This window comes from Pseudomonas gingeri (genome assembly GCF_013386165.1).
GTDB classification, from domain to species: domain Bacteria; phylum Pseudomonadota; class Gammaproteobacteria; order Pseudomonadales; family Pseudomonadaceae; genus Aquipseudomonas; species Aquipseudomonas gingeri_C.
In genome coordinates this window covers 1-57,671 of record NZ_JACAOS010000024.1, presented here as the reverse complement: position 1 = coordinate 57,671, position 57,671 = coordinate 1, and the positions used below count along the sequence as shown (strand labels likewise).

At 54.2% G+C, this 57,671-nt stretch carries 49 protein-coding genes, 1 tRNA gene and 2 pseudogenes (1 of these 52 running past the window's edge); 30 read left to right on the top strand and 22 right to left on the bottom strand.

Translation table 11 applies throughout. The annotated features are described in order from the left end of the window. The 10 genes and pseudogenes from HX866_RS30465 to HX866_RS30420 form a co-directional block, all read left to right on the top strand. Positions 1-8,884: the 3' portion of a hemagglutinin repeat-containing protein gene (locus HX866_RS30465; RefSeq protein WP_177141023.1), read on the top strand. Its footprint begins 4,064 nt before the window's first position; 8,884 of the gene's 12,948 nt are visible here — the last part of the coding sequence; its start codon lies beyond the left edge, outside the window; it ends in the stop codon at positions 8,882-8,884. A 2-nt stretch (positions 8,885-8,886) separates the two neighbouring features. Beyond that, entirely contained in the window at positions 8,887-9,132 is a 246-nt protein-coding gene (locus tag HX866_RS30460) for a hypothetical protein (protein ID WP_177141022.1), read from the top strand. A gap of 356 nt (positions 9,133-9,488) precedes the next feature. Beyond that, a complete protein-coding gene (locus tag HX866_RS30455; RefSeq protein ID WP_177141021.1) occupies positions 9,489-9,836 on the top strand; it encodes a hypothetical protein in 348 nt (115 codons plus the stop codon). A gap of 135 nt (positions 9,837-9,971) precedes the next feature. Further along, positions 9,972-10,613, top strand: coding sequence for a hypothetical protein (locus HX866_RS30450; protein ID WP_177141020.1), 642 nt, complete (start codon positions 9,972-9,974; stop codon positions 10,611-10,613). Positions 10,614-10,799: 186 nt separating this feature from the next. Next, positions 10,800-11,576 (top strand): hypothetical protein, encoded by a 777-nt coding sequence (locus HX866_RS30445; RefSeq protein WP_177141019.1) that lies wholly within the window; start codon positions 10,800-10,802, stop codon positions 11,574-11,576. Between the two features lie 28 nt (positions 11,577-11,604). Then, the gene (locus HX866_RS30440) at positions 11,605-12,015 is read left to right on the top strand and encodes a hypothetical protein (RefSeq protein WP_177141018.1); all 411 of its coding nucleotides are present in this window, start codon (positions 11,605-11,607) and stop codon (positions 12,013-12,015) included. A gap of 454 nt (positions 12,016-12,469) precedes the next feature. After that, positions 12,470-12,900, top strand: a pseudogene (locus tag HX866_RS34945) (group II intron reverse transcriptase/maturase); the annotation flags it as partial. Positions 12,901-12,945: 45 nt separating this feature from the next. Further along, complete coding sequence (locus HX866_RS30430; protein ID WP_177141035.1) at positions 12,946-13,911, top strand: restriction endonuclease; 966 nt, start codon at positions 12,946-12,948, stop codon at positions 13,909-13,911. A 444-nt stretch (positions 13,912-14,355) separates the two neighbouring features. Continuing rightward, on the top strand, positions 14,356-15,150 hold the full coding sequence (locus HX866_RS30425; RefSeq protein ID WP_177141017.1) for a hypothetical protein: 795 nt from the start codon (positions 14,356-14,358) through the stop codon (positions 15,148-15,150). 483 nt (positions 15,151-15,633) lie between these two features. Beyond that, complete coding sequence (locus tag HX866_RS30420; protein ID WP_177141016.1) at positions 15,634-16,476, top strand: hypothetical protein; 843 nt, start codon at positions 15,634-15,636, stop codon at positions 16,474-16,476. A gap of 221 nt (positions 16,477-16,697) precedes the next feature. Here HX866_RS30420 and HX866_RS34940 read toward each other — a convergent pair whose 3' ends face one another. Beyond that, on the bottom strand, positions 16,698-16,832 hold the full coding sequence (locus tag HX866_RS34940) for a DUF6124 family protein (protein WP_371319305.1): 135 nt from the start codon (positions 16,830-16,832) through the stop codon (positions 16,698-16,700). A 359-nt stretch (positions 16,833-17,191) separates the two neighbouring features. On the opposite strand from HX866_RS34940, the gene HX866_RS30415 reads away from it, so the two are divergent. The 3 genes from HX866_RS30415 (at position 17,192) to ptuB (ending at position 19,876) form a co-directional block, all read left to right on the top strand. Further along, entirely contained in the window at positions 17,192-17,662 is a 471-nt protein-coding gene (locus HX866_RS30415; RefSeq protein WP_177141015.1) for a hypothetical protein, read from the top strand. Between the two features lie 110 nt (positions 17,663-17,772). Beyond that, on the top strand, positions 17,773-19,230 hold the full coding sequence (locus HX866_RS30410) for an AAA family ATPase (RefSeq protein WP_177141014.1): 1,458 nt from the start codon (positions 17,773-17,775) through the stop codon (positions 19,228-19,230). Position 19,231: 1 nt separating this feature from the next. Further along, the gene (gene ptuB / locus HX866_RS30405; protein ID WP_177141013.1) at positions 19,232-19,876 is read left to right on the top strand and encodes a retron Ec78 anti-phage system effector HNH endonuclease PtuB; all 645 of its coding nucleotides are present in this window, start codon (positions 19,232-19,234) and stop codon (positions 19,874-19,876) included. Between the two features lie 458 nt (positions 19,877-20,334). Here the strand turns inward: ptuB and HX866_RS30400 are convergent, their stop codons facing one another. Continuing rightward, positions 20,335-21,621 (bottom strand): OmpA family protein, encoded by a 1,287-nt coding sequence (locus HX866_RS30400; protein ID WP_177141012.1) that lies wholly within the window; start codon positions 21,619-21,621, stop codon positions 20,335-20,337. A gap of 173 nt (positions 21,622-21,794) precedes the next feature. Continuing rightward, a pseudogene (locus tag HX866_RS30395) lies at positions 21,795-22,867 on the bottom strand (IS630 family transposase). A gap of 93 nt (positions 22,868-22,960) precedes the next feature. Here HX866_RS30395 and HX866_RS30390 point away from each other — a divergent pair. The 4 genes from HX866_RS30390 to HX866_RS30375 all read left to right on the top strand — a co-directional run bounded on the left by HX866_RS30390 (position 22,961) and on the right by HX866_RS30375 (position 27,386). Then, complete coding sequence (locus HX866_RS30390) at positions 22,961-23,287, top strand: DUF6124 family protein (RefSeq protein WP_177141011.1); 327 nt, start codon at positions 22,961-22,963, stop codon at positions 23,285-23,287. 302 nt (positions 23,288-23,589) lie between these two features. Further along, positions 23,590-24,333: a cysteine hydrolase family protein gene (locus tag HX866_RS30385; RefSeq protein WP_177141010.1), complete on the top strand. Its 744-nt coding sequence runs from the start codon at positions 23,590-23,592 to the stop codon at positions 24,331-24,333. Between the two features lie 28 nt (positions 24,334-24,361). Continuing rightward, positions 24,362-25,246 carry a LysR family transcriptional regulator gene (locus HX866_RS30380; protein ID WP_177141009.1) on the top strand — a complete coding sequence of 295 codons (885 nt, stop codon included), beginning with the start codon at positions 24,362-24,364 and terminating at the stop codon, positions 25,244-25,246. A 166-nt stretch (positions 25,247-25,412) separates the two neighbouring features. Next, entirely contained in the window at positions 25,413-27,386 is a 1,974-nt protein-coding gene (locus HX866_RS30375) for a putative bifunctional diguanylate cyclase/phosphodiesterase (protein ID WP_177092754.1), read from the top strand. A gap of 44 nt (positions 27,387-27,430) precedes the next feature. On the opposite strand, the gene HX866_RS30370 is transcribed toward HX866_RS30375, so the two are convergent. Beyond that, a complete protein-coding gene (locus HX866_RS30370; protein WP_177092753.1) occupies positions 27,431-27,670 on the bottom strand; it encodes a co-regulatory protein PtrA N-terminal domain-containing protein in 240 nt (79 codons plus the stop codon). 2 nt (positions 27,671-27,672) lie between these two features. Next, complete coding sequence (coaA, locus tag HX866_RS30365; RefSeq protein WP_256261165.1) at positions 27,673-28,575, bottom strand: type I pantothenate kinase; 903 nt, start codon at positions 28,573-28,575, stop codon at positions 27,673-27,675. Positions 28,576-28,843: 268 nt separating this feature from the next. Between coaA and nadA the strand changes: the two genes are divergently transcribed. Continuing rightward, entirely contained in the window at positions 28,844-29,902 is a 1,059-nt protein-coding gene (nadA, locus tag HX866_RS30360; RefSeq protein WP_177092751.1) for a quinolinate synthase NadA, read from the top strand. Between the two features lie 47 nt (positions 29,903-29,949). On the opposite strand, the gene HX866_RS30355 is transcribed toward nadA, so the two are convergent. Then, the gene (locus tag HX866_RS30355; RefSeq protein ID WP_177092750.1) at positions 29,950-31,383 is read right to left on the bottom strand and encodes a M48 family metalloprotease; all 1,434 of its coding nucleotides are present in this window, start codon (positions 31,381-31,383) and stop codon (positions 29,950-29,952) included. A gap of 128 nt (positions 31,384-31,511) precedes the next feature. On the opposite strand from HX866_RS30355, the gene HX866_RS30350 reads away from it, so the two are divergent. Next, positions 31,512-31,751 carry a sulfurtransferase TusA family protein gene (locus HX866_RS30350; RefSeq protein ID WP_103498659.1) on the top strand — a complete coding sequence of 80 codons (240 nt, stop codon included), beginning with the start codon at positions 31,512-31,514 and terminating at the stop codon, positions 31,749-31,751. Between the two features lie 14 nt (positions 31,752-31,765). Here the strand turns inward: HX866_RS30350 and HX866_RS30345 are convergent, their stop codons facing one another. Next, positions 31,766-32,239: a peroxiredoxin gene (locus HX866_RS30345; RefSeq protein ID WP_177124033.1), complete on the bottom strand. Its 474-nt coding sequence runs from the start codon at positions 32,237-32,239 to the stop codon at positions 31,766-31,768. Positions 32,240-32,249: 10 nt separating this feature from the next. Continuing rightward, positions 32,250-32,810: a glycine cleavage system protein R gene (locus HX866_RS30340; RefSeq protein WP_121137672.1), complete on the bottom strand. Its 561-nt coding sequence runs from the start codon at positions 32,808-32,810 to the stop codon at positions 32,250-32,252. A 327-nt stretch (positions 32,811-33,137) separates the two neighbouring features. Between HX866_RS30340 and dapA the strand changes: the two genes are divergently transcribed. The 5 genes from dapA to HX866_RS30315 all read left to right on the top strand — a co-directional run bounded on the left by dapA (position 33,138) and on the right by HX866_RS30315 (position 36,812). After that, entirely contained in the window at positions 33,138-34,016 is an 879-nt protein-coding gene (gene dapA, locus HX866_RS30335) for a 4-hydroxy-tetrahydrodipicolinate synthase (protein WP_177092748.1), read from the top strand. 17 nt (positions 34,017-34,033) lie between these two features. Further along, positions 34,034-35,137: an outer membrane protein assembly factor BamC gene (gene bamC, locus HX866_RS30330; protein ID WP_177141008.1), complete on the top strand. Its 1,104-nt coding sequence runs from the start codon at positions 34,034-34,036 to the stop codon at positions 35,135-35,137. A 3-nt stretch (positions 35,138-35,140) separates the two neighbouring features. Continuing rightward, positions 35,141-35,941: an MBL fold metallo-hydrolase gene (locus HX866_RS30325; protein WP_177092746.1), complete on the top strand. Its 801-nt coding sequence runs from the start codon at positions 35,141-35,143 to the stop codon at positions 35,939-35,941. Continuing rightward, positions 35,928-36,638 (top strand): phosphoribosylaminoimidazolesuccinocarboxamide synthase, encoded by a 711-nt coding sequence (gene purC / locus HX866_RS30320; protein ID WP_177092745.1) that lies wholly within the window; start codon positions 35,928-35,930, stop codon positions 36,636-36,638. Before HX866_RS30325 ends, purC begins: the two co-directional genes overlap by 14 nt. An 84-nt stretch (positions 36,639-36,722) precedes the next feature. Further along, positions 36,723-36,812, top strand: a tRNA-Ser gene (locus HX866_RS30315). 426 nt (positions 36,813-37,238) lie between these two features. Here HX866_RS30315 and HX866_RS30310 read toward each other — a convergent pair. Continuing rightward, positions 37,239-38,153, bottom strand: coding sequence for a hypothetical protein (locus HX866_RS30310; protein ID WP_177092744.1), 915 nt, complete (start codon positions 38,151-38,153; stop codon positions 37,239-37,241). Positions 38,154-38,936: 783 nt separating this feature from the next. On the opposite strand from HX866_RS30310, the gene HX866_RS30305 reads away from it, so the two are divergent. The 5 genes from HX866_RS30305 to HX866_RS30285 all read left to right on the top strand — a co-directional run bounded on the left by HX866_RS30305 (position 38,937) and on the right by HX866_RS30285 (position 46,961). Further along, complete coding sequence (locus HX866_RS30305; protein WP_177092743.1) at positions 38,937-39,158, top strand: AlpA family transcriptional regulator; 222 nt, start codon at positions 38,937-38,939, stop codon at positions 39,156-39,158. Between the two features lie 475 nt (positions 39,159-39,633). Next, complete coding sequence (locus HX866_RS30300; protein ID WP_256345039.1) at positions 39,634-40,296, top strand: inovirus Gp2 family protein; 663 nt, start codon at positions 39,634-39,636, stop codon at positions 40,294-40,296. 84 nt (positions 40,297-40,380) lie between these two features. Then, positions 40,381-40,782, top strand: coding sequence for a hypothetical protein (locus HX866_RS30295; RefSeq protein WP_177092741.1), 402 nt, complete (start codon positions 40,381-40,383; stop codon positions 40,780-40,782). 474 nt (positions 40,783-41,256) lie between these two features. Beyond that, positions 41,257-45,204 (top strand): NACHT domain-containing protein, encoded by a 3,948-nt coding sequence (locus HX866_RS30290; RefSeq protein WP_177092740.1) that lies wholly within the window; start codon positions 41,257-41,259, stop codon positions 45,202-45,204. 1,541 nt (positions 45,205-46,745) lie between these two features. After that, positions 46,746-46,961 carry a hypothetical protein gene (locus tag HX866_RS30285; protein WP_177092739.1) on the top strand — a complete coding sequence of 72 codons (216 nt, stop codon included), beginning with the start codon at positions 46,746-46,748 and terminating at the stop codon, positions 46,959-46,961. 181 nt (positions 46,962-47,142) lie between these two features. Here the strand turns inward: HX866_RS30285 and HX866_RS30280 are convergent, their stop codons facing one another. The 3 genes from HX866_RS30280 to HX866_RS30270 all read right to left on the bottom strand — a co-directional run bounded on the left by HX866_RS30280 (position 47,143) and on the right by HX866_RS30270 (position 49,438). Then, complete coding sequence (locus tag HX866_RS30280; RefSeq protein ID WP_177092738.1) at positions 47,143-47,730, bottom strand: hypothetical protein; 588 nt, start codon at positions 47,728-47,730, stop codon at positions 47,143-47,145. Between the two features lie 265 nt (positions 47,731-47,995). Further along, a complete protein-coding gene (locus HX866_RS30275; RefSeq protein WP_218179814.1) occupies positions 47,996-48,847 on the bottom strand; it encodes a class I SAM-dependent methyltransferase in 852 nt (283 codons plus the stop codon). Between the two features lie 51 nt (positions 48,848-48,898). Continuing rightward, the gene (locus HX866_RS30270) at positions 48,899-49,438 is read right to left on the bottom strand and encodes a GYF domain-containing protein (protein WP_177092737.1); all 540 of its coding nucleotides are present in this window, start codon (positions 49,436-49,438) and stop codon (positions 48,899-48,901) included. Between the two features lie 131 nt (positions 49,439-49,569). Here HX866_RS30270 and HX866_RS30265 point away from each other — a divergent pair, with 131 nt between their 5' ends. Next, complete coding sequence (locus tag HX866_RS30265) at positions 49,570-49,917, top strand: helix-turn-helix domain-containing protein (RefSeq protein WP_177092736.1); 348 nt, start codon at positions 49,570-49,572, stop codon at positions 49,915-49,917. Between the two features lie 17 nt (positions 49,918-49,934). Here the strand turns inward: HX866_RS30265 and HX866_RS30260 are convergent, their stop codons facing one another. From HX866_RS30260 to HX866_RS30215, 10 genes are all read right to left on the bottom strand, one after another. Continuing rightward, a complete protein-coding gene (locus tag HX866_RS30260) occupies positions 49,935-50,264 on the bottom strand; it encodes a hypothetical protein (protein WP_177092735.1) in 330 nt (109 codons plus the stop codon). 85 nt (positions 50,265-50,349) lie between these two features. Continuing rightward, positions 50,350-51,318 carry a DUF932 domain-containing protein gene (locus HX866_RS30255; RefSeq protein ID WP_177092734.1) on the bottom strand — a complete coding sequence of 323 codons (969 nt, stop codon included), beginning with the start codon at positions 51,316-51,318 and terminating at the stop codon, positions 50,350-50,352. A gap of 143 nt (positions 51,319-51,461) precedes the next feature. Next, positions 51,462-51,797, bottom strand: coding sequence for a hypothetical protein (locus HX866_RS30250; protein ID WP_177092733.1), 336 nt, complete (start codon positions 51,795-51,797; stop codon positions 51,462-51,464). A 312-nt stretch (positions 51,798-52,109) separates the two neighbouring features. Next, complete coding sequence (locus HX866_RS30245; protein WP_177092732.1) at positions 52,110-52,574, bottom strand: hypothetical protein; 465 nt, start codon at positions 52,572-52,574, stop codon at positions 52,110-52,112. A gap of 83 nt (positions 52,575-52,657) precedes the next feature. Then, on the bottom strand, positions 52,658-53,878 hold the full coding sequence (arsJ, locus tag HX866_RS30240) for an organoarsenical effux MFS transporter ArsJ (RefSeq protein ID WP_177092731.1): 1,221 nt from the start codon (positions 53,876-53,878) through the stop codon (positions 52,658-52,660). A gap of 9 nt (positions 53,879-53,887) precedes the next feature. Beyond that, positions 53,888-54,892, bottom strand: a complete 1,005-nt coding sequence (locus HX866_RS30235; RefSeq protein WP_177092730.1) for an ArsJ-associated glyceraldehyde-3-phosphate dehydrogenase — start codon at positions 54,890-54,892, stop codon at positions 53,888-53,890. 23 nt (positions 54,893-54,915) lie between these two features. Then, positions 54,916-55,428, bottom strand: a complete 513-nt coding sequence (locus HX866_RS30230; protein ID WP_177092729.1) for a phosphatase domain-containing putative toxin — start codon at positions 55,426-55,428, stop codon at positions 54,916-54,918. 12 nt (positions 55,429-55,440) lie between these two features. After that, positions 55,441-56,157, bottom strand: a complete 717-nt coding sequence (arsH, locus tag HX866_RS30225; protein ID WP_177141007.1) for an arsenical resistance protein ArsH — start codon at positions 56,155-56,157, stop codon at positions 55,441-55,443. Beyond that, positions 56,150-57,223, bottom strand: coding sequence for an ACR3 family arsenite efflux transporter (arsB, locus tag HX866_RS30220; RefSeq protein ID WP_177092727.1), 1,074 nt, complete (start codon positions 57,221-57,223; stop codon positions 56,150-56,152). The genes arsH and arsB overlap by 8 nt, the downstream gene beginning before the upstream one ends. A 16-nt stretch (positions 57,224-57,239) precedes the next feature. Then, the gene (locus tag HX866_RS30215) at positions 57,240-57,650 is read right to left on the bottom strand and encodes an arsenate reductase ArsC (protein WP_371319304.1); all 411 of its coding nucleotides are present in this window, start codon (positions 57,648-57,650) and stop codon (positions 57,240-57,242) included. Positions 57,651-57,671 lie beyond the last annotated feature (21 nt).

Sequence of the window (57,671 nt, the reverse complement as noted above, 5' to 3'; positions counted from 1 at the left end):
GCGGATGAACCAGGCCCTGACCAACCTCAAGGGCCAGATTGCGGCGGCTGCTCTGTATGTGCAGGCGGCCAGTGTGGACAACAGTGGCGGGATCCTTACCAGCCGTGGCGACTTGAGCCTGAGCGCTACCGGCCAACTGACCAACCAGAATCAAGGCCTGATCAACGCAGCCCAGGCACTGACCATCGCCAGCGGCAACCTGAACAACCAGGGCGGCCTGTTGCTTGGCGTCAGCGGCATCACCCTCGGCGCCATGGCCCTGAACAACAGCGGCAATGGCCTGATCAACAGCCAGAGTGGCTTGACGATTAACGCCATGAGCCTGGACTCCAGCACTGGCGGCGAAGTCTCGGCCAAGGGCGATATCGACCTCAATCTCGGCGCGCTGACCCAGAACGGCGGACGCCTGCTGGGTAATCAGGCCATCAACATCGACCTGGCTGATGGCGATTTCGACAACCGTAACGGCCTGCTCAGTGCCAACGGTCCGTTGACCCTCAACCGCCTGCGTGACCTGAACAACCGCAGCGGTGAAGTCTCCAGCATCCAGACCTTTGTCCTCAACACCCGCGCGTTGGACAACAGCGGCGGCAAGCTGATCAGCAACAACCAGCTGGGGGTGAGTGGCGAAACGTTGGTCAACCAGAGCGGTTTGATCTCCGGTTGGCAGGGCCTGGTGGTGACCGGTGGCAGCCTGGACAACCGCAACGGTACCTTGTCGAGCCGTAGCGGTAACCTCGACGTGAGCGTGACGGATGCCTTGCTCAACAGTCAGGGTGGCGCACTCGCCAGCCAAAAGGTCCTCACGGTCAATGCGGGCAGCCTGGACAACAGTGCCGGTTTTCTTTCCAGCGGCGCTGGGCAGCAACTGACCGTCAACGGTCTGCTGAGCAACACCCAAGGCGGCTCCATCGACAGTGGCGCAGCTCTGACGCTGAACGCCATGGCCTTGAGCAACAGCGGCACGATCAACGCACAACAGGGGCTGAATTTTACCGGTACCACCCTGGATAACAGTGGCGGCACCTTGAGCGGCAATGGCGCGGTCAATCTCGACTTGCTCGGTGCCCTGACCAACACCAACGGCAAACTCTCCAGCGGTGGCCCGTTGGTGATCAGCCGCAGCAGCCAGATCAACAACCAGGGCGGGCAGTTGGTCAGCCAGGGGCTGTTGAGCGTGCTGACCGGTGGCCTGGATAACCGCAATCGTGGCACCGTGGCGGCCAATGACGTACTGACCTTGACCGCCAGCGGTGCGGTGCAAAACAGCACTGACGGCCTGATCTACAGCCAGAACAGCGACGTGAATCTTACTGCGGCCAGCCTTGCTAACGGCAAGGGCGTGGTGCAAAGCCAGGGGGCATTGAACCTCGCCATAGCAGGCGATATCGACAACCAGAGCGGCAAACTCACTGCCCAGAACGGTGATCTGACTGTCACCGCCGCCAACCTCGATAACCGTGGCGGTACTTTGGCGAGTATCAAGGGCGCCCTCGAAGCACGCATCGTCGGTGTGCTGAAAAACGGCTACGACCTGAACAACAACCGTCAGGGCGGTATCACCCAGGCGCAGCGCCTGAACCTCATTGCGCTGGGCGGCATCGACAACTACGGCGGTCGTATCGCGGCGCAAACCGGCGATGCAGTGATCACCACCGCCGATTTCGATAACCGCAACGGCGGCCTGTATGCAAAGGGGCTGGTCAAGGTCAGCGGCAACAACTTTGACAACAGTGGCGACAACGATGGGCAGATCGCCGGTCAACAGATCGACCTCAGCCTCAACGGCGCACTGAACAACCGCCTGGGGATTATTGAAAGCGACAGCACCTTGAGCGTGCGTGCGGCCAGCCTGGATAACCAGACCGGGCAACTGCGAGCGCTGGGAACCAGCGGCAAGACCGACTTCCAGATCGGTGGGCTGTTCGACAACCGTAACGGCAAGATGGAAACCGCCAACAGCGATTTGACTGTGAATGCCGGGGGCTTCCAGAACCTGGGCGGTAGCTTGCTGCATGTGGGTAACGGCACGTTTGATATTGCCACCGCGAATATCTTGAACGCGGGCGGCAGCTTGGTGACCCGTGGCGGGCTGACGCTGACGGCGGATAACTGGACCAACAGCAGCGTGATCCAGGCCGGGCGCTTGACGGTGAACGTCAACACCCTGAACCAGACGGCGGGCGGGCAGTTGCTGGCGTCCACCAGCCTGACCGGCAACGGTGGCAACTGGAACAACGATGGGTTGATTGCCAGTGATGGCACGGCGAATCTGAACCTGAGTGGCAGCTACGGTGGCAATGGTCGCTTGAGCAGTCTGGGCACCCTTGGGCTGACAGCCGCCTCGGTGAATCTGGGCGCTAACGGAAGTATCGCCGGGGGTGGAGACACCACGATCAATGTCGGTGGGCAGTTGAATAACTACGGCCGGTTGACCTCTGCAGCTGGGATGACTGTCAATGCGGGCGGTATCAGTAACTATGGGACTTTGGGTAGTTCACAAAAACTTTCGCTGAATACGCCAACACTGCTGAATGATCAAGGGCTGATCTTTAGTGGCGCGGATATGGATATAAAGGTCAATGATTTCACCAATCAGAATGCGGCCCTTTACAGTTTGGGGAGTCTGAGCGTTTCCGGCGTTCAAGGTGGTAAGGCCAATAAGGTCATAAATTTTTCTTCGTCGATACAGGTAGATGGCGATTTTTCGCTTGCTTCAGCAGTATTTGAGAATACGCGAAAGGCTACTGTCGGTAAGGAAAAACTCCTGTCAGGTGATATCACCGTTGAGTGTGCTGATGGTGACTGCTATACCTTGCGTTACTATGTTGATGAGAGCTACGTATCTGAGTCTACTTTCGAGGGGCAGGCAGCAACTGTATCAGTAGCTGGAAATCTAACCGGTGATGTAGGGCGTTTTACGAATTTTGCATCGAGTGTTGCGGTTGGTAAAAATCTGAGGATGAACGCCGATTCTTTTGAAAATCAATCTGTCAGCTCTGGAGCTTTTACCCGTTCTAGGGTTTATATGGCAGGGTCGTATGGAAAGGATGATGCAACAAACGACTTGTTTTACCACTTGGCCTATATAAATAACGGCATTTCTCCAAATGGCGACGGTGCGATGTTTGCCTATGCGGACAGAAATTCAAGGTATCAGCATCAGTATACTGGCGTCACCGCCGATAGTGATGGTGGCGGTGGGGGCGCTCCTACTGTTATGGAACGGCGTTTTCAAACTTTAACGCGGTGGTGGAATTCTCAGTTTGGCGTCGGCCCTGATGTTGCATTACCTTCTCTCATTGCATCTTATAGTTTGATGAGTGATGTTAAACAATATCAAACAAGTAGCTCGGTAGCCTCTGTCATTCAGGCTGGGCAGCTAGTAGAGATTAATGCAAAGAACTCCATTCAAAATGGTGATCTGAAAAGCTTGACTGCATTTTCTGCTCAAAGTCGGAGTAAGCAAGATACTGAGGTGAAGCCAAACCTCTCTACTACCGAAGTCCACATGAATGCACAGTTGCCACCGGATTTGGCCCAGCGACAGGTCAATCCTACGCTTCTGCCGAATTTTACTTTACCTTCCGGTCAAAACGGTCTGTTCCGCTTGAGCGGACAGGGTGGTACGCAGCAGCAGGCGGCTCAGGCCAATATCGGCTCACAAGGCTGGAGTATGCGTGGCGCTATCGTTGGCACGGCCCAGCACCAACAGAGCCAAGTGGATGTTCAGGCGCGTAATCCTGAGATAAATGATATCTCCCGGGCTATCGCCAGTGATCGGCAATTGACTCAGACCGCACGCCAGGCCACTGGCAGTGACGTGGGCGCCAGCACTATCAACGTCAACGTGCCTGCTGATATTGGTGGCGGTGCCATTCAGTTGCCTGGTAATACCGTCGGCAGCCAACCCTCTAGTGGTCAGTCTTTGGTCCGCGTTCAAGGACTGCCTGATCTGTTGGTCAAATCCAACCCGCAGAAATATCTGATCGAAACCAACCCCGTACTGACCGACCTTAAGCAGTTTATGAGTTCGGACTATCTGTTGGCTGGATTGGGCTACAAACCTGATGAAAGCGCCAAACGCCTGGGTGACGGTTTTTATGAGCAGAAACTGATTCAGCAGGCGGTGGTGGCCCGCACCGGGCAACGCTTTATTGATGGTCAGACCTCGGACGAGAATTTGTTCAAGTACCTGATGGACAATGCCATCAGTAGTAAACAGCAGTTGGGCTTGTCGATGGGCGTCACCCTGACCTCACAACAGGTTGCGGCTCTGACTCACGACATCGTGTGGATGGAGAAGCAGGTTGTAAATGGCGAGGAGGTGCTGGTGCCTGTGCTTTACCTGGCCCAGGCTACCAACCGCTTGGCGCCGAATGGCGCGTTGATTCAGGGCTCGGACATTACTCTGATTGCCGGGGAGAACCTGGAGAACAGTGGGACCTTGCGTGCCAGTAACAACCTCAAGGCCTCTGCGGACAATGATCTGGTCAACAGCGGCCTGATCGAATCGGGCAATCGCTTGGATCTGTTGGCGGGCAACAGCATCGTCAATAACTCAGGCGGCATTATTGCCGGGCGCGATGTGAGTCTTACTGCAACGCGTGCAGATGTGCTCAACCAGCGTGATATCAGCCACTTCGATTCAAGTTTTGCGCAAGATAGCCGGCACCGCGACGTCCTGGGCAGCTCTGCGCGCATTGAAGCCTCTAACGACCTGAGCATCAGCGCCGGTCGAGATATCTCCAACAGTGCATCTGTGCTCAGCAGCGGCTCGGACATGAAGCTTAGTGCCGGTCGAGACGTGAACGTCAACGCGCTAGTAGAGCGTACGATGAACGCTCAAGGCGATCACTACCTGAATCAGCAGATCACTCAGCATGAGGCGGTGGTGACGGCTGGACGGGATCTATCGGTGAGTGCCGGACGTGATATCAGTGCAATCGCCAGCCGTATTGAAAGCAAGCGAGATATGGCTCTCGCCTCTGATGGTGATATCCGCATTGAGTCTGCTGCGAACGAAAGCCAATTCGTTTCACGGGGTAGAAGCACACTGGAAACGCGCAGCGTCAGCCAGCAATCCAGTGAACTGAAAGCGGGCGGGAAGATTTCTGTCGATTCGGGTAAAGATCTCGACGTTGTAGCCAGTCGTATAAAAGCGGGTGGTGATATTGCCCTGGATGCAGCCCAGGACATGACCATCGCTTCAGCCAAGGATGAAAGCTCTTATTACTATTACAAGAAGAGCAGCGGGTCTTTTGGCCAAAGCAGTAGTAAGCAAGTAGAGAGCTACGACAGTAGGAACGTGGCTTCTGTCATCGATGCCGGACATGACCTCACCGTCAATGCCAATAAGGCTGCCGATGGCAGCGTCAGCATCAACGGCGGACGGGACGTCAGCGTTATCGGTAGTCAGCTCAAGGCCGGTAATGACCTGGTGCTGGCGGCGACCAATGATGTGGCAGTGCTTTCCGGTGTTGAAGAGCATGGCTCCTACAGCAAAAAGACCAGTTCCGGTTTCCTGGGGCTTACCAAAAGCGGAAAGAGTCAGCTAAAGACCAGCGCCACGCAGATCGGCAGCGAGCTGGACGCAGGTAACGACGTGGTGGTCGCGTCGGGTAACGACGTGCGCTTGCGTGCCAGCCAGATGGCGGCGGGCAACGATGTTGAATTGAGAGCGGGCTTGGTCAACAAGGCCGGTGATATCAACCTGGTTTCAGCCAATGACACCGCCTATAGCCGCACTGAGGAGTACAAGAAGAAGGCCGGTCTCTCGGTGTCGGGCGGCTTTATTTCCATTTCCTCGGCCAAGGAGGCGGGCCGTGAGGCTCAAAGCAGCACCAGCGTCGGTAGCCAGGTAACGGCTGACCGCGATGCTACGTTGCAGGCCGAGCGCGATATCAATCTGAGTGGCAGCGGTATCAAGGCTGGTCGCAATGTGAGCCTGGATGCCGGTCGCGATGTGAACGTCGTATCTGCGCAGAACAGTAGCGCCGAGCAGGACTGGAAAAAGAGCAAGCAGGTCGGGATTGGCGTTTCTAGCGACGATAACGGTGTAAGTCTCTTTGCCGGTGTTGATCGGACCAAAGAGAAAAATCGTCTTGAGCAACAGACGGCTGCGGCGAGCCAGATCAGCGCCGGGCAGGACCTGGCGATAACCGCCAAGCGCGATATCAACCAGATCGGCTCCGACCTCAAGGCATCCAATGACATCGATCTGACAGCTGGACGCAATATCAACATCGATGCGGCCCGCGAGACACAGTTGACCGAGCAGCAGCGCGAGTCCGAGCGTAATGGCCTGGGCGTCACCCTCAGCCACAACTTTGGCAATACCAAGAACGCTGTCAACGGTGCAGGTAAAGGAGAGGATGCCACTAGCAAGGGTTCCAGCACCCTGAAGGGGGTTGATGCCGTCAGCCAGTTCCTGGCCGGGCCAACCGCTGACACCAAACTCGGTAACAGCAAGCAGAGCAGCAGCCAGGTGGTCATCGAGCAGAGCAACCGCTCTTCGACGCTTGATGCCGGTAACGACCTGAAGCTCCAGGCCGGTAACGACATTACGGTGAAGGGTGGCCAGTTGCAGGCCGGGCGCGACATCAATGTCAAAGGTCGGGATGTCACCCTGGATGTGGCCAAGGGCAGCGTCAGCCAGGAAAGCACCCAGCATGAAAGTTGGGGCGGTATTCATGGCGGGACCAGCGGTGGCTTCAAGATCGGCATCGGTGGTAGCAACGGGGTTGCCACTGAGGACGGTGTTCAGGGTTCTTCCACCTCGACTCAAGTGGCAGCGGGACGAGATGTCAACCTGGATGCCAGCCATGATCTGAATCTGATCGGTACCCAGGCCAAGGCCGGTCGGGATATCACACTCAATGCTGGCAACGATCTGAATATTCGCTCTGCTCAGAACGAGAACAGCAGCGAGAGCAATCGCCACAATGGCGGTGGAGAGGTCGGCCTCGTCTTCGGGTCCGAAGGTGTCGGTGTCTACGCCAGTGTCAACACGGGCAAGGGGGACCTTGATCGTGAAGGCAAGCGCCAGCAAGAGGCTTATCTCTATGCCGGTGAGCGCCTGGGCTTTGCCAGTGGGCGGGACACTAATGTCGCCGGTGCCACATTGCGTGGTGATGAGGTTGTGGGGCGTGTAGGCGGTGATCTCAATGTTTCTTCTGTGGTCGATACCGGTAAGGTCAAAGGCCGGGAATTCGACATCAGTGTTACCGCGACCATCGGCCCAGGAGCGGGTGTTAGTGGGTCGGTAGGGTATGGCGAGACGACAGGCAAGACCAATTGGGTCGGACAGCAGACCAGCATCACCGGCAAAGACAAGGTTGATATTCGCACTGAAAATCACACGCAACTGGATGGTGCACTGGTTGCTGCCGACAACGGCAATCTCAAGTTGGATACCGGCACGCTAGGGTTCAGTGATATTGCCGGTGAAGACAAGGAGCACGGTTACTATCTTAATGTCGGCGGTAGCTACAGCAAGGGCGGCGGTAATGCGCAAGACAGCAGCCAGGTGGGTAAAGGTAAGCAAGGCGAGACGGGCTGGAGTGTCAATGGCTGGCAGTACGACAAGGAGCGTGAGCAGGTTGTACGTGCGACGGTCGGTACTGGTGACATTGTTGTCCGTAATGATGCGGGCACGGAAATTAGCTCTACTGTCGGGCTGAATCGCGATGTAGATAAGTCGTATGAGGTCACCAAAGATAAGGAAAGTAGAACTGATCTTTATGTGACGAGTTCATCTGTAGATGCGGCACTGGCGCCCAAGTCTGCGTTCGAACAATGGAAAAAAAATGTTGCTTTGTATGGTGAAAATAGTGAAAACGCTGCTATTAGCCTGATCGATTTGCTTATGGTTACAGCAATGTTGCCAGGAGGAATGGTCGACGGTAATGGTATGGAAGATGCCGTTTTCTATATGAAAGCGAGGGATGAACGTCAAAAGCTGATGAGCAGTGATCCCGTCAAAAGAGCTGAGGTGCTTAGAACTTTGCTGGCTGCAGCAAATGTGGATTATGATAAAAATACTGAGGCTCTTGTATCCAGACTGACCGAAATGTCTGGCGCGGATCTTAAGGGGGCGTTACAGGCAATACAGCTTCTCGCTGATCTAAATAGACAAGAAAAATTAGATATTTTGTATTTCGGTCCGTTGGCGCCACTTGCTCTGGGAGCGGTTTCGGCTTTAGGTGCGGCCCTTGCTGCTGCTTCAACGCCTGAGAATATGGAGCGAATGAGAGCGGCGGCAAATGCTGTTGCAAGTGCAGCGGCTAAAGGTGGCCGCTCGGCGGTAGAGCAGGCCAGGATATCTATTGGGATTTGGGAACTTCTAATTGGAACACATTTTCCTGGGCAGTTGCTTAACGATGAAAATCAAAAGCTGGTCAATCCGATTATAGATCTTCAAGGCCAAAATCCTACAAGCGGTGGTTTTGGAGTTGATGGCCAGCCATCCACTTCCACGAATACTGGTGGTAGTCAGATTGTTGACCCTAAGGGCTCTGTCTATACGACTCCGGTGTCTGATCTTCCTTCACCTGGCAATGTGTACAACAGTGATGGCAGTAAAATTACGTACGGAGAGCATGCTAAAATTAGGAGTACTGAGGGACGCCCAGTTGGTTCTGTAGTAAATGATATTCAAACAGCACGCCCATCAGATATTCTAGTTCAGGACGATGGGCGTTGGGTCATCAAAGGGGGAAATGGTCGTATTCATGTTCTAGAATCGAACGGAGAGGTGGTAACCTCGTTTTTGAACCCTAATGCGAATACAAATAGTAGGATTCAGAAAGGGGAGTGGGCACGAGCGTCTCAAGATGAGCTGAAGAGGTTTGAATCTCAATTCTCTGATTATGTGAAGTGGTGATTATGGAAATTTTGAATAAAGAATGTGTCTCTAGTGTAACGCTTTTTGATCTTAAAGTTTCAGAAGGCGAACTGATGGTTTTTGCCGATTGTGTGAGGATTGTTATGGAGAAGTATAGTGATTCTGAAATCGCAGATTTAACTATTTGCGAATCCAGAGAAGAGCTTTCTTATTTTTTATCAGGACTGACAGAAACGTTGAAGGAAATGGTACGTCAGGAGTATTTGCCTGAGCGGTTTAAAACCTAATGGAATTAAGTTGATAGGGGATAGATCATAGTTTTCTATTTTGCTGAGGCTTGGTCTGCCCCTAAGGGATCCCTACTTTTTCCACTCAAATCAGCTTGCGCTTGAAATGAATAGACTTGGCGTTCCAGATGATGCCATTGGCCGTCAGATGTTGGCTGAGCACTTGGCAGTTTCTGTAAAGACTGAGGGTAATGTGAAAAGTGAATTTTCTAATCAGTGTGGGAATTTTGAGGTCAGGGAGTCATTATTTATAGGGCCGTCAGATAAGGCGGCTACTTTCCAGAGTACATTCCAAATTCTTGGTGACGGGGTTCGTAAGCTCAGTACTGTCATACCACTCCATTGAGGACACTGTGATGAAATTTCCAAGCGTAAATGACTTTTTAGAAGAGTTTGGTATCGAGCCCGTTGAGGTAGATCCAAATTTGGCTTTATGTCGTTATGTGCAAAAGTCGCAGAGTGGTGGACTTGAGATTGATGTTTCTTTTAGTGCAGTGATGGAGTCATTTCAGGTTGTGCTACGGCTTGCCAATCAGGAGGTGGCAAATATTTCGTCAGAAAATGTAAAATTCATTGAGCTAGTACGTGATAGCGCAGGTGCAGGGGTTCGCGTAATTTTTGATATTTGTGAAACAAAATCTGAAGCTCGGATTACCTTTGAACCGGAGATAAGCTGTCGCTGGTGGATATTGCGTAATACATGAAATGAGATGTCAGGGAATAAGCCAAAAATAGCGAAAAAGGGACGAATTTATTTTTTCTTATAGAGCGGTGTGGATAAGGAAGATTTGTCCGCCGTGTCTGAAAAATAAATCTGCCCCGAATGGCAGGGAGTCACTATGACTACTAGTATTAAAACTCTAAGAGTATTTGATGCTTTTATTGACAATGAAGTGATCAATTTTAAGCGTGAGCTAGAGGCTGAGATGTTCGCTATTTCAGCTACAAGTTGGCTGGTTGAAGAAGGCGGCTATGGTGGTCTGCTAGCTACATTGAATTTTATATTTGAGCTAATTGAGAGAGAAGTGCCGGGGCATGAAATGTGGCTGTTTGTCGGTCAGTCTGCTTGGCAGCCAGATACACGGATTGTACGTTATAGGGAACTTTGGGGGAGCCTGAAGTCGAGAGGTTTAGAAGTGCTGGGCGAGCAGTTCCCGCAAAGCTATGCTGGTGAGGGAAATGGTAAAGTAAAGTTTTTTGGTGCTTTGCGATTGTCTAGATTGTCGGTGGAAAGTGTTTTAAGGTTAATGCTTGGTGAACGAAGCTCATATGTTGCTGTATTGCCTTCCGGTTTTGATATTGAATTAGCTTTGAGTATTGGGTGGTCTGGCAGTTTTGCGGAAGATCTTAGCTTCTTGCACCGTGTGAGTGAGTGTGGCGGATTGCTTTTTAAGTGTGTTGGCGAATTTGATGATCGTGAACGAGGATTTGTATCTGTTGGTCAATTAGAATCTATGCAGGCACTTTGGGAAAACGAGTAAACGGGGATTCCCGTTTCGGCGCATTTGGCCCGCCTATCTATCGCCGCCACTGAAGCACCTCTACATCAACATGAGGGGTAGGGGGCACACCACGATTCTTCGCAAAATTAGAGTTCCAAGCGGGGGGGCTGAAACATGATCTGTCTCCTGTTTTTTTGAATATAATCGTTTGCGTAAGGGGAAGATGTGAGTAAGTTGATTTTAGAGTTTTCTCCAGTTATTAAGCATGACCGAGCGATTGTTCCGGCAGTAACTGAATGGCTGTCGAGAATCTTTTTGAAGGTTGAGGAGTGTTCGGGAGATGTGGTAGTTGTTTTTGATGTTAAGTGGGATGCTAAAATTTTTGTTGAATGGCTGGCTAGTAATGAACGTGGTATTTTGTCTGAGGTTTTTCATTTGCCGGAAAGCACATCTTTGGCTCGGTCGGTTTTTGAAGCCTTAGAGCGTGATCTAACTAATGCCGAAGAGGACTATTTATATGGATATAGGACAAGACATGATCTTCGGTTTGCACTCAGAGGTGTGGATATTCCTTGTAGTGGTCTAATGAAACTGGACACCCATTTAGGCGAAAGTGCTCGTCAGATTGAGGTGCCAGATGACCGGGCCTCTCTAGGGGCGCTGATCCAGATGGCTTCTTATGCCTCAGGCGTAGCTCAGCAGTTGCCAATCAACACGCGAAATAACCTGCCGAAAAATCTCATATTTCCCACACGTTTCAGGCATGGGAGAATATTGTGTGCGCCAAACGCCAGGGCTACAGTTCGACTGTCGCTGCAAATTCAGCGATACGGGTTTCGCAGCCCGGTCGTAAACAGGCGCACAGCGCCGCGAAAGCGGTTTTTTTGTGTTCGCGTTATGGCGAGCTGTGTGCAGGAGGCTTCGGCCTGCCGGGTTCCTGTTTACCTGGTCTGCGAACCTGCGCTCAGTTCGCCACCCTTGCGTCGCAGCGAGGATGGATGAACTCCTTTTATTAAACAGGAGATTCACCATGGCTAAGAAAATCACTCCCGATCCGCCCCCAATTCGTAAAGCCCTCAGCACCGCTGACAGGGCGATGTATCTGCGTAAACTCTCTGATACCCCATTCAGCGAGCCCGAGCCGGCCCTGGCAAGCACGCCCCGTTTGCTTGATACCCTCGCGTTCACCTGCTCCAAACCCGTCACTCCCGAAGCCTCCTACAAACCCACGCTGTTTGCCATTCAATCCGGCGTAACTGCCCAGGACGCACTGACCTACGTTTCGAATCTGCTCGAAACGGCGGAGCTCAATGGCGACGAAATCAGCCTGCATACCAACCCCGTCGAGCGGGCGCTGTTCTGGGGCATGCTGCATTCGGTGGAGGTGGCACGTGCGGTGGTAGATGCGCTGCTTGAGGGGGCATCCCCGTCCAATCAGTAATCGTCCATGTTGGGCTTAGCCCAATCTGAAAAGGTTGGGCTTTTTTCATGTGCGCCCAGCATGGGCGCAATCTTGCGGGTGAAAGTCCCGCCGTGAGCTGACCACGGCGAACGAAGTGAAACGCAACTGCACGAGGGCGACCGAGTGTGGAGAGGAAGCGTGGAGCGAAGCCGAGAGCCGATGTACAAGAGCTGAATATGAGGCGAAGCCGATCCAGAGCGAGCGGGCAAACAATCGCGAAGCTCTAGTGATCAAAGGAACGGCGACGTAGATTCGGCGGTTGTGCGGTGAAGGATTGCGTTCTTACCTGGGGAGATCTTGCCTCATGCCTGAAAGGGCGACGGCGTAAGCCGGAGCGAGAAGTCAGCAAAGGCCGTAGTAGTCTTTTTTTTGACGAAGGGCCGAACGAGGGAAAGTGTTATAGGCCATGTTGATGCTAAATACCGGAAGTCAGATGCCTGCCAAACGCAGGGCGGACGGAGACTGCGAGCGGTGAAACCGTGACCATCCCCATCAGCGACGAGGTAAATTGCCCGCAAGATGACATCGAAAACGCAGGGCAAGGACTGCTGCAACGCGCCTTTGCGAGAGAGAACCTGCAACAAGCGTGTAAGCGAGTCAAAGACAACAAAGGTGCGGCGGGTATCGACGGTCTGGATATTGAACAGACCGCTGAACATCTGCTGACCGAGTGGGCCGGGACTCGCCAACAATTGTTGTCAGGGGGGGTATCGGCCCAGTCCGGTACGTCGAGTGGTCATCCCCAAACCTGACGGCGGCGAACGCGAGTTGGGCATCCCAACGGTCACCGACCGTTTGATCCAGCAAGCGTTGCTGCAAGTGCTGCAACCGCTGCTCGATCCCAGATTCAGCGAACCGGGCTACGAAACTGAGGACAGTCCGTTTTGCTTGCTTTGGTTTGACATCAGAATGAAAATCGAGGTCGCCCGCATCTGGGTACTTTATGGATTTTTGGAGAAGGTTTCGATGCCAGCAAGGACTAATGAGTATCAGAAGCTCGTAATGATAATAAACAAAGGCTTGTCTCAATCGGACGTAAAAGTTACTGAGTCAGCGATGCTGTATGACTCTGAAGCGGGATGTAACAGGGAAATTGACATTCTCATTCAGAGTAAAGTATCTGGGTATGACATAGCCGTCGGAATCGAATGTACGGCCGTAGCCAAGCCTGTTGAAGTGAGGCTTCTAGAGAGTTTTAAAGAAAAGCATCGAAAAGTTGGAATTAATAAAACAATCGTTGTATCAAAAAAAGGCTTCACCAAAAGCGCCAAGGAGTACGCTAATAAAAATCACATTAAGCTTTTGACATTTGATACGGCTGGCCGGGAAAAGTGGTCGAAGATATTTGAAAAATTCAAGCATACGTTCATTTATGGTCGATCTTACAAGATGAAGAATTTTTCTATCTTTGCAGATGAACAGGACGCGGACACGGGGTTTGTTTTTGACGACAAGGTTCAAGTTCTATGGAAAGATGCGTTCATTCCAGTGCACAGATTTTGTGCAGAATTGTGGAACGGCAGCGGTGCCGCCAAAAGCCAGGCTAAGTTACTGAGAGAAAACGAATTATCTGGCGAAGGGCCTTGGGTTGAACCAGGATTTGACCTTAAGAAGAATTTCATATTCAAAGACAAAAACGGCATTGAAATTCAACCCAACGAAATCAGCTTCAGAATGGAGTATGCGTCTAATTACCAAGAGCTGAGTTCGCGGGAGGTGGAATATGATGGCGAAAACTACGTTGTCGGTGCGTTTGACGACAAGGCAAAGAAGCAGTTCGCGCATTTTGCGCTGCGAGAACAAAAGGGTGTAATTACAGGGAGCGTTGAGGTCAGTGCAAATTTGATTCCTGATGTTTTTAATTCGAATCCCTAATTATCGTGCCGATGCAGTATCAGATAGCAAGGTGTTTGCACATTCGAACCCATCATCTGCAGGCTGGAAAGCAGGGAGACGAGACATAACTACCAAAAATGGGGCGTATTTATTTTATAGGAAATAAATACGCCCCATTTTTGCGTCCCTTTTTTGCTGCGGCAATCAGTTATTCGGTTGATCACTCCGACAAATGTGTGTGATTACACTACCTCCCATCTTCAGGGGGGTGTGTATTGATGACCAGGCTGGCTCAGATAATTTGGAAGCGCTTTGCTAGGTGGTGCTTATAAAGGTTTTTATTAGTTGGCTAGGCAACTATAAAATGAACGTGTCAGTGCTTGATAAGCGTTTTTTGTGAGCTAATCTTGATTTTGTTGCAGTGATGTCAAAATGATTTCTTTCGTTTTTCATTGGACTGTCGGTGTCGTCAGGGAGAAATGTATGAGCAATAAAAGTGTTATTTCTTCAAGTGGTCGACTTGTTTTAATAGTCGTTCCGCTGTTGGTCTCGCTTATGGTTGGTGGTTGCGCAAGTGTTCAAGGGAGTGCACCTGAAGGGGCTGGATATAACGTGCGACTCCCTATAATTCCCCTGGATGCCCCGAGACCCATAAAGACAATTGAGGTCTATGATGCAAAAACAAAGAGGCGTGTTGAGGCGGATGTGCTTTCCTTGAAGTCTTCGGAGATTAGAGGGCGGCTCACAACGTATGAGTCATTAACCACGGTGCAAAAACGAGATAGCTCCGGTGGCCTCACTTATTTGGGGAGCGGTGCGAAGGTCGCAAAGGGTACTTATATAGTTACATTTGACTATGTGAATTCAACTGTGCAGGATGTGGAGTTTAATGATGGAGTGGACAGGAGGGCCACTGGGAAAATAGGGGTTGGGCTGCGTATCACGGCTGAGATAACGACGCTGAGTAATGACGTCGATATTACGGGGCTGCTACCTATTGGCCTCGCTTTCAGGGATAACAAAGTGAGTGGAAGTCTTCGTTTTAATGCGTTTGGACTTAGTAATGATAAGGTTGCTTCCCTGGTTCCAGCTACTATGCAAAATGTTGATTTTATGGGTATTCAGAAAGCCTTTGAGGCGGCTGCAACAGTTCGATTGTTAATTGGTCTGGATGAAACAAAGCTAGAACCTAATCTGATTGGTGTCTCAGGTGTGCGAGTCGATGACGCTAAAAAAGCTTTGGATGCAGCCAAGATGAAGTTTGTAGGCCCTATATAAGTATGATACCTGATTTGAGTAGGGTGTAACGCCGGCAAAGGAGTGTGCAATATGCGCCTGATCACCATCGTTTTCTTGATAGTCATCGCCACTCCATTGCTTGTCTTCGAGATCCGGCCCCTGGGCCCTTCATAAGCGCGAATGATCCCGCCTCCAGCTGGCCGGTGCTAAGTTACAGCGCAGAGAGCGGTGAGTATCAGGCGGCTGCGCACTTAAGTTGATCGGTGAGCTGGTTAGGCGGTGCCCACGATGTCGTCGCGGACTTTCCCGCTCAGGACGCACCAAGTGGCCCAGGTAGCAAAGAGCCCAGCGGGTGGCTGGTCCCACTCAGGCCGAGAGAAAACTTAACGTCGTGTCCAGGATTGACTGACCACTACACTTTAGGACCTTCAGCGTCATGGACGAAGGCCGATAGATTGAGAGGAAGAGCTCTATCATAGGGCTCTGACACTCCCTCAACCCGAAGCAAGGATCGAACTGCAGATGCAGGATACTCACCGCTTGAACCAGGCTATCACCTCGTCCTACATCGAAACCCAAACACCCGGCCATGCTGCAACAATGAGGGCGCTCTGCACGCTTGCTCTTGTAGCTTTCGTACTGGTTATTGTTGGAGGTACCGCCGCTCAGTCCAACACGCCACACCCAACTCTGTTTATCCTCACACTCACATCATCTATGCTCATTGGTTTTTATATTTTGATGAGCCTGCTCGAAATAAAGCTTGACCAGAAACTTATGCACCTGAAATCGAGCTTGTTGATTTGGGCCGCGTTCTTTGGTGGATTAGGCATTTTCGCTAAGATCGACGCTCAAGCCGAAATTAATCAAATTTTTCATGTCGATCCATCGCTACTGCCCATGACGCTGACTGCGGCGACATTCATTCACGCTTTGGCTAAGCTTGAGCCCATTTTCTACCTGATATCTGTGGCGTCGTTTATTTTTTTTGCCCTTTCCAACAAGGCCTATCGCGAGGGGAAGCGAACTCTCAGCTATTCTGTTTGCCACCTAGCAAATTGTTTGGTATTCCTCATCATAGCCCTGCTGGTCACCCGAGTTATGGCGTCAGAGGAGCGACGTGGTGAGATCCTCTATCGCTTTGCGCACTTAGCGGACTTCAGTACTTTTTCACCTTGCGAAAATGTCAACTCTGAAGAGTTTGACGTGCTCTATCTTGACGGTAATAGAAAACGGGTACTCATTGCGCCAAGAATCAGCGACAGCGGGGATATTGAGCCAACGAAATACCCACTGTTGAAATATGTTCCGGTACCGAAAACATTCTTAACACGAGAGTGTGAGTACTTAAATTCTGCGGAGTGAGCCATTTTTTGAGTAAGTGAAGCATTTCTCTTTCTTGGGTTTCCGGTTCTCTTGTGGTTCAATTGAGCCGAACACATACCTTATGTTTCTGATCTCGGTCCGAGCAAGTGTCAGGCAATCGCCCGGGGGCTAACACGGCTGTTGAACTTCATACTCAAATGAACGGGAAGTCAGATTTCCTGTTCATTTACTGAGCCCTGTCAGCCGCCGACGTTGGCGACCTACCCATCCAGCACCGAGTCCATTTTCAACTGCGCCAGCTCGATCAGATGCACCACACCCATCGCCATCTTGCGGTTCGAACCGATTTGATTGTTGGCGTGCTCATAGGCCGTGGCCGCATCGGCTTGCGGAATCGAGTAGACGTTGGCCAGGGCCTCCTACTGGCTCCTGGATTCAGGTCGATGATCCTGCGCTGCTGTGAGAGGGGCAGGTTTCGAGCCTGTGTCCGGTCGGGTTGTAGTGAGACAAAGCCCGGTCGGCGATGCGAGGGGCAGTGGATTCGACGTTGGATGTTACGAGCGGGCTGGGGGGGATTTTGAACATAGAGTGGGTACTCCCGATCTGTTGAGGGAGCTGCTACATTCGCGGCTAAATGAAGGGGGGGCAGTCGTACGCAGGTTAGTCGACCGGTGATCAGGAAAACCGGCGCACCGAGGTGCCCTGCACACCCTGTCACATAAACTCTGGCGCACATAACCATGGGAGTGAACCAGTGAAAAAATGGATATTTACGGCCGCAGTGCTGATGGCCGTTACATTTACGACACAGGCAGCGGACGACGAGACTGACGCTCACATGCGCGAGGGGCTCGCGCTGGCAGCTAAGCAGTTGCCTATGCAGCTTCAGGGGTATACCACAGTGATTTCTATCTCTCTGGCCCCTGGACACGTAATTACCTATAGGTACGTAATGGATCTGGATGCCCTAATAAGCGACACGGCCGCGAAGGGGAATATGTCCCGCGAACAGCTGGTGCATAACCTTCAGGCTCGACTTGGCACCAACTGGGTCGGCGCTTGGGTAGACAAGGAAATCATGCCTTACCAGCTGCAAAGTCAGTGTGGTGACAATGCGATACTGACAGCAATGAAAATAGGGTATTCACTCAACCATACGTTCACCGATACGAATGGCACCTATCTTTTTGATCGGACTTTTACCCGGAGGGACTGCCGCATCTAATAAGCAGTTTTCCAAAATCAGAAAGTCTTTTTCAGGATTTCCCCAAGTGGCTGCGCTGGGAGCTGGTCAACAGGTAGACTAGCGTTTTAAGCGCCGGTTGGGAGTTTCGCATGGGCACGCAGGAAAACATAACGAGTGCCGGAAGAGATTCGCTACGGCTTTCCCGGTTGCGGCTGCGTGATTTTCGCTGCTTTGAAACGATCGATATCGACTTTCACCCGCAGCTGACAGTGCTGGTTGCGGCCAATGGTACGGGTAAAACGTCCATCCTCGACGCCATCGCCGTCGCCTTCGGTCCGTATGTAGGGGCGTTTGATGAGGCGGTGGGCAAGCATCTTGAACCGAGTGATATTCGCCAGTTTCGTGCCAGACGAACCGCTACTAACGAAATGGAATACGCGCCCCAAGGGGCTCTGCTCGAGGCTACGGGGTTTATTCCCGGCAGTCTGCTCAATCAGCTATCCGATGATTTGCTGCCCACCATTTGGCGCCGTCATCTTTCCAGCACGACCAAGACCAAGACCTCGGTCAAAGACGCCAAGGAGTTGGTAAGCTACGGCAAGCGCATGCAAGAAGCTTCTCGCACGCCGGACACTGAAGTCGTTCTGCCACTGGTTGCGTACTACGGCACTGGGCGGCTGTGGCAGCAGAAAAAATTAACAGATGCGAAAAACATTCAACGGACCTCTAGGACCGTCGGCTATACCGACTGCCTTGATCCTGCCTCCAGCTATAAATCGTTCGTACAGTGGTTTCGCTACTGGAGCCTGAATGCCAAGGAATCCCAACTCAAGGCGCTTGAAGCTGGGGTCAGCGTTGCCAAAACTGAATTCGACGCCTACATCCAGTCAGTGAGTCGCGCGGTGAACGCTTGCATCCAACCGGCAGGCTGGAGCGGCATCGAGTACTCCTTCACCCGCGATGCACTGGTTGCTCGCCATGAGCAATTAGGCGAACTCCCAGTCGAGTGGCTTAGCGACGGTATTCGCAACATGATCGGCATGGTTGCCGATATCGCATTCCGCGCGACCAAACTCAACGGCCACCTTGGTGCGCAGGCGGCGCAAGAGACACCAGGTCTACTGCTGATCGACGAAGTCGACATGCACCTGCATCCGGAATGGCAGCAAGTGGTGCTGCTCAACCTGGCCCAGGCGTTCCCGGCCATGCAGCTTATCGTGACCACCCACAGCCCCCAGGTGTTGAGTACGGTTTCCTCGGACTGTGTTCGAATCCTGCGCACTGAAATCGATCCCGAGACCACCAGCCGAGTCACCACCGTCAGCGAGCCGCAATGGCAGACCCGCGGCGTCGCCAGCTCCGACCTGCTGGCTCGTATCATGTGTGTCGACCCGGTACCCCATGTGCCTGAGGCCATCTGGGTTTCCGATTATCAGGCGCTGATCCAGCAAAATTTTCATGAGCAGCCTGAGGGGCGTGTATTGAGAGACAAGCTGGAGGCCCATTTCGGAGCTGAACATCCAGTCATTCGCGAGTGTGATCGACTGGTTCGTTTGCAGGGCATTAAGCAGCGCCTGCCTCGTGACCTTGGCAACGGGGAGCGTTGAGATGCGTCATCTGGATCGGCAGGACGAACCGCCCTCGGGCCTGAGGCATTACCGGCACGGCCAGGACACCTGGAATGCCACTTGCCCGACACAAGAGGAACGACGGGTTATATGGCTGTCGCTGGACTTAATGCAGGGGGGGCGATGTGCTTACTGTGAGGGGCCAATGGGTGAGGGTAATCGTCATATCGAGCACTTCCGTCAGCGCCGGAATTACCCTCAGGGTACGTTCGACTGGAGTAACCTGTTTGGTTCCTGCAACCGCGCTGGTACTTGCGGCAAGGCCAAGGACCAATGCGGAGCATACCCACTAGGGATGCTGATCAAGCCTGATATCGAAGACCCCGATGCATTTCTGGTGTTCACCCCCGGCGGCACTGTGGAGCCACGGGCGGGCCTGAGTGCGGGCGACCATCTTCGTGCCAGCGAAACCATCCGCATTCTTGTGCTGGACGGTGCCTTGAATCAGATTCGTCGCGCTGAGCTCTACGGCTACATCCAGACCATGGAGTATTTTGTTGAGTACGCCGAGGCGTTTCCCGACGACGAGGGTTGGGTTGAGGAGCTGGATCGGGAAGTGTGCGACACCGCGCATTTGCCGTTCGCGACGGCGATTAGGCATGTGCTGACGCGCCAGAGTGAGTGAACGCACGACCACACGCGAGTAATTGCCATCAGAAAGCCGATGGTCAGTGGCTTAAGGCACTGGAGCAAGCGTACCTGCAGACATTGCCCCAGCAGCCGATCGGCGTTTCTTGGTAAGCGCTCCATAATCTCCGCCCATTTCAAGATGGGCAGCGGGCTCACTCTTTGGCATTGCTCGACTTATCCACGCCGAAACACAAAGTAATCGTTTTTGAGCTGGGGGTAGCTCATCGGTGATCGGTACCGATCATGACCCGTACCTCGGCGGGGGCATGACAGGACGGTCGTGGACTGCTTCACTCTTTGCCGGACGCTGATCGATCCGATCTAGGTGTTCAGTCTCGGGAAGTCATGGTGCACCCTCTTGCTCGACGGTTAAGGATGCACCATGGCTCTCCGAGACTGAACACCTAGGTCGCCTGGGTCTAAGCGATTTGATAGTGCCGCTGGCTATACGATCTATCTGCCAGGCACGGCCGATTGTTGATTTTCGCCGTCGACTTGCTGGCCGAGCATGAGGGTGAGTACGACCATTCGATCTGGCGCTCGACAATCTCTCAGCACATCTGGGGGGAGCTGGGACGTGCAATTCGAATGATTCAGGCTGCCGGCGCCAACGGTGAAGATCTGCTGGCGTTCCGAGTCGAGCTTAAATATGCGCGCAACCACGTCGGCTCGCCGCTGCGACAGTGCTTGGTTGGAGTCATGGGGTGGGCGAACAGGTGTGGTGTCAGAGTAACCACGGACCTCAACTCTATTGACCAATAGGTTGGATGCCTCTACCCGAGCGAGCAGTCGGTTGGCGTTGTATTTGCCGTTTGGATTGGGTTCGGACGAATAAGAATCAAAAGTGATCTCGACGCTCATGGGCAGACAGCTTTCGATTCGCTCCGGCGTCTCGATGACCCAGACCCCTTCGGATTTGAGTTCGAACCGAAATTTTTTTTCTCCTGAGCTTCGGCGCACCGTCGCCTCGACCAGGCTGCGATTACCGACACCGTGCCAGAGCAAGTCAACATTGTGAATGATATGGGCTTGAGAGTTATCCAAATTACAGTCCAGTAATGGAAGTGCGAAGGCGTCAGCGGCAGTTTTAAAAGCGCGGTAATTGTCGTCATCCAACACGAGCGAAACCTGCCGATGGCTCAGTCCCATCTTTTCAACGCTTATCTTAACGAAGATATTGATCAGAGCGTGTCCGAACACCACGGGCAAGCCCATCGCGATCAGTAGCATAAGTAGGCGATAAAAGTTACGCCGCCGTCTGGCGACAGGTATTGTTTCTTGTGACGTCGTCGGTGCTTGGGTAGACGGCTTGATAAATCCGACCAGGACGAAGATGAATCCCGACAATAAATTGGAAATCGTAGGGATTATAGCGTCCTGTAAGTTTTGGATATGCTTGGCAAATGTGAAGTAGATTAAAAGCTCAATGAACAGCAACACCAAGCCGACAAAAAACTGAAACCCCCTGTCGGCGAGACCTCCATTACCATAGAGATCTCGGGTGAAGGGATACATTAAGCAGTAGATGATCCCAAAACCGAGCAGAATCCAGTAACCGTAGAGTGTCCCGAACAACGTAGCGGCAAAAACAAACACCAACGTATCACCCACGGAGAGCCCGCTGGGGAAAAACTGGATGTTGAAAACGCAATAGCAGGTGATGACGAGGATGCCGATCCCGATGATGTACCTTTCGTTGAAGGGCAAAACATTAGTGAGTCGCTTGAAGAGTCTGAGCATCGCTGGACAGCATTCCTTGACGTAAAGGTGGGGAGTTCAATGGTCTCGTGTGCAGGGAACGTATAGCTCGCAGGCAGGTCGTTACCGTATCTAGGATGCTCGATGATGGCAAATTGGCACTATTTTTTCATTCATGTCCGAAAAAACAGCTAGTGTGCTGTTCTCGAAATAACTTACCCATTAGCCTGTGAGGCCATTGCCTCACGGGCCCGCTGTATCTTGTTCAGAATATCCTCTCCTTTTGCGTTCCAGACATAGCGGGTTGGTTGCGCATTGCGCAGGGCCATGAACGCAATAATCGAAGCCTCCAACTCACGTACCGAGCCGAAGCTACCTTCGCGCAGGTAGACCGTGATGTCGCGGAAGAAGCGCTCCACCATGTTCATCCATGAGCTGGAGGTCGGGGTGAAATGCATGTGAAAGCGCGGGTGCTTGGCAAGCCACGCCCTGACCGCCGGTGTTTGTGGGTGGCGTAGTTATCGACGATCAGATGCAGCTCAAGATGCTTGGGCGTTTCACGATTGATCTGCTTGAGAAACACCAGCCACTCCTGATGCCGGTGCTGGCGTTCAATGCAACTGATCAAGCGCCCCTGAAGATAGTCCAGTGCCGTAAACAAGGTGACCGTGCCATGGCGCACGTAATCGTGTGTTTGAGTTCGGATATGACCGATGCCCAGTGGCAGTCCCGGCTGAGTTCGCTCAAGGGCTTGAACCTGACTTTTCTCATCGCAGCAGAGCACCAGCGCTTTGTCTGGTGGATCCAGATACAGCCCGATGACGTCCCAGAATTTCTCTTCGAAATGCGGGTCATTGGACAATTTGAAAGTGCGGGTCAGGTGGGGTTTCAAGTCATTGGCGGCCCACAGTTTATGGACGCTCGTGGCCGAGATCCCAGCGACTCGCGCCATGCTGCGGCAACTCCACCTTGGCTCACCTAACGGTGGCCGAGTGACGTTCTCCAGAACACGGCGCACGGCCTCTTCGGGAAACGAGCTTTTGCGGCCACGCCCTGGTTTGTCGATCAAACCGTCCAATCGCAGGGTTTGGAAACGCTGGCACCAACTGGTGACCGTAGGCAGTGAAAGTCCGGTCAGGCGAGCGATCTCCACTCGCGAGCAGCCTTGGGCTGCCAGCAGGATCACTCGGGCACGCCGACCGTCGCGTTGACTGATCGTGGCCGAACGAACTCGGCGGCTCAGTTCGGACTGCTCTTCTGGACTGAGAACAATTTCCTGGGCGTTCATTGGCGTTCCCCCGAGCGCTGGATGACAGGAGAAGTGTAGCCAATATCACAGGAAAATTATTTCGAGAACAGCACACTAGCGAAGTGTTCCATCATGTTCAAAGCGACCCCTAACCCATCTGCGACATCCTGCGCCGTCAGCATTGATCCTTGGGTCGTCGACGAGGCATCGTCTCACTATAAAACCGGTCCGAATGCAGCCTCTAAACCTGCCTCTTTCACAGCGCCGGGTGATCATCGGCCTGAACCCAGGAATACCGAGGACGCACTGGTCGACGTTTCCTCGATTTTGCAATCCGCAGCGGCCACGGCCTATGAGCATGCCAACAACCAAAGCGTTTCGAACCGCAAGATGGTGATGAGCGTGGTTTATTTGATTGAGCTGGCACAACTGAGGGTGAACTCAGTGCTGGATGCGTAAGCGTTCAGCGCCAGCGGCTGACCGCGCTCTGCAGAATGCCATTCGGGACAGATTTATTTTCAGACTCGGTGGGCGAGCCTCCCTTATCCGCGCCGACCCACAATATTTGTTGTAGAAGAAAATCCGGAAGGCTCGAAAGTGAGAACTTCCGGATTTTTTTTGCTCGTTATCGATGGGTGTTTTTTGATTCTTATCTGTGCATTTATCAAACAAATATTGTTCCGATTAGTGCATTGTTGCTGCAAGACCGGCTTCTTAGACTGAGCTCCAGTTAGCCAATCTCCCTCCAAAGGAAGCTCATCATGATCCGCTCCACTCTGTTTCAAGCGACCGCCTCCGGACGTTCGTTTTCCACCTTGTTCAAATCCGTCATCGCCGGTCTCGGCCTGATGATGGGCGCCGCCCAGTCCGCTAACGCCACGGATGCACCGGTCAATCCACACCCAACCATCCGCGCCATGTTCGGTGCCCAGCCGACGGATCATCTGGACCCGAAAACCACCGCGCTGCTGGTGATCGATTTCCAGAACGAATACTTCACCGGCCGCATGCCAATCCCGGATGGCATGAAAGCCCTGGAAAATACCCAGCGCCTGATCGCCTTCGCCGACAAGGAACATATCCCGGTGATCCACGTGCAGCACATTGCGCCTGCGGGGGCGGCGGTGTTCGCCATTGATGGCAAGACTGTCGACTTCCATCCGCAGATGACGCCGCGCCCGCAGGACAAGGTTATTCAGAAGACCACCGTCAGCGTATTCGCCAGCACGGATCTGGATGCTCAACTGAACAAGGCCGGAATCAAGACCCTGATCATCTCCGGCCTGATGACCCACGCTTGTGTGGCGGGTGCCGCCCGTGATGCCGTGCCGTTGGGTTATAGCGTCGTGGTAGCATCCGACGCCACTGCAACCCGTGCTATCACCCGTGCCAACGGCCATTCCGTGACCCCGGACGAGTTGCACAACTCGGCGCTGGCCGAGATCGAAGACACCTTCGGTTCGGTGGTGAGTACTTCGCAGATCGTTGCCTTGCCGGTCAAGTGATCAACCCTGACTTCGGAACGCCCGCTTCATGAACCAGTTATCCGCCATGCGCGCCTTTCGGTGCATTGTCGAAGCCAAGGGCTTCTCTGCCGCGGCAGAGCTCCTGGACACCACCCACTCGACGATTTCACGGCTGTTGCAACAACTGGAGACTGAGCTGGGCGTTCAGTTGATCAATCGCAATACCCGGCGTTTCAGTCTGACCGGGGCAGGGGAGCAGTACTACGTGGCGTGTGTCGATATCCTCGACCGGGTCGACGCGGCCTCCCAGGCCATGGCCCAGGGGCATCAACGCCCGGAAGGCCTTTTGCGGGTCAGCGTGCCCTTGGTGGTCGGCACCCTGGATCTGCCGCACTGGCTGCCGGGGTTCCAGAAGCGTTACCCCGATATCGAGCTGGAGCTGTGCTGCGATGATCAGTTCGTCGATCTGGTCGCCGAAGGCTTTGATGTCGCCATACGGATCGCCAGCAGCCTGGCGGACACCACCTTGATCGCCCGTACCCTGACGGTCTCCAAACAGGTTCTGGTGGCTTCTCCCGCCTATATCCGCAGCCAGGGTTTACCGCGTACGGCCCAGGAACTCGACAAGCATCGCTTGCTGACGTTTATCGGGGCGTCTTCGGACTGGGAGTTGAGCTCCGCTCGTGGAGCCATGGTCAGGGTCACGCCCGTCGGTCAGTTCCGCAGCAACACCATCAGCGCCCTGCACGCTGCGACACTCGCCGGCGCCGGCATCGCCTGTTTCACCCAGGCCACGGTGCGTAGCGACCTCGCCGAGGGAGGGCTGGTTTCGATCCTGCCGAACTACTCGTTGGGTGAACGGCATTATTACGCGATCTATCCGCAATCCCGTTATCTGGCACCCAAGGTGCGGGCGTTTGTGGATTTCATTGCCGATTACTATCTCAAGTGACTCAAGTGCACCCTCGAGAAGCTCGTCCGTCGCCTGCCGTCGTTTGTTCTTAAAGAAAGCAGCACCAACGCCGACATTGGTATTGAGCAGGCCTTTATTGTCGGTCGGCTACCTGAAAGGGACGAGCGCTGCACGCCTTCACTGCGCAGACAGAGAGGCATTGCGAATGATAAGACTGCTCCTGGATACGCTGCGGACCCTCATGTCCGTACCCCATGACAATCCCAACCTGCTCCGGGCTCAGTACGTTGCCTTGTCTCGGCAACTGCCGCTGATGTACCTGGTCTTGTTGCTCAACATGTGGGCGCTGGCCGTCACTCATCTGGCCACCGCGCCCTTTTGGTTGTCATTCGTCATCCCGCTGATCATGACGCTGGCCTGTGTGCTGCGCGCACGTATGTGGTTGCGTTGTTCCGGGCGCCTGCCGGCCGATGCACAGATCCTCGCCTCCCTGCGGCGAACCAATCATCTGGTGCCGATCGTGGCCGGCGCCTTCACCGCCTGGTCCTTGGCCCTGTACCCCTACGGCGACGCTTACTCACAGTCGCAAATCGCCTTTTTCATGGGGATTACGGTCATCGTCTGCATTTTTTGCATGATGCACCTGCGACCCGCGGCGTTGACCACCTCGCTGGTGGTCAACCTGGCGTTCGTGATTTTTTTCGCGTCTACCCACAACCCGGCTTTTATTGCCACGGCGGTGAATATCCTGCTGGTGTCGTTGGCGATGCTGATCATCCTGCAGCACCACTATCGTGACTTCACCCGTTTGGTGAATGTGCAGGCGCAAACCGAACAGCTGAGCAACGAGAACCTGCGACTGGCCAATCAGGACAGCCTGACCGGGCTGCCCAACCGACGACAGTTCTTCACCACCCTGGAGAGCGCCATGAGCCAGGCGATCGCCAAGGACAAGCGCCTCGCCGTCGGTATCCTCGATCTCGATGGCTTCAAACCCGTGAACGATCTCTACGGCCACAGCGTCGGCGACAAGATTCTGATCATGGTCGGTCGGCGTTTGCTGCAGTTGGCCGGGGCCACGCTGCATGTGGCACGGCTGGGTGGGGATGAGTTCGCCCTGGTGCTCGAAGGCGATCTCAGCGACGAAGATTTGCAGGCTTTCGGCAAGGCCGTCTGCGAGCAATTGCACGTGGAGTTTTTGCTGGTCGACGTGCCGATCCAGATCGGCGCCACCCTGGGCATCGCCACGTTTCCCCATGGCGCCGCCAGTGCCATAGAGCTGTTCGAATACGCCGACTATGCGCTTTATCAAGGTAAGCGCCATAACCCGGGGTCGATGTGCCTGTTTTCGGCCAGCCACCGCGAGCAGTTGCAGCGCGATGCCGTCACCGAGCAGGCGTTGCGCAGGGCGGTGCTGGACAAGGAGTTCTTCGTGCTGTTCCAGCCGATCCTCGACTGTCGCAGTCGTGAGACCATCGCCTTCGAGGCCTTGGCCCGCTGGAACAGCCCGGAGCTGGGCCAGGTCTCCCCTGCGCAGTTCATTCCCATTGCCGAACGCATCGGCCTGATCAATCGCCTCACGCTGCCCTTGTTGAGGCAGGCGCTGGGCATGGCGCGGATGTGGCCACACGGGATGCGGCTTTCATTCAATCTGTCGGTCCATGACTGCGGCTCTCGCGACAGTGTGCAGTCGATTATCGACGTGATCAACGCCAGTGGCTTCAATCCGGCGCATCTGGACCTGGAAATCACCGAAACCGCCATCATGCAGGACATCCCCCAGGTGCAATGGGCAATCGGGCAGTTTCGCAAGCTGGGCTGCGGTATCTCGCTGGACGATTTCGGCACGGGTTATTCAAGCCTGAGTCAGTTGCATGCCCTGGCGCTGACCAAACTCAAGATCGATCGCAGCTTCGTCACCGAGCTTCATACCAAGCCCGCGAGCTATAAAATCGTCAAGTCGCTGGTGGCCTTGAGCCTGGATATGGAACTGGAGTGCGTGGTCGAGGGGGTTGAGACGCAGGAGGAGCTCAATGCCCTGCGCAGCCTGGGGTGCATGCAGGTGCAGGGCTTTTTCTTCTGTCGTCCCGTGGCTTTCGCCGACACTCTGGTCTGGTTGGCGCAGGCTGAAGCGCGGCGTGGAGAATGGGTGGCCTTACAGGCGCGGGGTTCGGCGTAACCCGAGCGCCCGCCCCGACTTCGACAGCGTACTGTCGGTATTGCTCAGGGCTGGTCTACGGATCTGTCGATGGCCGAGTTCGCTATTCGGGCCTCCGCGCGGGCCTTGGCGGCTTCCTGGGCGCTGACAATCGTCTTGGCATCTTCACGTTCGAGGAAGCGTGCCATCGACTGGTCGCGTTGGGCTTGCATGCGCGCGGTCACCTTGCTGCTACCGCCTTCGGCGAGGGCCGCGGCGGGGGCGATCAGCAAGGCCAGGCTCAAGAACAGGTTGAAGGGCTTCATGATCAACGTAACCAGATTTCGCTGACCGAATGGTCTGCCGCCTTGCGCAGCACCAGATCGGCACGCTCGCGGGTTGGCAGGATGTTTTCCAGCAGGTTGACGCGGTTGATATCCCGCCAGATCTGCCGCGCGGCTTCGGGGGCTTCCTCGGGCGTCAGGTCGGCCAGTTTGCGGAAGTAGGCGCCGCGGGCGCGGAATGAGGTTTTCTGCAGCATCAGGAAGCGCGCCACGTACCAGTGTTCGATGTCTTGTTCATCGGCATCCAGGTACACCGAGAAGTCGAAGAAGTCGGAGACGATTGTAGAGGGCTTCTGCCCGTCGACGCCATCGGTCTGCAGGACGTTGAGGCCTTCGAAGATCAGGATGTCCGGCTGGTCGATCACCTGGTACTGGTCGGGCACGATGTCGTAGCTGACATGGGAGTAGATCGGCGCCTCGATATTGTGCTCGCCGGCTTTCACCGCGGCCAGGAACTTGACCATGTGCTTGCGATCGTAGCTCTCCGGAAAACCCTTGCGGTGCATGATGCCATCGGCCACCAGCTTGCTGTTGGGGTAGAGGAAACCGTCGGTGGTGACCAGGGCGACGTTCGGGTGATCCGGCCAGCGTGCCATCACCGCCTGCAGCACGCGGGCAAAGGTGCTCTTGCCGACGGCAACGCTGCCGGCGATGGCCACGATGTACGGGCCGCGGTGGGTCGGGCGACCGAGAAAGGTGTCGCGGATGCCCGTCAATTGGCGCGCGGCGCCGATGTGCAGGTTGATCAGCCGCGACAGGGGCAGATAGACGTTGGCGACATCTTCCAGGGAGACGTCTTCGTTCACGCCACGTAACGCCGACAGATCGTCTTCCGAGAGGGTCAGCGGCGTGCTTGCACGCAGTTCCGCCCACTCGTTGCGGGTCATTACGAGGTAGTCATCGGGTATCATCGGTTGCCGTCCAGGCCTCTTCAATGGGCGGATTATCCAACGCTTTGCCCCCACTTGTCCGAAGATCAGAATAATCTTTTGAATTGATTGGATATTCTGTAGCCTTGCGGCGCTGCAAAGCAGTCCATGCCTGATGGATTCACTCTCCCGGTCCATACGTTGCACCTAATATCCCGTCTCGGAAAGGGGCGGGGGCCGGGGTATACTCGACTTTCGCGCTCTCGCGCCTGCAGGTCTTGCGAACATGACGCAGATTTCCGAACGCCTTCTGGTTCAAGCCCACCTTGACGCCAAGCAACCCAAACCTCTGAGTGCCGCCGAAGAGGCGCAGCTACGCGCGGATATCGCCGCCGAGCTCAAGGCCCAGGACGCGGTGCTGGTGGCCCACTTCTATTGCGATCCGGTGATCCAGGCGCTGGCCGAGGAAACCGGTGGCTGTGTCTCCGACTCCCTGGAAATGGCCCGTTTCGGTGCCGCGCACCCGGCCAAGACCGTGCTGGTGGCCGGTGTACGTTTCATGGGCGAGACCGCCAAGATCCTCACCCCGGAAAAACGCATCCTGATGCCGACCCTGGAAGCGACCTGCTCGCTGGACCTGGGCTGTCCGGTGGACGAGTTTTCCGCGTTCTGCGACCAGCATCCCGAGCGCACGGTGGTGGTCTATGCCAACACCTCGGCGGCGGTGAAGGCGCGGGCCGACTGGGTGGTGACCTCCAGTTGTGCGTTGGAGATCGTCGAGAGCCTGATGGACAACGGCGAAACCATTATCTGGGCGCCGGACAAGCATCTGGGGCGCTATATCCAGAAGGAAACCGGCGCCGATATGTTGCTCTGGGACGGCGCTTGCATCGTCCACGAGGAATTCAAGTCCAAGCAGTTGGAAGACATGAAGGCGCTGTATCCCGAGGCGGCGATCCTGGTGCATCCGGAATCGCCGGAATCGGTGATCGACCTGGCCGATGCGGTAGGTTCCACCAGCCAGTTGATTGCGGCCGCGCAGCGTCTGCCGAACAAGACCTTTATCGTGGCCACCGACCGCGGCATTTTCTACAAGATGCAGCAGCTGTGTCCGGACAAGGTATTCATCGAGGCACCGACCGCCGGTAACGGCGCGGCATGCCGCAGTTGCGCGCATTGCCCATGGATGGCCATGAATACCCTTGAGCGCACCTTGCAGTGCCTGCGTGAGGGCACCAATGAGATTTTCGTCGACCCGGCGATCATTCCCCGTGCGGTGCGCCCGCTCAAGCGCATGCTGGATTTCACCCAGGCTGCGCGCTTGAAACTGGCAGGCAATGCCTGACGGGAATTTGTAGGAGCCGGCAAGCCGGCTCCTACAGGTTGTGTGTATCAGCCGCCCATCATCTCCTTGACCATACGCTCCTGATCAATCAGCTCCTTCTGGCGCGCATCAATGCGTGAGGCCAGTTGAAAGTTCGGCGCGCGGCGCTTGGCGAAGTCCAATTGCTGGATCGCCTGCTTGAAGTCACCCACCAATGCAAAGTACTCGGCGCGTGCCTGGTGCAGACCGATGATATTGCCGGACTGGCCACGGGTTTCGGCGAGCTGGTACCAGACGTCCGGATCATCCGGACGCGCCTTCAGCAAGTCGTCCAGGGCCTTTTCCGCCTCGGCCGGGTGGTTCTGCTTGATCAGCAGGTCGATGCGTTCCTGCTTGAGCGGATAGCTGGCGGGATATTGCAGCAGCATCTTGTCGACCCGCTGCATCGCTTCGGGGAAACGGCTGGCCGCCGTGTCCAGGTCTATCTGCGCCAGGTTGTAGGTGATGTCGTTGGGCGACTTGTCCAGCAGCGGCTTGAGGGTCGCACGCGCTTCGTTCAACTGCGTCCCCTTGAGCTGCGCGATGGCCAGGCCATAACGCGCCACGTCGGACTTGGGGTTTTCGTCCAGTTGCGCGCGAAAGCGCTTGGCCGCCAGGCCTGGCGAGTCTTCGTAGGAAAGTATCACCCGGGCCCGAATCAGTTGGTAACGCTGGCTGTCTTCAATACCGCCGGGCTTGGATTGCTCGGCCCGGTTGCGGGTGTCGGCGATCCGCGATTCGGTGACCGGGTGGGTCAGCAGGAACTCTGGCGGCTTGGCATCGAAGCGGTAGATACGCATCAGGCGCTCGAACATGGTCGGCATCGAGCGTGGGTCGTAACCGGCTTTTTCCAGGGTGAGGATGCCGATACGGTCGGCTTCCTGTTCGTTCTGGCGCGAGAATCGCTGCTTCTCCTGGAACGCCGCAGCCTGGGTGCCGGCGATGGTGGCGATGCCAGCGTCACCGCCGCCCGCCGCGGCGATGACGATCCCGGTCAGCAGTGCCGCCATCATCGGCAGTTGCATGCGTTGCTGGGCTTCCACGCCCCGGGCGAAGTGGCGTTGTGACAAGTGCGCCAGTTCGTGGGCCAGGACCGCAGCGTATTCGCCTTCGGTCTGGGCATTGAGGAACAGTCCGCCGTTGATCCCGATAATCCCGCCAGGGGCTGCGAAGGCGTTGAGCTGGTTGCTGTCGATCAGGATGAACACCAGGCGCCGGTCCTGGACCTGGCTGCTTTCCGCCAGCTTGTAGACGGTGGTCTCGACGTAATCCTTGAGCTGCGGGTCATTGAGTTGCTTGACCTCGCTGCGCAACAGGCTCAGCCAGGCACGCCCCAGCTGGAACTCCTGTTGCGGGGAGACAATGGCGGAACTGGCGTCGCCGAGTGACGGCAGGTCGTCGGCGAAGCCAGGAGAGGCGAGCAGGCAGGCGAGCGTCAACAGGGTGGGGCGCAGAAAGGTCATGCACAGGGCTCTGAGTCGACAAAGTCCTTACTGTAGCTGGACGCCGGGCTTGCGACCAGAGCCCCTTCCACTTGCGGTATCCTAGGTGCCTCGAATCGACCATCCGGCACCGCGCCAGGAGTGAAGCAATGACCGAAGTTGTAGAGCACGACGCCGAGCTGGACGCCAGTGGCCTGAACTGCCCGCTGCCGTTGCTCAAGGCCAAGCTGGAGCTCAATCGCCTGGCCAGTGGCGCGGTGCTCAAGGTGATTGCCACCGATGCCGGATCGCAGCGCGATTTTCGCACTTTCGCCAGGCTCGCCGGACACATCCTGATTCATGAAGAGGAAGCGTCCGGCGTTTATCGTTACTGGTTGCGCAAGGCCTGAGGCCCCGCGTCGGCTCAGGCCTTGTGCAGTGCCTGGGCCGCTGCCAGCACGGCATCGACATGGCCTGGAACCTTCACGCCGCGCCATTCCTGGCGCAGAACGCCTTGGGCATCAATCAGAAAGGTGCTGCGGTCCACGCCCAGGTATTCCTTGCCGTAGAGTTTCTTCAGCTTGATCACGTCGAACAGCTGGCAGACGGCTTCGTCCTTGTCGCTGATCAGCTCGAAGGGGAATTCCTGCTTGCCCTTGAAGTTCTCGTGGGACTTCAGGCTGTCGCGAGACACACCGAAGACTTCGGTGTTGGCCGCCTGGAAGGCCGCGTACTGGTCACGAAAGCCCTGGCCCTCGGTGGTGCAGCCCGGGGTGCTGTCCTTGGGGTAGAAATAGATCACCACCTGCTTGCCCTTGAGGCCCGCGAGGCTGACGGCCTGCCCACTGGTGGCCGGTGCCTGGAAATCGGCGACGGGTTGATCGATCACGACAGCCATGGAGGTTTCCTTACATTGGGTTCTGTGGGCGCCACGGTTCGATCAGCGCGTCGAGGTTCATCGCGTCGGCGAAGTCCAGGAACTGATCGCGCAACCAGCTGATCTGCACACCGGCAGGCAGGGTCACGGTAAAGGTGGCGTTGAGCATGGTGCCGCCGGTCTGGGGCGCCAGGTACGTGTCGCAGGTCAGGTTTTCCAGCTCGACGTTGTGGTCCATGAAGAACTGGCACAGCTCGTTGATGATGTCCGAGCGGTAGGCCGAGCTGACATAAGCGACGTACGGTAGCGCCTGGGGACGATTCTCCAGGGCGCCGCTGCGCACCACGCTGACGATGAAGGCGTGTTTCTTCGCCAGGTTCGGCAAACCGGCTTCAAGACGCGCCAAGGCGTCCCAGCTACCGGAAATCTGCAGGACCAGCGCGCTGTACTCGCCATGGCGGGTCAGGCGTGAGGTTACGACGGCGCAACGATTTTCATGGCTGGCGCGGCACAGGACGTTGGTCAGCTCCATGGGGTTGGCGCCGAGGGCACTGATAACAAGGAATTGTTCGCGGACTGTGGGGGTGGACATGCAGCATTCCTAGAGCGATGAGCGGTCGATACCTTGGCGTCGGTCGCGGGCTGGGTTCGGCTGTCCGGATGCGCATGGCGAGGCCTGGGATCGAGCGTTGGCGCCGGGTGCCGCCTCGCAGAGGACGGGCAGCGGCCAGGCCTGATCGGGCTTTGGGCAGCGAAAATGGAGGCTGGAACCCGGCACATGAGGGACTCAGTACCGATCAAAGTCTGAAGGGTAGCGAAAACCTGCGCTCAGGGGAATGCTCATAGACAGTACTTCGCTTGTACAAGCCTGATGGCGCCAGTACCATTACCGCTCTCTTTTTCCGGCAGGAGCGGTTGCATGATTGCGGGCAGTATGGTGGCACTGGTCACACCCATGGATGCACAGGGTCGTCTTGACTGGGACAGCCTGAGCAAACTGGTGGACTTCCACCTGCAAAACGGCACCAACGCCATTGTCGCGGTCGGCACCACAGGTGAGTCGGCCACTCTCGATGTGAACGAGCATATCGAAGTGATTCGTCGCGTGGTTGATCAGGTGGCAGGACGTATCCCGGTGATTGCCGGTACGGGCGCCAATTCGACGCGTGAAGCGATCGAGCTGACCATCAATGCGAAAACCGCCGGCGCCGATGCGTGCCTGCTGGTGACTCCTTATTACAACAAGCCGACCCAGGAAGGCTTGTACCAGCATTTCCGCGCCATCGCCGAAGCCGTCGACATCCCGCAGATCCTCTACAACGTTCCGGGTCGTACCGCGTGCGACATGCAGGCAGAGACCGTGATTCGCTTGTCGAGCGTGCCGAACATCATCGGCATCAAGGAAGCCACCGGTGATCTGGAGCGGGCCAAGGCCATCCTGGCGGGTGTCAGCAGTGATTTCCTGGTGTACTCCGGTGATGATGCCACCGCGGTCGAGCTGATCCTGCTCGGCGGCAAGGGCAACATCTCGGTAACCGCCAACGTCGCACCCCGTGAAATGAGCGACCTGTGTGCCGCTGCCATGGCCGGCAAGGCCGACGAGGCCCGGGCGATCCACCAAAAACTGATGCCGCTGAACAAGACCCTGTTCATCGAATCCAATCCTATCCCCGTGAAATGGGCACTGCATGAGATGGGCTTGATGCCGGACGGTATCCGTCTGCCGCTCACCTGGCTCAGCGCTGCCTGTCACGAACCGCTGCGGCAGGCCATGCGCCAGTCCGGCGTCCTGGTTTAATTGAGGAAATACCCCGCATGAAGCGATTGGCCGGACTTTCTGCACTTGCCTTGATTATCTCCAGCACCAGTGGCTGCGCCTGGATTTGGGGCCCGGAAGGTTATTTCCGCGACCGCGGCAGCGATTACCTGGATTCGAAACAGACGCCGGCCATGCAGCTGCCAGCGGGTGTCAGCGTCGATAAGCACCTTGACCCCCTGCTGCCGATTCCGCGCAACGTCGCCGACGACACCACCAAGGGCCCGTTCGAAGTACCGCGTCCGCTGCCTTTGCAGGTCGCGGCCAGCGCCAGTGACTACAGCCTGCAGAAAAGCGGCGATACGCGTTGGGTCATGGCCCAGCACACGCCGGCCGAAGTCTGGCCAGTGGCGTTGCAGTTCTTCCAGGACAACGGTTTCCGGATCGACGCACAGCGCCCACAGACCGGGGAATTCACCACTGCCTGGCAGCGTTCCGACGAACTCTCCGCAGCCATGGGCAAGCGCCTGGCCGCGGGTGACAACGAAACCCGCGTACGGGTTCGTATCGAACCGGGCGTGCAGCGCAATACCAGTGAAGTCTACGTGGTCAGTGCCCAGCGCCCGGTCGGCAGCACCGCCAACGTCGATTTCACTCCGCACTCGGTCAACCTCGGCCTGGACTCGGCCCTGGTCGACGAAATGCTCTCGAGCATGAGCCGCAGCGCCGAGAAGGGCGGTTCGGTGTCGTTGCTGGCCGCGCGTGATTTCGATACCCCGAGCCGTGTCAGCCTGAGCCAGGATGGCAGCGGCAACCCGGTGCTCAACGTCGGTGAAGACCTCGACCGTGCCTGGTCGAGTGTCGGCCGTGCGCTGGAGCAGGGTGAGTGGCGTGTCGAAGACATCAACCGCAGCCTGGGCCTGTACTACATCAACTTGGCGGAAAAATCCGAGAAGAAGAGCGAAGAGCCTGGTTTCTTCGGTCGTCTGTTCGGCAGCAAACCGAGCAAGGAAGAGATCGAAACCCGTGCCGTGCGTTATCAGGTTCGCCTGAGCAAGGTCGGCGACAGCGTCCAGGTCACCGTCGAGAAAGACATCAACACCGTGGCACCGGCCGATGTGGCCCGTCGCGTGTTGGGCGTGATTCAAGACAACCTGGGCTGATCGGTGCGCTTTGCCGTTCTCGGCAGTGGTAGCCAAGGGAACGGCACGCTGATCGCCAGTGAAGACACGCTGATCCTGGTCGATTGTGGTTTCTCGCTACGGGAAACCGAACGACGTCTGGCTCGCCTTGGGGTGAGCCCGACGCAATTGAGTGCGATTCTGGTCACCCACGAACATGCCGACCACGTGCATGGCGTGGGTTTGCTGTCTCGGCGCTACAATCTACCGGTGTACCTGAGCCGTGGCACCTTGCGCGGCCTGCGCAAGCCCATCGAGCCCGCCGGTTTCGTGGCGGGTGGCGAGACCTTGCAGGTGGGCGCCTTGAGCATCGAAGTGGTGTCGGTGGCCCACGATGCTCTTGAGCCGACGCAGTACGTGTTCAGTGACGGTCAACGGCGTTTCGGCCTGCTGACCGACCTGGGTTCCTATTGTGGCCGGGTCATGGACAGCTACAGCGGTCTCGATGCCTTGATGATCGAGTCCAACCATTGCCGCGACCTGCTGGGTCGTGGGCATTACCCGGCTTTTCTCAAGCAGCGGGTCGGTGGCGAGCTGGGACATTTGAACAACCACCAGGCCGCGAGCCTGGTGGCCGAGTTGGGCTGGCAAGACCTGCAACACCTGGTACTGGCCCACCTCAGCAGCAAGAACAACCTGCCGCGGCTGGCCCGGCAATGTTTTGTCGACACCCTTGGGTGCGACCCGGACTGGCTGCAATTGGCCGATCAAGATTCAGGGCTCGACTGGCGACATATCGCCTGGCCCAACAACTTAACAAGCGGAGCCCATCATGGAAAAACGTGAAGAACTCTACCGCGGCAAAGCCAAATCGGTTTACAAGACCGATGACGCCGACCGTTTGATCCTGCTGTTTCGCAACGACACCTCGGCGTTCGACGGCAAGCGCATCGAACAGCTGGACCGCAAGGGCATGGTCAACAACAAGTTCAACGCCTTCATCATGCAGAAGCTCGAAGCGGCCGGTATCCCGACCCAGTTCGACAAGCTGCTGGGCGATAACGAATGCCTGGTGAAGAAGCTCGACATGATCCCGGTGGAATGCGTGGTGCGCAACTACGCGGCCGGCAGCCTGGTCAAGCGTCTGGGCGTGGAAGAGGGCTTGAAGCTCAACCCCTACACCTTCGAACTGTTCCTCAAGGACGACGCCAAGGGCGACCCGTTCATCAACGAATCCCACGTCGTGGCGTTCGGTTGGGGGACTGCCGAGCAGCTTGTTCGAATGAAGGAGCTGTCGCTCAAGGTCAATGAAGTGCTGAGCCAGCTGTTCGACGAAGCCGGCCTGCTGCTGGTGGACTTCAAGCTGGAGTTCGGCGTATTCCACGGCCAGATCGTCCTGGGCGACGAGTTCAGCCCGGATGGCTGCCGCCTGTGGGACAAGGAAACACGCAAGAAGATGGACAAGGACCGCTTCCGCCAGGGGCTCGGTGATGTCATCGAAGCCTACGAAGAAGTCGCCAATCGTCTGGGTGTACCGCTGTAATCGACGCAAGCATCTGATAGCACGTAATTTTTTTGCAATTGGGGCTTCGCTTCCGGCAAAAGTGTTGTTATGATGCGCGCCGTTGGAGAGATGCCAGAGTGGCCGAATGGGACGGATTCGAAATCCGTTGTACCTTCACCGGTACCTAGGGTTCGAATCCCTATCTCTCCGCCATACTTGTACTTAAAGGCCCCATTTTATGGGGCCTTTTTGCTTTCTGTGGTTTCTGTTCCCCCATTTGTTCCCCCACTCTGCTTTTGTGTGATTTTGCTCCGCCGCCCTTTAAAGGGGTGTGAATGCAGCGGTGTGAGCGTCTGGCATAAAAATACTCATCAGATCGTATGACGTGCGCGACCTAGCCATCTGCGGCCTTGCTGTGCGTGGTCGGTCTGCACTCTATCGTCGTCATGTCGCAATCCCTGTATTGAGTCGCTGTGCCTGCTGGCTTTCACTAACAGTGATCGTCGGTCACTGGATTGGTCTTATCACTCATGAGTGCTGAAGTGGGCTCCGACCCTGCGCTTAGAGCCTTTTGGCTCTGAGGCGCAGGGTGGGCGACTGGGCTACATCAATGATCGCTTGGGGGATGTTTGCGTCGGTTTACTGCTGCCGGTCTCTGTCGCTGCCTCTTCCGGTGCGTGACGGGTGAAGTGTTTTTTCTATCATGCCTTGCTCGGACGCCATCGTTATTAGGTGCTCTAGGACTTGGGCTCGTTTCTGATCATGCTTTTTGGCCAGTTCATCAAGAAGAGTGATGACTGTTTTCGACAGCATGATGTTAACTTGCTTCTTGTCAGCGTTGCGATCATCGAACTGCTGGCGACTCCATCGCTTCTTGATCTCTTGGATCATCGTCTTCTGTTCATAGCTTCGAAGATAAGCTTGGTCGAAGAACATGAGCAGTTCTTGGTAGTTGCTGATGGGGCGCTGCTCTTCAGGTAGGGGGGTATGGTTTTTCTCTAGCCACTCCCAGGCACATTTGCAGCGTCGGGCGCCGTCCTTTTTGTCTTCGAACCACTCGAAGTCACGGTCCTTCGCTTTGTGTTTACACCAAGCGTTGCGAAGATCTTCGATGGCATCTGATTTAATTTTAAGGTTGACACCCCAGAGATCGAGCATGGCGATGAAGCGATTTTTGTCGGTGAGGTGCTCTAAACCGTCAGGTAGCTCCCGAGGAGGCCTTGAAGCAGTGATGCCCACAACTCTGTGCAGCAGCCATCGATACTGCCTTTCACCTTCGTCAACCCACTTTAACTTGGCGTCTGGAACCAGACGCCTGTCCTTTAGTGACGGGATGTCTGTGCGGAGATCAGTCTTGTCTTTCAGCCATCGGGCGATTTCATTTCGCATGGTCCTGCCGTTGCAGCTGGCAGGGTCGAAGCCGGCTTGCTCGTCGCGGCATAGGTGTAACCATAACCAAATGTCATGACGATTGTTCGGCTGGTGCTCGTCGAGCAGTCGTGCCAGCTCATCGTGCCAGTCATCGTTAAAGACAAGACCATCCTTCTTTCCCATGGCAAAAGCCTATTTGTAAATTCTCTGTTGAGAATTGTTATCATTTGAGTTCGTGATTCTATCTGAATTCTAGGTATAACCTATAGACTATCTATGGTAAATCAAATACGGCTCTATATTTACTCTATGAATATTCTAGGTTTTTATTTATCTTTGATAGTTAATGAATAAAGGCTTTGTAGCCGTTATTTTCAGTGTTTTAACAGTAGATAGCGGACCTTCACCATGTGAATCGCTACGGCTTTTAGGAAGGCCATTTTTGGGAGCTCTCATGAGGACGCCAGTGATGCTTTGCAATGCTCCTGGGGGATGTATCGAGTATTGGTGAGGTTGGCGGCGCTATGCGGGCGTTGATGGGCCGTGTCCGCCAGTCCCAGTGAGACTCGCTTACTACGCGGAGCGAATGATTGAGGTAGGCATCTGTCGTCTTGGGTGGACGGCTGAGGCGACGGTCATCGCCAGGTGCGTGCATAGACGATCCTTGGTCTATGCACGGCAGAATTGATTCGTCGTCGCGCATCCTGGTCTGGCTAAGGAATCAGTGAAACTGCCTGATGCGGAAATGGATGTGCTGGCTCAACCGCCACTGGCCATTTAAGCTCTTACGCTAAGTGACGCCAGTTTGCGGCCACTACTTCAGCGCAGGAGATGCCGGTGCTGATTCAGCCCCCCCCCCCCGAGAACTTTTCGGCAAACCAGGAGGGTTCACGCTCTGATGGGCGTGGCGCGTATTTCTTTACAGGATCTCCCAATCCTCTGAACGGAATACAGAGGAGCCAGTTCATGAGGATCATTCGCCTGAAAGACGTCAAGCACGCCACCGGCCTGGGTCGGTCCACGATCTACAAGTACATCAGCGAGGGGAGCTTTCCGAAGCCAGTGTCATTGGGTGACAGGGCTGTCGGCTGGGTTGAAAGCGAAGTGATGGGTTGGGTTATGGCCAGGATCGAGGCCCGTGATACTCACGAGTCTCTCGCTTCGGTGTCACAGCTAAAGGCTGCGTGATCAGTCGATGGGCTGAGCTTGCACCCAGTCATTCGGTCGGCGTTCGTGCTGATCGAATGGCTCCAATCAGTAGTTTATTTCCAGAGTATCTGAATCACTGAAATAGTCCCATTCATCCCTCGTTCTCTGGCACTTCGCTACCCCACTCCCTTGCGGGAGTGGGGTAGCAGATTTCGGTATTAGTATTATTTATATGATTTATAGTCGTAAGTAATATTTATACGAGATATTTGTAGCGTCAGCTCATACGTCTTGTTCATCCAATGCGGTTACCAATCTACAAGCTCCATTCAGAGACCTATCAGGCTTACCCCTCAATGGGGTAAGTGCCACGCGCTCAGTCATCCCGGCGTTGCTCATCCAGTGACAGGATCAGCGCCATACGCTGAGCCGAGGTCAGTCCCCCAGGTAGATCGAATCGTAAATAAATACCCAGCCCACTGAGTCTATGAATTCACTCAGCGGATCATCCTCCATGGCGCACCAGCCCAAGCGTCACCCCGGCAACAGCAACCTTCATCTGTACTACGAGAACACCTTCCGCGGTCTACCCGTGATGGCATTCCACGTCCCCTTCATTACTGAATACCTCGACAGCCTTCTTGAAACCACTCAGTTGGCACTGAGCGCCCATCGTCAGGTGTTCGCGCTACGTTTCGATCTGCGCTTTCCAAATGACTATCTGCCACCTGCATCAAGCAACGCCGTTATCTCCAGGTTTGTCGCTTCCTTGTCTGTAAGGATTGAAATTGCACGTGAGCGCGCCAAGCGTCTGAATGGCTCTGCCCATCAGACAAGCGTTCGCTGGTGCTGGGTCAGAGAGGTCGGACAGGAAGGGCGCCCGCACTTCCACTTCGTCCTGCTGCTCAACAGGGATGCGTTCCACACGGTGGGACGCTTTCAATCTGAGCGGGAGAACTTGTACACCCGCATCCAGGCCGCATGGGCCAGTGCGCTGAGGATTCACTTCGACTATGTCGAGGGCTTGGTGCATATCCCTGCAAACGCCACATTCCACCTCTCTCGGGATGATCCCGCAGAGATGAATCGGTACTTCCATCGAGCGAGCTACCTCTGTAAGGCCGCTACCAAGGACTACGGCAGTCGATGCCGGGCGTTTGGTTGCAGCAGAGGCTGAACCAACATCACTGGGCTTCGTGCCAGGGGTGAGTTACTGAGCTCATCCCATACTCAATGGATCTATTCTCCAGCAGGTACGAGCATGCTTCTTCCATACATCAATCCGCGACTTCCGTTATCTGAATCACACGTTGCTATCGCCATCGGCCGACTGATGGAGGCGGTCGCTTGCACGAGCGGGCCGGCCTACCTGGTCACCCTGGATGAGCTGGGCGATGAGCTGGTCAAATCGACAACGCTCTCCATGCTATTCGACTGCGTGCCGCAGATTAACGAGGAGTACGCCAATCGCTGCGATGACGAACATCAAGAGGTGTTCTGGATGGCGTACCAGGAGATTGGGCTCGAACGCACCCCGTTGGGGATGGTATACATGGACAGTACGGAAACGAGCTACCTAAGCACTGCTCAAGCGATGAATGCGCTGGTCGATAGAATCCGGCTGCTGCTCAGTGGTCAGGAGCTAGACGAGGCGACTGGATGAGGTGATGGTCGTCAGCTTGACTCAATGTTGGGCCATATGCACCAATAGCCCACAGACTGGACTCACGTATGTCGGCTAGGCACCAGCAGATGTGTCTCTAGCATTACTAGTCCACGCGGGCGTGTGGATTGCAAATCCATCTACGCTGGTTCGATTCCGACCTCACCCCCAACTCTTAAAGAACTTATGTGTTCCACAACGTAGCCAAAAACTCATAGTCTGTGAGCTCTTAGGTAATTAGATTTTTTGTAAAATAACGTTATTTTTTTTCTCGTGATACCGTTGCTATAGCTCAATCAATTTTGTATGCAATGTCATTGAGTTTCAGTAAGCAAGATAAAATGGAAATAATAATTTTTGACAATCGCTGACGCTTGCGTTGTAGCTGAATATTCTGTCTGCTACTATCGGAGTCTGAAATCTGCCTCTCACTGAAAAAATTACTGCCTATATAGACCATTGGAGCATGGAAGCATGACTGACACCTATGAGCTAACTCAGCTGGACTCTCACTCTTTTGAACATTTAGTTAATTACTTAGCCTTGAAGGTGTTGGGCAAAGGAGTCACGGGGTTCGCGCAAGGCGCCGATGGCGGTCGAGATGGGCTGCTGTCCGGTGAGGCTCCTTATCCATCAACAACTGATCGATGGAGTGGTGTCTGGTATATTCAATCAAAGTTCCATAAGTCGCACTTGTCCAAGAATCCTCAAGCTTGGCTCATCAATGAAGTTAAAAAAGAGCTCGCAGAGTTTGATGGGGCTGATTCTAGAGTCGCACCGGATATCTGGATCATAGCTACAAATATAGAGCCCTCCGGAACGCCGAATACTGGAGCTTACGATACGATTAAATCTTTGGTTTTTGAGTGCTTTGGCGATGAGATAAAGTTCGATATTTGGGGGGGGAGGAAGATATTGGATTTTCTTGCAGATGATCCTGCTGCCGCCTCCTATTATGGTCACTTTCTTACCCCGGGGAACGTGCTGACCGCAATGTACAATCAAATAGGTGAAGCATCTGCACAGGTAAAGCCTATTATAAATCACCTTATACTGGATCAGTTTAACGATCAGATATACACAAAGCTTGAGCAAGCTGGCTCCTCAGGCGTTAGGCCGAAAATTCATGAGCTTTTTGTGGACTTGCCTGCTGAAAATAAATGTGTTGATGATGAATTAAGTATAATGGAGACACTTGTAGCTACCTCTGCTAACGCTCATAGGCCTACTGTTTGGAATTCATATGGAGATGGTTGGCGTGCTTGGTCAAATATTCCCAAACGTGCAAGGGCCATTTTATTAAAAGGTGGGCCTGGTCAAGGTAAGTCCACCGCAGGGCAATTTTTCTCTCAAATTCAGCGTGCCACACTTCTACTTGACCCAAGTGCTCCGGTGGTTTTACCAGCTACGTTAGATGTGGCAAAAGAATTTCTTATAGTTGCTGAGGCGTTAGGGTTCAAACCAAGTAATCCAAGAATTCCAATTAGTGTTGAATTAAAAGATTATGCGTCATGGTATGGCGCAAGATCTGATGATGAGGCAAAAGGGGTTCTCTCTTATTTGTGTGAGAAAATTTCGCAGAAAATTGATCAGAAAGTTGAAGGTGGTACACTTAAAAAAGCCTTTTCTATAAGGAGCTGGTTTCTAAATTTTGATGGTCTTGATGAAGTTCCGAATGATGTAAAAGATGAGGTTGCAAATGAAATAATCAGGCTTACTAATACAGTATTGCCAGAACTTGATGCAGATATACTTGTTTTGTGCACTACGAGGCCTCAAGGCTATTCAGGACAATTTGAATATTTAAATGCAGCTACTTTAGATTTGGTGCCACTTCCTGCCGAAATCGCAATGAAGTGTGCTGAAGGCGTGATAAGGTTTGGTAGAAGTGATTCTGAAAGCGAAAATGCAATACAGGTATTGTCAGCGGCGATGGAGTCTGCTCAGGTAAGGGAGCTAATGACGACACCTTTGCAGTCGCATATTATGGCAGTGGTGGTCCGTGATGGCGGGCGACCGCCCGAGAAAAGATGGGAGTTGTTTGATAATTTTTATGATGTAATGAAAAAAAGAGAAAGTCTTAAAAACTTTCCGGATGTAAGGATTTCTAAGCTGTTGCGAGAAAATAGCGTTTTACTCAAGGCGATTCATGCACGCTTGGGTATCGCATTGCACGCAAGTGCAGAGATAAGTGATGGTGCGGACACTACATTAGATCGTGAGCAGTTTTGCCATCTAGCAAGACAAACCACGGAGCGTTATGTTGATGATAATGTTGACGACTTGGTTGAAACGCTGATGGAGGCAACCACGGAGCGACTGGTCTTCGTAAATACCCCTGAGAGTAATAAAACTGTCAGGTTTGATATACGGCAATTGCAAGAGTTTTTTGCAGGTGAGTTTATTTATTCTAATGTTGATCCCTCTCGGCTGCGCTCTCGTCTTGAGGTGATTGGTGGAGACTCTCATTGGCGGGAGGTAATGCATTTTGTTGTAAGCGCTTTAATTGTGACAATGAGGCCAACAGAGCTGGCTGTTGCTTTAGAGGTCATCTGCAGTCTTGATGATAGTGACGTTTCCCATGCGATACGAATATTTAAGCGGCGGCTAGGTGTTGGTGCAATTTTAACGTTGCGTCTGTTAAATGAGGGTGTGCTTGAGCAGGATAGAATTACGCGGTTGAAATTTAAAGAGGCGCTGGTGCCTCTTTATGCAATGGTTGAAATGGAAATTATATCTGATATTTTGTCTTTGCATCACCCGCATACACTATCGTGGCTTTTAAATTGTATGGCTGATGCGCTCTTCGAATACAGTGAGCCAGAGCAAATTGGGGCTGCAATCGTCCTTGCTAGGAAGTTGCCTGATGACCACGCTAGAAAATCTGAGGTAAAGACCAAGATTTTTGGTTCCTCAGTAGATTATATAAATAGAATTTACAGGTCGTATTTGGCAGATCATTATTCTATGTATGCAGCCTCTGAAGGTGTATCGATTAGTTATTGGTTCTTAGAGGGCACTTTGCAGTTGCTTATTGAAGAAGCACCGAGTAGTGAAGTTGAGTTTTGGTCTATTGTGCGTATTTTGAGACGTGTAAAAAACGTGGAGGAAATAGCTAGGTCGATGGGGCTCTCAGAAGATGAAATTAAGCTACTTATGTTGCTCGTTGATCATGCGGATACTTCAAAATTCAATAAGCAGGTCCATGCTAAGTTGGATGGCATATCGATCCTAAACTATGAGCATGACTGGAAGACAAAAACTATTCCTGAGAATATGGATTTCGACATTGGTTGTTCAAGTATAAGGTCGCCAATTTTGAAGTTGATGGCAAATGTTGTCAGCTTTGCCAGGGGGAAACGCCTGCAGGACCTTTGTAGTATCTTGTCTACTATGGTGTCGTTTGGCCTGGGTGATATGTTTCTCCCACCATATATTCAAGTCCTGCTTCCGATAAATTTTGATACGGAAATGGCGGGAGATAAGTTGAAGGAGCAGTTGGGGTTCTTTAGCTCGATAAGTCAAGATGAGTTTGAACGTTTGTTGTCGGGGGGGAGGTTAAAAGGCTTTGATGTTCCGGCTGTTTTTGATGTTTTGGAAGTTGGGGTTGTCGACTCGGTGGAAACTCTTGAAATTATTTCCAGATATCATCCATTAATAGCTATATCTATCTGGTTGCAGTCAGAGCATTTTAATGAGGCTCCTTATAGATTCAGGTCTCGTGAATGTTTGGATTTGATGTTTGATGTGATCGTAAAAAACCCCAAGGTCATGGTATATTATTTTAGTACCTGGGGTTATATTTTTGAAGAATTACCAGAATTTTCTGAAAAAATCAGGCCGCTTTTTTTAAAGCTATCGTTGGATGGGCATGTTTCCTTTCAAAGAGGGCGTGCTAAAGCATTTATCCTGAATTTGCCTTTGGAAGTTGGTTTTTTATCTCTGATTGCTCGTATATTTATCTCTCCTGAACGCAGAGCTGGTATTGACGATTTTGATATTAGTGCTTATTCCTTGTTGGAGCAGTATGGGATAGATAATGACATGCTTGTCAGCCTTTTTACGAACGAGCAACTGGAAACGGTCTACCGTGCTGCAGCATTTTGCTGTTATATCTGTCAAGCGGGTGATGAACAATCAAATGTAGCTAATTCATTTTTTGAGAAAAATAATCACTCCTTGGTTTTGTTGTTTTGCGAGAGCAAGCTACCAGTTTGGTATGTGGGGAGTTTGGTGTACTCATTGGGTTTTTTTGATCCTAACAAAGTTGAAGTGATGGAGTTGGTTGGCCAGATTCTTCATATCTATCGGGAGGATTACTACTCAAGATCACATATTCAAGGTTTACTTTCAAATTGGAGGGAGCGCTCAAGCGCTCCAGTGCAGTCGCGAGCGATTTTAGATACATGGTTGAGTGAGTAGTTTTTAAATGGCCTCTGCAGTTCTACAATTGCCGAGGCCACTTCCTCTGTCGTGGTGTCTGGTCTACGGCTAAAGCATTTTTTGTTGTGGCGATGTTTATTGTGAGGCGATGATCTTCTTTTTAATTAATGTATGCGTTGTGTGTTTTCGGGGTTTGTCAGTTTTAATTCGGTGAGGTGGAGTAATTTGCTTTGTGGGGATTACTATTTAGCCTGTTCAGAGGTGGATCATTTAGTCGTCTCTCGTGTCTGTTGAGTTAGTGATCGACTTGCATGATTAATGTCCTGAATTTCACTTGTTTCTTTGGATTGGATATCGCGAAATTGGAAGTCTGTGTATCGCTGCGGCTAGTGTAGAGTCAGCTATGGCGACTGAGTTTATTACTGCTTTCTCTCGGGCTTCATTCTATCTGTTTTTCAGTGTGATATAACTCATTATTAGCCTGGGTTGGTTTGTGGTCAGACTTGTAACTTTTAATTTTATAATGGCTTTCGCTCTGTCAGGGCATCGAGGAAGTTGCTAAGGTCAGACGCATTTCTCCCATTCTCTGAGCAGATTGGCAGGTACTTGTTAGTCTTACCCTGTTTTACCGTCAGAAATCCGCTGTTGGCATCCGTTACAGATGTTTTGAGTATGTCAGCAGGGCGCTGGTCGGTAAGATAGGCAAGATCCATGAATCTTTGAGTTCTTGGAGAGAGTGGCCTGCTCATCGACCGCTTGGTGACGCCGCCGCGAAGATTGTCCGGCACCAGAATCTTCGAAGTACCGCCGAGAAAAGCCAAGCAGCGTACGTGCGAGCCCTGCTAGTCGAGCAGTTTCTGCGGCCAGGTGGATCACCAACACGCAGCAACCGCAGCTGCAAGCTCCCTCCATCCGCTGTTGGCGCTCGGCCAGCAGCGCCCTCACCCTTCACCTCAGAGTGTTGTCCTTCTTCAGGCCGGCCGCAGCCGGCGCCCGGCAAGGGCTCCGGCACATCCACCCGTATAGTGAGCGTCTCAGGCGGCCGCATCGCGCATCCCGCTAGCGCCACAACCAACCCAATCAGCATCAGCCTCATAGCCCCAACTCCTGGTCGATGATTAATGCGGCGGCCTGGGCCGGGTCACCGCCGGTACGCTCCTGGGCGTAGTGAGGCTCGGTTTGACCTTGACCTTGTCCGCAGCCAGTGCGGCAGCGTCCTCTCGCGCCTTCGCCGCTATGATCCGCTGCACCCGAAAACGAAAGAGCGGCAGCATCTGGGGGGGCTACTAATACAAGGGGCGGGACGCCGACGGTAGTGGAGTGGGGTCCCCGCTCGGGGGCGATCTCGATGAGGGCAAAATCGAATGGGCATGGCTCGACTGTAAAGCCCCCCACGCCTGTCCACCTTGCAGGTCACCTGTCGGATGACTACGAGATAAAGATTATTCCAACCCTCAACGGGAAGATGCGCCCTATTCTGGCTCATCTGCAGGCTTCACTCGGTACAGGAGCGCTCCATGCGTCTGAATTGAACATAAGGCAGAGGCTATGCTTTGGTTTTCTTGAAAGGAGTCGATGTCGTGCAAAGAAATTATTCGCTATCGGATGTGCTAGAAAGGATGTATGAAAACCAGCTCGCTCTGGAGGCTGCCGTGATGGAGCTGACGTTATGCGTGGAACAGCGGGATTCGGCAGAGGTTGGTAAGAATGTCCGGGGGGCGCTGCACACGATTGGCGAAAACGCAGGCCATATTAAGCAGGGGCTGGCTCGACTGCGGGGAATGGATGTTGGTTAGAAAATTACAATCCACCGAGTCCTAGTAGGTGTGTCATGCAGGCGATGGGTTTTCTAACTATTGTGCGGTAAATGGTTAATCTAAATGCTGCCAGAAGTAAGTGCTTAAACGATTTAACTAGGCAGGTGAATTAAGCAAGCAGCCAACTAGAGTTGGCTGCGCTTTTTGATTTTTCCTTCGATCATGGATTTTTGCCGGCGTTACACAAAGTTTCCCACTCGTCGAGCATATCAGCCATAATCAAGGCGCCTTCACCATTCTCCTTGTGGAACGCATTACTCCATTGATCGACACAACTATCTATACTGGCTTGATTGAATGACTTCGTTGTGACGCTCTGCAAGGCTGGAGCAGCCTTGCCACCCGCTTCCGGTCCAGTACCTTTCAGGTACGCGACGATGCGACCATCCTCAGCGTTTCCTAGGTAGTATCCTCGTAACAGAACCACGGGGGTTTTTTGGGCTTGCTGGATTTGTCCTGCGTATTCGTTGGTTGAGTCCCATAGGCCGCTGTCACGCTGATATTGATATTCGCAGATTCCTTGCTTGCAGAACACCGTGCCGCGAGTCTCTAGCACCTTTACGCTACCATCCTTCATCTTGTAGGGGAGTTTGACAGGGGTGTCTTCAGGCACGCAGTCTAACCAGGCCGAGTTACGTTTACTTGTAGGGCACTCTTCTATTTCGTTTGCTTGCCACGCAGCCGCTCCTAAGGAATATGTGTTGATGATCAAACCAAACAATGAGACTAATAGACGTTTTTTGCGCATTTATATGTTCCTTGTGTTTGAAGATGAATCGGCGGATTTGAGGTGTAATAGCGCGTATTTCGGTCCTGTGGTGTGCAGAGCTCAGGTCGGTCAGGTATATGCATGCCACTGCCCAATTTTGTTGAGGCGGATTATTTGAGTGGATACCATGTCTTGACTTCGTAGAGTAGCCAGGTACTTTGTCTAGCGCTTAGACTTCGGCGTAAAGGTCTAAATCGGAACGGTATGCGCTATAGACCGAGCCATAGCGCAATGCAGATAAGTATCAAGGTTTTATTAGAAGCCCTTGTCCTGTAGGTAAGCTCGCTATCGCTATGTTCATTTTTGCTGCCCATTGATCCATACCCTCTTTCTGAGGCTGGTATCCGTAGTAAGCATAGTCGTCTAGTAAAATTACTGCTCCGGAGACCAAGCGATCCCACAAAAACTCAATCGCAGCAACTTCAGGAACGGTGCAGTTCAGGTCGATGTGTAAATAAGAAATTTGGGTTGAGTCGATATGAGCGAGGGTGTCGGGAATGGATCCTTGTATGACCTTTGCATTAGGCCACTCTGAAAAGTTTTCCCTCACAGATTCAATATTTGACGTATATGTCCCGTCTTCAACTAACTTTCGGTTCTTGTCCGCGACGCCACCAATTTTTTCCTGCTCGGATAGATACCTGTCATCAATGCCAGAAAATGTATCAAGTAAGTAAAAGATTTTGCCTGTATTGTTCCAGTCCAGATCTTTCATGATCGCTGAGCTTAGAAAACCATAATTGACTCCACACTCAACAAAATCGCCGCTGTGTTTTGCGGCTGTCCGCGCCGCCCACAGCCCTATATGCACACGCCAAAACCATTTGTAGTCAGAGCCGACAGCTTCTACTCCGCGTGCATACGCTGTGATATAGCTCTCGTCGCTCATGAAATCGTGGTTATGCACTGAAGATAATCCATCCGAGGAATAACGCCCTTCTACCTTTGGATAAAGGGAGTTCGGGTCTCGTTTGTAGTTGCGATTTTCTCCACGGCCCCAAGCCAAATAGTGTTGTGCTGGGTCAAGTCCTGACATTCTGACATCGGGATGTAACTTTAGGTATTGTTCAGGAGAAAAATCTTCAGGCAAATTCATGGTATTTCCTTGTTAATGGTTTGATGGCGGTGAGCAGCTGTATTAGATGATTCAGATAAGTAAGGTGAGAGCGAAACTGCCAATCCACACGATGAAATACGCCAAGTTTTGATTCAGCATCTTGGCGCGTTGGTACAGGTAGACCGGTACGATAAATACCCAACCCTTGAAGCGGCGGGTGTCGTGCCCGGCTTTCTTAAGGCGTTTTTCATCGAACAGGCTCAAGGCGACGTTCAATATCACGGTGAGGTACCAGTAACGGCCATCACTCAGCGCTCTCTGACCACCTCCCGTGGCGCCCGCAACGAAGGCTTCCAGCAAGTAGCCAAGCAGCGGGGCTAAAGCCAGTAGCCATACCAGCGTGTTGTTGACGCTCGCGCCTGTGAGCGGGGGCGGGGAAGCCGTTTGGAGGTGCTGTAGAAACTCCGTCCTTTCGAGTTGAATCCAGTTTTCCAGCCCCTTTTTCCAAATGAGGCTGCCGTAGGTCAGCTTCCCTGAGCGGATGAGGGCGACTATTTGTTGTTCATTGGCAGCCTGACGTTGGCCTTTCTCTTCGTAAAACCATTGCTCACTGCTTGTTGCTTCCGGCATGGAAAATTCCTTGGTTTTGGATGTGGGCACAAATAGACGAATAGCAACCTTTAGGGTTGATTCTCAACCTGTTGAGTTCTTCATGTCAATGAGGTGATGCCCAACCATCTAGGTTGAGATGGGGAGGCGCCGTGATAGAGACTGATCAGAAATACTTGGCGGGTGTGGTGGGGCGTGCGATTGCCAAGCAACGCATTCGCAGTGGCTTGACGCAGGAGGAAGTGGCTGAGCGTCTGGGAATCGGCAACGAGGCTGTTTCCCGCATTGAACGCGGCATCGTGATTCCCAACATTGAGCGCTTGCTAGCGTTCGCGGGAATCTTTGACTGCGAGGCGGCAGAACTGTTGACCGAGGTCAGTTCGCGCCCGGACGACCAAGCCAGCCGGATCAGTCGGTTATTGACGCCTTTGAGCCAGGATGATCGACAGCTGATCCTCGATCTGGTTGAGCGTTTGGCTGAACGGCTAGCAAAGGCATGATCGGGGCTGTGGGGCTTTCAGGTCTCGGCGTTCTGATCGAACTTGGTCCCACAGCGTAAGCAGAGAAAGTCATAGTGGTTGAATTGATATTTCTGCACGTCTCTGGCAAATGCCGTCATGGCGGTATAGCCAGATGTCGCACTGGAAACGCTCTCGCCGATCAGGTCGAGCAGTTGCACGAGCAGGCTTTCAGGTCGGGTTTCCGGGTCAGTTACCAGGCCTTGGGTATGGGCCTGGCGCACACTGAGTAGAAAGCTATCAATGGTCCCAATGAGCATGACGGCAGCGTTAGCGGCCTCTTTGGACAGTACAGCCTTTGAATCGCAGATCAGGCAGCGTGGGGGCATGGTGGAGCTCCGGTGAAAGGGTTAAATCACTGAGAGAAAACCTATGGATGAGGGAGGCGTAGGCCTCCCTTTATGCGCGGGCTTTTCAAGCCACCAGTTGCAGGGCGGTGTTGAGCGCTCGTTGTTTGATGACTGCACCTTGGCCAAACCAGGCCGTGTCCATGCGGTACTCGTTGCTGCGAGCACGACGCTCGTGGTCGACATACTCGGTGACGGCGTTGAGCAAGCCCCAGGCCGTGCCCTTGGCCGCTTCCAGCTCCGCCCCTCGACCGTGACCTTCATACAGGCTCAGCACCTTAGTTAAGGCCCGCTCATTCGAGAGGCCGGTCCGCTCGGGGTTGCCCGTCTGCACCTCGCTTAACACACTGCGCAGAAAATCTTTGGCTTCACGGTCTTGGACTTTGCGTTCGGCGAGCATTCGCATGCGGTACATGAAATCGTCCCATTGCGAGACGGCGATGCCCAATTGCTGCTTCACTGCCTGTGGATTGAACCGAGTGCTGTGCGGGACCTTGATCGCCTGGCTGGCGCCATTGACCGCAATACTCAGGGTGTTATTGCAAACGACGCGAACGGTGGTTGGGGTCGCCGTGGTGGCCAGCGTCCCGTCGCAGGAAGTGGCCAGCAGTAAATAGCCATTGACCACGTCATTGCCTTTGAGCGCGGCTGACTGTCCAGTCCGTGCCAAAGCCCAGAGTTTTCGTCCGCCTTTCAGGACACCAGCGGTTTCCAGCTCATAACCTGAGCGTTCGGTCAGATCACGGTAAAACTCCAGGACCTCACGGGGTTGGACCACCTGGTAGCGTTTCGATACGACGGACAGGGCTTCTTTGCTATCCGAACGGTAGAGCACCTTCTGTTCGGGAAATGAGTGGATGGTACCGAGATGACCGACGGCATCCGCCATGTAACGCACCGGCGACTCCTGGATCTGCCAGTTCATGCCGGCTTCTTGTTGCCAGACTTCCAGCGGTTGTTTGGGCGAGAGCTGATTGCCCAGACCATGCCAGGGCGTAGCGCCAACGTAAGCCATTTGTTCGATGAGGTGTGCCATGGGGAGCTTCCTTTTCATAGGCGCACGGCGAAGCCGCTGAGCATTCAGCAGGGATCAGTCGACGTGCGGGGTGTTGATCGAGAGGGGGAGAAGCGATGGATCAGATGGTGAATAGCGATTGCTTCAAGCGGGAGAGGAGCAGTTCAAGCGGAATGACGGCAGCTAAACGAAAGTCCGCAGTCGAGGCAGAGGTAGTTGTCCAAAACCCGCTCATCGATGACTTCGCCGAGTTTGGCGCCAGCGATACAGCCGGTCGCCGCCCCGGCTAATCCGCCGAGAATGGCCCCGGCCATACCGCCAGCAACGACGCCAGCGGGGCCGGCGACAACGCCGATGACAGCGCCTACCTCGGCACCAGCCATGGCTCCTGTGATCCCTTGGGCGGCGCCACCGACGGTGCCGATAAGGGCGCCGATTTTCCTGGCGACATCTTTGGTGATGACAGCGGTGGAGTGACAGCGTGGGCATTGAGTGGTCATGTACAGGGTTCCTATCGAGAGAGTCGGGATGAAGTCATTGCACGGGCATAGAGCCCATCAAGCAAGCCGCCTACGCGACCTACCTGACTGGTGAGCTATCGAGGCTTGGGTAGTGATGCTCAATGCGCAGAGATGCCAATTCGTGATGTATGACTACGAATTTGTTGGCTGCGATTAGATGGGGGGCGAGTCCACTCATAGCGCGATGAGCGGAAAGGGCTGAATCTCCGGTGGTTTTGTAGACCGGTCAACGACCATGCAGAGTCGATACCGACCACTCAAAACAGATCACAGTGACCGCTGAAGTTTTGATCATTGGCTAGGGACCGCTGACGTCTCAGTACAACCTACTTTTGTATAGATACCAGACTGCTCCGGGACACCGTTGCCGACACTCGACAATGAGGCGTACAACTCGACCAGCGCCTGGCAATTTCCCTTTCGATGCAGGATTACGCTTTTAGGTGCCAGGCTCACCGAGCAAGCCTTCGCCTGTTTGAGTGCAAGGTACGCATCTTTTTCAGTCGGACTTAACAGGCTCTCTGTAGAGAAAGAGCAGCTGTCTATGATCAGCGTCTCTCCTAAAATACGGAAGGCCGGAGGTGCCTGATTTTGAGGTTCAGAATTGCTCCATTCACCTTCAGCCCATGTTCCGATAACGCTTTTTTCCATTTCAAACGATTGCTTGGGGGATGACTCTTTTTTGTCGCAGCCGCTGCCTAGCATCGCGGCGAGCAACACGAGTGAAACAGCTGAGACGCTTGTATACCGATTCATGATTTGCCTCCAACACTTGCCTGCCTTACATCAACTGCCTGGCTGATCGTCGTGATTGGCCGAAAACCACTTTCAACGAGGCCTCAAATCGCCTCGGCATGCCTCGGTAACCCTATGGAAATCAGTGCTGCGAGCAGTACGAACGTGCTGGATATCCATAGGCACACACCCAGCCCATACACTTGATAAACCCAGCCGGAGAGCACCGTGCCTATCAGTCGTCCCATGGCGTTGGACATGTAGTAAAAGCCCACGTCCAGCGAAACACCGTCTTCCTTGGCATAGGACACGATCAGGTAGCTGTGCAGTGAGGAGTTCACCGCGAACAGCGCCCCAAAGACCATCAGGCCTCCCAACAGAACCACTTGTTGCGATAACCCAGTATTCAATCCGAGGGCGATGGTCGCAGGCAGGCCAGCCAGGGCAAGCGCCCAAAGGAGTGCAGCGCGACCATCTGGAACATGCCCGCGCTTCTTGCCGGTAATACGTGGAGCGAACGATTGCACAGTGCCGTAGCCGATCACCCAGGCCGCCAGGAACCCGCCGACCTTCCAAAAGTTCCAGCCAAAAACACTGCTCAGGTATACCGGCAAGGCCACCACGAACCAGACATCACGAGCACCGAACAGAAACATCCGCGCTGCCGAGAGAATGTTGATCGCTCGGCTCTTGGAAAGGATTTCACGAAACTTCGGCTTGGCCTTGGCTTTGCCCAGGTCCTTTTTCAGCAGAGTCAGACTGCCGATCCAGATCAGCGCGAGGACGCCGGCCATTGCCACCAACGCACCTTTGAACCCCATCAGGGCGAGGAAGGCCCCACCGAGAAAGAAACCGACACCCTTAAGTGCGTTCTTCGAACCAGTGAGGATGGCTATCCACTGGTAAAGCTTGCCCTGTTGTCCATCGGACACCAGGAGTTTGATGGAGCTTTTGGCACTCATCTTGTTCAGGTCTTTGGCGATCCCCGAAAGCGCTTGAGCGCCCATTACCCAAGGAATGGTCAACCAGACCGAGGGTACTGCCAGCATCAGCAACGCCACGACCTGCATGCCCAGCCCAATGTTCATGGTTCTGTTCAGACCCAGCCGAGCCCCGAGATAGCCACCGACGAGGTTGGTGACCACGCCAAAGAATTCGTAAAACAGAAACAACGCCGCGATTTGAAATGGGCTGTAGCCCAGTTCGTTGAAATGCAGCACCACCAACATGCGCAAGGCGCCGTCGGTGAGGGTGAAGGCCCAGTAATTACCCGTAACGAGCAGGTACTGCCGCATTTCTGGAGCGAGGGCTGACAACGCTTTCATGACTGCTCCTCAGACTGCCAACCCGACCATTCTGGCCAGTTCGACGGTGCGGTTGGCATAGCCCCATTCATTGTCGTACCAGGCATAGAGTTTGACCTGGGTGCCATTGATAACCATGGTCGACAGCGCATCGATGATCGACGAGCGCGGGTCGGTACGGTAGTCGATGGACACCAGCGGGCGCTCCTCGAAACCGAGGATATCCTTCAGCTCGTTTTCCGAAGCATCCTTCAGGAACTGGTTCACCTCCTCGACGGTCGTGGCGCGCTCGACTTCGAAGACACAGTCGGTCAGCGAGGCGTTGGCCAGCGGTACGCGCACGGCGTGACCATTCAGACGTCCACGCAGCTCTGGGAAAATCTCGGCGATGGCAGTGGCCGAGCCAGTGCTGGTCGGGATCAGGCTTATGCCCGAAGCGCGTGCACGACGCAGATCCTTATGGGGTTGGTCGAGGATGCTTTGGGTGTTGGTCAAGTCGTGGATGGTGGTGATCGAACCGTGGCGAATACCCAGTTTCTCGTGGATCACCTTCACCACTGGCGCCAGACAGTTGGTGGTGCATGACGCCGCCGTGACGATGCGATGTTCCGCAGCATTGAACAGTTGATGATTGATGCCCATGACGATGTTCAACGCGCCTTTTTCCTTCACCGGAGCGCTGACCACCACGCGTTTAACGCCCTGGTCGAGGTAAGCCTGAAGCACAGCGACGGTCTTCATCTTGCCACTGGCTTCAATCACCAGATCACAGCCCGACCAATCGGTGTCGGCAATCGCCTTGTTGGCCGTCACCTTGATCCGCTTGCCGTCGATGACGATGCTGTCGCCTTCTGAGTCAGCTTGATAATTCCAGCGGCCATGGATCGAATCGAAGTTCAGCAAGTGCGCATGCGTTGCTGCGTCCCCTGCCGGATCGTTGATCTGGATGAACTCAAATTCTGGCCAGCTCCAGGACGCTCGCAGAGCGAGGCGACCGATTCGACCGAAACCATTGATGCCAACTTTGATAGCCATGTTGTTGTGCTCTGTATCTGTTGTCAGTGGGAGTTCGACTGGATGTCGAACTGGCCGATGTATTCGATATGGGCTGGATGCTGAACGGCGCGTGGGCGCAGCGACTGCACCTCGCGGATCGCTTCGTCGAACGGCATGCCGCACTCGATCAGCAATTGAGCGGCGATCAAGCCAGTGCGGCCCGAGCCACCCTTACAATGGATGGCAATGGTCTTACCTTCGGTCAGTAACTGCTTGATACGTTGATGGTGCTGTTCCCAGGCCGCCCTGAATGCCTCGCCAGGGAGCTGTTCATCCGCTACCGGCAGGTGAAACCATTCAATGCCCAGGAGCTGACATTCTTCAGGCAGCAGATCGATTTCGTTCTGAAGCAGCTCCTCGGTCGGCATCAGCGTCAGCAGAGCAACTGCACCTGCGTCCTTGAGGGTTTGCAACGCCTCGAAAGATCGGGTGCCCTTCGTACCTGGGCACGGGGTAAAAATCAGCTGGCCTTTGAGTTGCACCAGGGGCAATACGGAATAGGGGTGTTGTTGCACGGTGAAAATTCCTCAGATGGAGCGCTGATTGACACGTTTCATGAGTTCTTCCGCCGACTCCTTGCGCTCGGAATAACGATCAACCAGATAGTCCTGGCGGTCGCGAATCAGCAGCGTGAATTTCACCAACTCCTCCATCACATCAACGACACGGTCGTAGAAAGGAGAAGGCTTCATCCGACCGTTGTCGTCGAACTCCATGTAGGCCTTAGGTACGGACGACTGGTTGGGGATGGTGAACATGCGCATCCAACGTCCCAGCACCCGTAGCTGATTGACCACGTTGAACGACTGCGAGCCGCCGCACACCTGCATCACGGCGAGGGTTTTGCCCTGGGTCGGGCGGACCGCGCCCATTGCCAGTGGCACCCAGTCGATCTGAGCCTTGAAGACGGCACTCATGGAACCGTGACGTTCTGGAGAGCACCAGACCTGCCCCTCGGACCACAGCATCAGCTCGCGCAGTTCCTTCACACGTGGGTGATCGTCAGGTGCGTCATCTGGCAGCGGCAAACCTGACGGATTGAAAACCCGCGCCTCGGCGCCGAAGTGCTCCAGCAGCCGAGCTGCTTCCTCTACCAGCAGACGACTGAAGGAGCGCTCACGAGTCGATCCGTACAGCAGCAAAATGCGCTGCTTGTGAATGGAAGTCTTTTCGATACCGAGTTTGTCTGCCGAGGGAAGATCAACCAGTTCGGTATCGAGCTGGGGAATATGGTCATCAAACATAGTCTTTGTCCTGCGCAACGGCGCTCTTGGATTCGTCGAACCAGCGGCGCTTCAGCCAAAAGGCGACACCGACCAGGGAAATCAGCACCGGCACTTCCACAAGAGGGCCAATCACCGTAGCGAAAGCGACAGGCGAGGCCAGTCCGAAGGTAGCGATGGCGACCGCAATGGCGAGTTCGAAATTGTTACTCGCGGCGGTGAACGCCAGAGCCGTGGTACGTGGATAGTCAGCTTTGAGCAGCTTGCCCATCCAGAAGCTGAGGAAGAACATCACGACAAAGTAGATCGTCAGGGGGATCGCGATGCGCAGTACATCCAACGGCAGTTGCAGCACCTTGCCACCCTTGAGACTGAACATAGCGACGATGGTCAGCAGCAATGCAACCAGCGTTAGCGGACTGATTTTTGGGATGAAGTGCTCTTGATACCAAGTGCTTCCTTTGCGCGCGATCAGGATCTTGCGGGTCAGGAAGCCGGCCAGGAACGGCACGCCCAGGTAGATCAGGACCGATTCGGCAATGCTGATGAAGCTGGTCTCGATGACGCTACCTTCTAACCCGAACAGGGGCGGTAGGAGGCCAAGGAACACCCAGGCGTATAGGCTGAAAAACAGGATCTGGAAGATGCTGTTGAACGCTACCAGCCCGGCGACGTACTGATTATTGCCTCCGGCGATCTGATTCCAGACCAGCACCATCGCAATGCAGCGAGCCAGGCCGATGAGGATCAGCCCCGTCATGTACTCCGGCTGGTCCCGAAGGAAGATGATCGCCAACGCGAACATCAATATTGGCCCGATCACCCAGTTCTGGATCAGAGACAAAGCGAGGATGCGCTTGTCTTTGAAGACCTCCGGCAGCTCCTCATAGCGAACCTTGGCCAAGGGCGGATACATCATCACGATCAAGCCGATGGCGATTGGAATGTTGGTAGTGCCCACAGAAAGACTGTTGAGCCACTGCGGCCAGCCTTCGAACAGGCTACCCAGTCCGATGCCTAACGCCATGGCCAAAAAAATCCACAGGGTCAGGTAGCGGTCCAGGAATGAAAGGCGGCTTTTACTCATGACATATCTCCTGCTGTTAAAGCGTGCCGATCAGAGCCAGCTCAGCCTTGAGCTGCTCGGCACTCAACGTGGAAAGGGGTAAAGCCAGGAACGCTTTCAGTCGCCGGGTGATTTGCTCCAGGGTCACATCAAATGCGGCCTGAACCTCTTCTGGTGTGCCGTGAAAGTCCGATGGGTCAGCCAAGCCCCAGTGCCCCTTGACTGAGGGGCCGAAGAACACCGGGCACGCTTCGCCCGCTGCTTTGTCGCAGACCGTAATGACGAAGTCGGGAGCAAGGTTTTCATGCGCGTCGCTGGACTTGCTGAACAGCCCAGCCGTTGAGATGCCTGCCTTTTCCAGCGTTTTTAGGGCCAGCGGGTGCACTTCACCTTTGGGCTGGCTGCCAGCGCTGTAGGCTTTCATGCCCGCTGGGGCCAAATGGTTGATGTAGTGGTCAACTAATCCCGG

What these genes read in the sequence shown, in the direction of transcription:
- HX866_RS30460 (WP_177141022.1), top strand. Translation starts at nt 8,887, where the DNA reads ATGGAAATTTTGAATAAAGAATGTGTCTCTAGTGTAACGCTTTTTGAT.
- HX866_RS30455 (WP_177141021.1), top strand. Translation starts at nt 9,489, where the DNA reads ATGAAATTTCCAAGCGTAAATGACTTTTTAGAAGAGTTTGGTATCGAG.
- HX866_RS30450 (WP_177141020.1), top strand. Translation starts at nt 9,972, where the DNA reads ATGACTACTAGTATTAAAACTCTAAGAGTATTTGATGCTTTTATTGAC.
- HX866_RS30440 (WP_177141018.1), top strand. Translation starts at nt 11,605, where the DNA reads ATGGCTAAGAAAATCACTCCCGATCCGCCCCCAATTCGTAAAGCCCTC.
- HX866_RS30430 (WP_177141035.1), top strand. Translation starts at nt 12,946, where the DNA reads ATGAAAATCGAGGTCGCCCGCATCTGGGTACTTTATGGATTTTTGGAG.
- HX866_RS30425 (WP_177141017.1), top strand. Translation starts at nt 14,356, where the DNA reads ATGAGCAATAAAAGTGTTATTTCTTCAAGTGGTCGACTTGTTTTAATA.
- HX866_RS30420 (WP_177141016.1), top strand. Translation starts at nt 15,634, where the DNA reads ATGCAGGATACTCACCGCTTGAACCAGGCTATCACCTCGTCCTACATC.
- HX866_RS30410 (WP_177141014.1), top strand. Translation starts at nt 17,773, where the DNA reads ATGGGCACGCAGGAAAACATAACGAGTGCCGGAAGAGATTCGCTACGG.
- ptuB (WP_177141013.1), top strand. Translation starts at nt 19,232, where the DNA reads ATGCGTCATCTGGATCGGCAGGACGAACCGCCCTCGGGCCTGAGGCAT.
- HX866_RS30400 (WP_177141012.1), bottom strand. Translation starts at nt 21,621, where the DNA reads ATGCTCAGACTCTTCAAGCGACTCACTAATGTTTTGCCCTTCAACGAA.
- HX866_RS30390 (WP_177141011.1), top strand. Translation starts at nt 22,961, where the DNA reads ATGTTCAAAGCGACCCCTAACCCATCTGCGACATCCTGCGCCGTCAGC.
- HX866_RS30385 (WP_177141010.1), top strand. Translation starts at nt 23,590, where the DNA reads ATGATCCGCTCCACTCTGTTTCAAGCGACCGCCTCCGGACGTTCGTTT.
- HX866_RS30380 (WP_177141009.1), top strand. Translation starts at nt 24,362, where the DNA reads ATGAACCAGTTATCCGCCATGCGCGCCTTTCGGTGCATTGTCGAAGCC.
- HX866_RS30375 (WP_177092754.1), top strand. Translation starts at nt 25,413, where the DNA reads ATGATAAGACTGCTCCTGGATACGCTGCGGACCCTCATGTCCGTACCC.
- HX866_RS30370 (WP_177092753.1), bottom strand. Translation starts at nt 27,670, where the DNA reads ATGAAGCCCTTCAACCTGTTCTTGAGCCTGGCCTTGCTGATCGCCCCC.
- coaA (WP_256261165.1), bottom strand. Translation starts at nt 28,575, where the DNA reads ATGACCCGCAACGAGTGGGCGGAACTGCGTGCAAGCACGCCGCTGACC.
- nadA (WP_177092751.1), top strand. Translation starts at nt 28,844, where the DNA reads ATGACGCAGATTTCCGAACGCCTTCTGGTTCAAGCCCACCTTGACGCC.
- HX866_RS30355 (WP_177092750.1), bottom strand. Translation starts at nt 31,383, where the DNA reads ATGACCTTTCTGCGCCCCACCCTGTTGACGCTCGCCTGCCTGCTCGCC.
- HX866_RS30350 (WP_103498659.1), top strand. Translation starts at nt 31,512, where the DNA reads ATGACCGAAGTTGTAGAGCACGACGCCGAGCTGGACGCCAGTGGCCTG.
- HX866_RS30345 (WP_177124033.1), bottom strand. Translation starts at nt 32,239, where the DNA reads ATGGCTGTCGTGATCGATCAACCCGTCGCCGATTTCCAGGCACCGGCC.
- HX866_RS30340 (WP_121137672.1), bottom strand. Translation starts at nt 32,810, where the DNA reads ATGTCCACCCCCACAGTCCGCGAACAATTCCTTGTTATCAGTGCCCTC.
- dapA (WP_177092748.1), top strand. Translation starts at nt 33,138, where the DNA reads ATGATTGCGGGCAGTATGGTGGCACTGGTCACACCCATGGATGCACAG.
- bamC (WP_177141008.1), top strand. Translation starts at nt 34,034, where the DNA reads ATGAAGCGATTGGCCGGACTTTCTGCACTTGCCTTGATTATCTCCAGC.
- purC (WP_177092745.1), top strand. Translation starts at nt 35,928, where the DNA reads ATGGAAAAACGTGAAGAACTCTACCGCGGCAAAGCCAAATCGGTTTAC.
- HX866_RS30310 (WP_177092744.1), bottom strand. Translation starts at nt 38,153, where the DNA reads ATGGGAAAGAAGGATGGTCTTGTCTTTAACGATGACTGGCACGATGAG.
- HX866_RS30305 (WP_177092743.1), top strand. Translation starts at nt 38,937, where the DNA reads ATGAGGATCATTCGCCTGAAAGACGTCAAGCACGCCACCGGCCTGGGT.
- HX866_RS30300 (WP_256345039.1), top strand. Translation starts at nt 39,634, where the DNA reads ATGGCGCACCAGCCCAAGCGTCACCCCGGCAACAGCAACCTTCATCTG.
- HX866_RS30295 (WP_177092741.1), top strand. Translation starts at nt 40,381, where the DNA reads ATGCTTCTTCCATACATCAATCCGCGACTTCCGTTATCTGAATCACAC.
- HX866_RS30290 (WP_177092740.1), top strand. Translation starts at nt 41,257, where the DNA reads ATGACTGACACCTATGAGCTAACTCAGCTGGACTCTCACTCTTTTGAA.
- HX866_RS30280 (WP_177092738.1), bottom strand. Translation starts at nt 47,730, where the DNA reads ATGCGCAAAAAACGTCTATTAGTCTCATTGTTTGGTTTGATCATCAAC.
- HX866_RS30275 (WP_218179814.1), bottom strand. Translation starts at nt 48,847, where the DNA reads ATGAATTTGCCTGAAGATTTTTCTCCTGAACAATACCTAAAGTTACAT.
- HX866_RS30270 (WP_177092737.1), bottom strand. Translation starts at nt 49,438, where the DNA reads ATGCCGGAAGCAACAAGCAGTGAGCAATGGTTTTACGAAGAGAAAGGC.
- HX866_RS30260 (WP_177092735.1), bottom strand. Translation starts at nt 50,264, where the DNA reads ATGCCCCCACGCTGCCTGATCTGCGATTCAAAGGCTGTACTGTCCAAA.
- HX866_RS30255 (WP_177092734.1), bottom strand. Translation starts at nt 51,318, where the DNA reads ATGGCACACCTCATCGAACAAATGGCTTACGTTGGCGCTACGCCCTGG.
- HX866_RS30250 (WP_177092733.1), bottom strand. Translation starts at nt 51,797, where the DNA reads ATGACCACTCAATGCCCACGCTGTCACTCCACCGCTGTCATCACCAAA.
- HX866_RS30245 (WP_177092732.1), bottom strand. Translation starts at nt 52,574, where the DNA reads ATGAATCGGTATACAAGCGTCTCAGCTGTTTCACTCGTGTTGCTCGCC.
- arsJ (WP_177092731.1), bottom strand. Translation starts at nt 53,878, where the DNA reads ATGAAAGCGTTGTCAGCCCTCGCTCCAGAAATGCGGCAGTACCTGCTC.
- HX866_RS30235 (WP_177092730.1), bottom strand. Translation starts at nt 54,892, where the DNA reads ATGGCTATCAAAGTTGGCATCAATGGTTTCGGTCGAATCGGTCGCCTC.
- arsH (WP_177141007.1), bottom strand. Translation starts at nt 56,157, where the DNA reads ATGTTTGATGACCATATTCCCCAGCTCGATACCGAACTGGTTGATCTT.
- arsB (WP_177092727.1), bottom strand. Translation starts at nt 57,223, where the DNA reads ATGAGTAAAAGCCGCCTTTCATTCCTGGACCGCTACCTGACCCTGTGG.